At 58.2% G+C, this 56,052-nt stretch carries 61 protein-coding genes, 1 tRNA gene and 1 riboswitch (1 of these 63 cut by a window edge); of the genes, 28 read left to right on the forward strand and 34 right to left on the reverse strand.

What is annotated here, in order from left to right:
- Positions 1–72: 72 nt before the first annotated feature.
- From Q0932_RS09050 to ychF, 4 genes are all read right to left on the reverse strand, one after another.
- Positions 73–687, reverse strand: coding sequence for a VPLPA-CTERM sorting domain-containing protein (locus tag Q0932_RS09050; RefSeq protein ID WP_299351577.1), 615 nt, complete (start codon positions 685–687; stop codon positions 73–75).
- Positions 688–1,850: 1,163 nt separating this feature from the next.
- A tRNA-Ser gene (locus Q0932_RS09055) sits at positions 1,851–1,940 on the reverse strand.
- A 62-nt stretch (positions 1,941–2,002) separates the two neighbouring features.
- Positions 2,003–2,998, reverse strand: a complete 996-nt coding sequence (locus tag Q0932_RS09060) for a glycosyl transferase family 90 (protein WP_299351579.1) — start codon at positions 2,996–2,998, stop codon at positions 2,003–2,005.
- On the reverse strand, positions 2,998–4,095 hold the full coding sequence (gene ychF / locus Q0932_RS09065; RefSeq protein ID WP_299351976.1) for a redox-regulated ATPase YchF: 1,098 nt from the start codon (positions 4,093–4,095) through the stop codon (positions 2,998–3,000). Before ychF ends, Q0932_RS09060 begins: the two co-directional genes overlap by 1 nt.
- 93 nt (positions 4,096–4,188) lie before the next feature.
- Between ychF and Q0932_RS09070 the strand changes: the two genes are divergently transcribed.
- From Q0932_RS09070 to Q0932_RS09120, 11 genes are all read left to right on the forward strand, one after another.
- Complete coding sequence (locus Q0932_RS09070) at positions 4,189–4,593, forward strand: VOC family protein (protein ID WP_299351581.1); 405 nt, start codon at positions 4,189–4,191, stop codon at positions 4,591–4,593.
- Positions 4,594–4,605: 12 nt separating this feature from the next.
- Positions 4,606–4,818, forward strand: coding sequence for a hypothetical protein (locus tag Q0932_RS09075; protein ID WP_299351583.1), 213 nt, complete (start codon positions 4,606–4,608; stop codon positions 4,816–4,818).
- A 52-nt stretch (positions 4,819–4,870) separates the two neighbouring features.
- Positions 4,871–5,662, forward strand: a complete 792-nt coding sequence (gene trpA / locus Q0932_RS09080; protein WP_299351585.1) for a tryptophan synthase subunit alpha — start codon at positions 4,871–4,873, stop codon at positions 5,660–5,662.
- A 4-nt stretch (positions 5,663–5,666) separates the two neighbouring features.
- Positions 5,667–6,371 (forward strand): hypothetical protein, encoded by a 705-nt coding sequence (locus Q0932_RS09085; protein WP_299351587.1) that lies wholly within the window; start codon positions 5,667–5,669, stop codon positions 6,369–6,371.
- A gap of 137 nt (positions 6,372–6,508) precedes the next feature.
- On the forward strand, positions 6,509–7,675 hold the full coding sequence (locus tag Q0932_RS09090; protein ID WP_299351589.1) for an alpha-hydroxy acid oxidase: 1,167 nt from the start codon (positions 6,509–6,511) through the stop codon (positions 7,673–7,675).
- A 60-nt stretch (positions 7,676–7,735) separates the two neighbouring features.
- Positions 7,736–8,359 (forward strand): sulfotransferase family 2 domain-containing protein, encoded by a 624-nt coding sequence (locus tag Q0932_RS09095; protein WP_299351591.1) that lies wholly within the window; start codon positions 7,736–7,738, stop codon positions 8,357–8,359.
- Between the two features lie 146 nt (positions 8,360–8,505).
- Positions 8,506–9,159: a 50S ribosomal protein L25/general stress protein Ctc gene (locus Q0932_RS09100; RefSeq protein WP_299351593.1), complete on the forward strand. Its 654-nt coding sequence runs from the start codon at positions 8,506–8,508 to the stop codon at positions 9,157–9,159.
- 155 nt (positions 9,160–9,314) lie between these two features.
- Positions 9,315–10,001: an aminoacyl-tRNA hydrolase gene (gene pth / locus Q0932_RS09105; protein WP_299351595.1), complete on the forward strand. Its 687-nt coding sequence runs from the start codon at positions 9,315–9,317 to the stop codon at positions 9,999–10,001.
- A gap of 161 nt (positions 10,002–10,162) precedes the next feature.
- Entirely contained in the window at positions 10,163–11,047 is an 885-nt protein-coding gene (locus Q0932_RS09110) for a DUF2332 family protein (protein ID WP_366141399.1), read from the forward strand.
- 63 nt (positions 11,048–11,110) lie between these two features.
- The gene (locus Q0932_RS09115; RefSeq protein WP_299351597.1) at positions 11,111–12,274 is read left to right on the forward strand and encodes a serine hydrolase; all 1,164 of its coding nucleotides are present in this window, start codon (positions 11,111–11,113) and stop codon (positions 12,272–12,274) included.
- Positions 12,275–12,340: 66 nt separating this feature from the next.
- Complete coding sequence (locus Q0932_RS09120; protein WP_299351599.1) at positions 12,341–12,712, forward strand: DUF2237 domain-containing protein; 372 nt, start codon at positions 12,341–12,343, stop codon at positions 12,710–12,712.
- 4 nt (positions 12,713–12,716) lie between these two features.
- On the opposite strand, the gene Q0932_RS09125 is transcribed toward Q0932_RS09120, so the two are convergent.
- The 9 genes from Q0932_RS09125 to rpsA all read right to left on the reverse strand — a co-directional run bounded on the left by Q0932_RS09125 (position 12,717) and on the right by rpsA (position 20,442).
- Positions 12,717–14,081, reverse strand: a complete 1,365-nt coding sequence (locus Q0932_RS09125) for an FAD-dependent oxidoreductase (protein WP_299351980.1) — start codon at positions 14,079–14,081, stop codon at positions 12,717–12,719.
- Positions 14,082–14,171: 90 nt separating this feature from the next.
- Positions 14,172–14,483 (reverse strand): hypothetical protein, encoded by a 312-nt coding sequence (locus Q0932_RS09130; RefSeq protein WP_299351600.1) that lies wholly within the window; start codon positions 14,481–14,483, stop codon positions 14,172–14,174.
- A 26-nt stretch (positions 14,484–14,509) separates the two neighbouring features.
- On the reverse strand, positions 14,510–15,763 hold the full coding sequence (trpB, locus tag Q0932_RS09135) for a tryptophan synthase subunit beta (protein WP_299351602.1): 1,254 nt from the start codon (positions 15,761–15,763) through the stop codon (positions 14,510–14,512).
- 81 nt (positions 15,764–15,844) lie between these two features.
- A complete protein-coding gene (locus Q0932_RS09140; protein ID WP_299351604.1) occupies positions 15,845–16,510 on the reverse strand; it encodes a phosphoribosylanthranilate isomerase in 666 nt (221 codons plus the stop codon).
- Between the two features lie 83 nt (positions 16,511–16,593).
- Positions 16,594–16,944, reverse strand: a complete 351-nt coding sequence (locus tag Q0932_RS09145) for a LapA family protein (RefSeq protein WP_299351606.1) — start codon at positions 16,942–16,944, stop codon at positions 16,594–16,596.
- Positions 16,945–16,947: 3 nt separating this feature from the next.
- Complete coding sequence (gene ihfB, locus Q0932_RS09150) at positions 16,948–17,271, reverse strand: integration host factor subunit beta (protein ID WP_299351608.1); 324 nt, start codon at positions 17,269–17,271, stop codon at positions 16,948–16,950.
- Positions 17,272–17,475: 204 nt separating this feature from the next.
- Positions 17,476–18,228, reverse strand: a complete 753-nt coding sequence (locus Q0932_RS09155; RefSeq protein WP_299351610.1) for an SDR family oxidoreductase — start codon at positions 18,226–18,228, stop codon at positions 17,476–17,478.
- Positions 18,229–18,257: 29 nt separating this feature from the next.
- A complete protein-coding gene (locus Q0932_RS09160) occupies positions 18,258–18,680 on the reverse strand; it encodes a hypothetical protein (RefSeq protein WP_299351612.1) in 423 nt (140 codons plus the stop codon).
- Positions 18,681–18,759: 79 nt separating this feature from the next.
- Complete coding sequence (gene rpsA, locus Q0932_RS09165) at positions 18,760–20,442, reverse strand: 30S ribosomal protein S1 (RefSeq protein ID WP_299351614.1); 1,683 nt, start codon at positions 20,440–20,442, stop codon at positions 18,760–18,762.
- A 306-nt stretch (positions 20,443–20,748) separates the two neighbouring features.
- On the opposite strand from rpsA, the gene Q0932_RS09170 reads away from it, so the two are divergent.
- Positions 20,749–21,159, forward strand: coding sequence for a hypothetical protein (locus Q0932_RS09170; protein WP_299351616.1), 411 nt, complete (start codon positions 20,749–20,751; stop codon positions 21,157–21,159).
- 310 nt (positions 21,160–21,469) lie between these two features.
- Here the strand turns inward: Q0932_RS09170 and Q0932_RS09175 are convergent, their stop codons facing one another.
- The 15 genes from Q0932_RS09175 to miaB form a co-directional block, all read right to left on the reverse strand.
- Positions 21,470–21,991 carry a type III secretion system chaperone gene (locus Q0932_RS09175; protein ID WP_299351618.1) on the reverse strand — a complete coding sequence of 174 codons (522 nt, stop codon included), beginning with the start codon at positions 21,989–21,991 and terminating at the stop codon, positions 21,470–21,472.
- 105 nt (positions 21,992–22,096) lie between these two features.
- Positions 22,097–22,705: a (d)CMP kinase gene (gene cmk, locus Q0932_RS09180; protein WP_299351620.1), complete on the reverse strand. Its 609-nt coding sequence runs from the start codon at positions 22,703–22,705 to the stop codon at positions 22,097–22,099.
- Positions 22,706–22,765: 60 nt separating this feature from the next.
- Positions 22,766–23,272, reverse strand: a complete 507-nt coding sequence (locus Q0932_RS09185; RefSeq protein ID WP_299351622.1) for a hypothetical protein — start codon at positions 23,270–23,272, stop codon at positions 22,766–22,768.
- A gap of 34 nt (positions 23,273–23,306) precedes the next feature.
- Positions 23,307–23,831: a hypothetical protein gene (locus Q0932_RS09190; protein ID WP_299351625.1), complete on the reverse strand. Its 525-nt coding sequence runs from the start codon at positions 23,829–23,831 to the stop codon at positions 23,307–23,309.
- Positions 23,828–25,180 carry a 3-phosphoshikimate 1-carboxyvinyltransferase gene (gene aroA / locus Q0932_RS09195; protein ID WP_299351626.1) on the reverse strand — a complete coding sequence of 451 codons (1,353 nt, stop codon included), beginning with the start codon at positions 25,178–25,180 and terminating at the stop codon, positions 23,828–23,830. The genes Q0932_RS09190 and aroA overlap by 4 nt, the downstream gene beginning before the upstream one ends.
- A 150-nt stretch (positions 25,181–25,330) precedes the next feature.
- Entirely contained in the window at positions 25,331–26,044 is a 714-nt protein-coding gene (gene trmB, locus Q0932_RS09200; RefSeq protein WP_299351628.1) for a tRNA (guanosine(46)-N7)-methyltransferase TrmB, read from the reverse strand.
- A 51-nt stretch (positions 26,045–26,095) separates the two neighbouring features.
- Positions 26,096–26,956, reverse strand: coding sequence for a bile acid:sodium symporter family protein (locus tag Q0932_RS09205; protein ID WP_299351630.1), 861 nt, complete (start codon positions 26,954–26,956; stop codon positions 26,096–26,098).
- A gap of 119 nt (positions 26,957–27,075) precedes the next feature.
- Entirely contained in the window at positions 27,076–28,257 is a 1,182-nt protein-coding gene (gene metK / locus Q0932_RS09210; RefSeq protein WP_299351632.1) for a methionine adenosyltransferase, read from the reverse strand.
- Between the two features lie 4 nt (positions 28,258–28,261).
- A riboswitch (SAM-SAH riboswitch) is annotated at positions 28,262–28,311 on the reverse strand.
- A gap of 34 nt (positions 28,312–28,345) precedes the next feature.
- Positions 28,346–29,836: an apolipoprotein N-acyltransferase gene (gene lnt / locus Q0932_RS09215; RefSeq protein WP_299351634.1), complete on the reverse strand. Its 1,491-nt coding sequence runs from the start codon at positions 29,834–29,836 to the stop codon at positions 28,346–28,348.
- Positions 29,829–30,713, reverse strand: coding sequence for a hemolysin family protein (locus tag Q0932_RS09220; protein WP_299351636.1), 885 nt, complete (start codon positions 30,711–30,713; stop codon positions 29,829–29,831). The genes lnt and Q0932_RS09220 overlap by 8 nt, the downstream gene beginning before the upstream one ends.
- Positions 30,714–30,733: 20 nt before the next feature.
- A complete protein-coding gene (ybeY, locus tag Q0932_RS09225) occupies positions 30,734–31,249 on the reverse strand; it encodes an rRNA maturation RNase YbeY (RefSeq protein ID WP_299351638.1) in 516 nt (171 codons plus the stop codon).
- 210 nt (positions 31,250–31,459) lie between these two features.
- Positions 31,460–32,515: a PhoH family protein gene (locus Q0932_RS09230; RefSeq protein ID WP_299351640.1), complete on the reverse strand. Its 1,056-nt coding sequence runs from the start codon at positions 32,513–32,515 to the stop codon at positions 31,460–31,462.
- 151 nt (positions 32,516–32,666) lie between these two features.
- On the reverse strand, positions 32,667–32,966 hold the full coding sequence (locus Q0932_RS09235) for a hypothetical protein (protein ID WP_299351642.1): 300 nt from the start codon (positions 32,964–32,966) through the stop codon (positions 32,667–32,669).
- A gap of 11 nt (positions 32,967–32,977) precedes the next feature.
- Positions 32,978–33,493, reverse strand: a complete 516-nt coding sequence (locus Q0932_RS09240; protein ID WP_299351981.1) for an OmpA family protein — start codon at positions 33,491–33,493, stop codon at positions 32,978–32,980.
- A 301-nt stretch (positions 33,494–33,794) separates the two neighbouring features.
- The gene (gene miaB / locus Q0932_RS09245; RefSeq protein ID WP_299351644.1) at positions 33,795–35,123 is read right to left on the reverse strand and encodes a tRNA (N6-isopentenyl adenosine(37)-C2)-methylthiotransferase MiaB; all 1,329 of its coding nucleotides are present in this window, start codon (positions 35,121–35,123) and stop codon (positions 33,795–33,797) included.
- Positions 35,124–35,232: 109 nt separating this feature from the next.
- On the opposite strand from miaB, the gene Q0932_RS09250 reads away from it, so the two are divergent.
- A complete protein-coding gene (locus Q0932_RS09250) occupies positions 35,233–36,102 on the forward strand; it encodes a hypothetical protein (protein WP_299351646.1) in 870 nt (289 codons plus the stop codon).
- A 173-nt stretch (positions 36,103–36,275) separates the two neighbouring features.
- Positions 36,276–36,854 carry a GNAT family N-acetyltransferase gene (locus Q0932_RS09255; RefSeq protein ID WP_299351648.1) on the forward strand — a complete coding sequence of 193 codons (579 nt, stop codon included), beginning with the start codon at positions 36,276–36,278 and terminating at the stop codon, positions 36,852–36,854.
- A gap of 106 nt (positions 36,855–36,960) precedes the next feature.
- Here Q0932_RS09255 and Q0932_RS09260 read toward each other — a convergent pair whose 3' ends face one another.
- Positions 36,961–37,947 (reverse strand): NADPH:quinone reductase, encoded by a 987-nt coding sequence (locus Q0932_RS09260; protein WP_299351650.1) that lies wholly within the window; start codon positions 37,945–37,947, stop codon positions 36,961–36,963.
- Positions 37,948–38,036: 89 nt separating this feature from the next.
- Positions 38,037–38,453 carry an iron response transcriptional regulator IrrA gene (gene irrA, locus Q0932_RS09265; protein WP_299351652.1) on the reverse strand — a complete coding sequence of 139 codons (417 nt, stop codon included), beginning with the start codon at positions 38,451–38,453 and terminating at the stop codon, positions 38,037–38,039.
- A 186-nt stretch (positions 38,454–38,639) separates the two neighbouring features.
- On the opposite strand from irrA, the gene fabA reads away from it, so the two are divergent.
- On the forward strand, positions 38,640–39,146 hold the full coding sequence (gene fabA / locus Q0932_RS09270; protein WP_299351654.1) for a bifunctional 3-hydroxydecanoyl-ACP dehydratase/trans-2-decenoyl-ACP isomerase: 507 nt from the start codon (positions 38,640–38,642) through the stop codon (positions 39,144–39,146).
- 95 nt (positions 39,147–39,241) lie between these two features.
- On the opposite strand, the gene Q0932_RS09275 is transcribed toward fabA, so the two are convergent.
- Positions 39,242–40,132 (reverse strand): helix-turn-helix domain-containing protein, encoded by an 891-nt coding sequence (locus tag Q0932_RS09275; RefSeq protein ID WP_299351656.1) that lies wholly within the window; start codon positions 40,130–40,132, stop codon positions 39,242–39,244.
- A 249-nt stretch (positions 40,133–40,381) separates the two neighbouring features.
- Here Q0932_RS09275 and Q0932_RS09280 point away from each other — a divergent pair, with 249 nt between their 5' ends.
- The 4 genes from Q0932_RS09280 to Q0932_RS09295 all read left to right on the forward strand — a co-directional run bounded on the left by Q0932_RS09280 (position 40,382) and on the right by Q0932_RS09295 (position 44,872).
- Positions 40,382–42,019 (forward strand): sulfatase-like hydrolase/transferase, encoded by a 1,638-nt coding sequence (locus Q0932_RS09280; protein ID WP_299351658.1) that lies wholly within the window; start codon positions 40,382–40,384, stop codon positions 42,017–42,019.
- Positions 42,020–42,236: 217 nt separating this feature from the next.
- Complete coding sequence (locus Q0932_RS09285) at positions 42,237–42,707, forward strand: GNAT family N-acetyltransferase (protein ID WP_299351660.1); 471 nt, start codon at positions 42,237–42,239, stop codon at positions 42,705–42,707.
- 135 nt (positions 42,708–42,842) lie between these two features.
- Positions 42,843–44,072 carry a beta-ketoacyl-ACP synthase I gene (gene fabB, locus Q0932_RS09290; RefSeq protein WP_299351662.1) on the forward strand — a complete coding sequence of 410 codons (1,230 nt, stop codon included), beginning with the start codon at positions 42,843–42,845 and terminating at the stop codon, positions 44,070–44,072.
- A gap of 5 nt (positions 44,073–44,077) precedes the next feature.
- A complete protein-coding gene (locus Q0932_RS09295) occupies positions 44,078–44,872 on the forward strand; it encodes an enoyl-ACP reductase (RefSeq protein WP_299351664.1) in 795 nt (264 codons plus the stop codon).
- A gap of 134 nt (positions 44,873–45,006) precedes the next feature.
- Here Q0932_RS09295 and Q0932_RS09300 read toward each other — a convergent pair whose 3' ends face one another.
- Positions 45,007–46,062 carry a nitronate monooxygenase gene (locus tag Q0932_RS09300; protein WP_299351666.1) on the reverse strand — a complete coding sequence of 352 codons (1,056 nt, stop codon included), beginning with the start codon at positions 46,060–46,062 and terminating at the stop codon, positions 45,007–45,009.
- A 97-nt stretch (positions 46,063–46,159) separates the two neighbouring features.
- Positions 46,160–46,588: a peptidylprolyl isomerase gene (locus Q0932_RS09305; protein WP_299351668.1), complete on the reverse strand. Its 429-nt coding sequence runs from the start codon at positions 46,586–46,588 to the stop codon at positions 46,160–46,162.
- A 153-nt stretch (positions 46,589–46,741) separates the two neighbouring features.
- Between Q0932_RS09305 and Q0932_RS09310 the strand changes: the two genes are divergently transcribed.
- The 9 genes from Q0932_RS09310 (at position 46,742) to Q0932_RS09350 (ending at position 55,784) form a co-directional block, all read left to right on the forward strand.
- On the forward strand, positions 46,742–47,428 hold the full coding sequence (locus Q0932_RS09310) for a haloacid dehalogenase type II (RefSeq protein ID WP_299351670.1): 687 nt from the start codon (positions 46,742–46,744) through the stop codon (positions 47,426–47,428).
- Positions 47,429–48,262, forward strand: coding sequence for an alpha/beta hydrolase (locus Q0932_RS09315; RefSeq protein ID WP_299351672.1), 834 nt, complete (start codon positions 47,429–47,431; stop codon positions 48,260–48,262). It begins immediately after the preceding gene.
- Positions 48,259–49,233 (forward strand): threonine/serine dehydratase, encoded by a 975-nt coding sequence (locus Q0932_RS09320; RefSeq protein ID WP_299351674.1) that lies wholly within the window; start codon positions 48,259–48,261, stop codon positions 49,231–49,233. Before Q0932_RS09315 ends, Q0932_RS09320 begins: the two co-directional genes overlap by 4 nt.
- A 99-nt stretch (positions 49,234–49,332) precedes the next feature.
- Entirely contained in the window at positions 49,333–50,526 is a 1,194-nt protein-coding gene (locus Q0932_RS09325; protein ID WP_299351675.1) for an endonuclease/exonuclease/phosphatase family protein, read from the forward strand.
- 3 nt (positions 50,527–50,529) lie between these two features.
- Entirely contained in the window at positions 50,530–51,318 is a 789-nt protein-coding gene (gene pcaD, locus Q0932_RS09330) for a 3-oxoadipate enol-lactonase (RefSeq protein ID WP_299351677.1), read from the forward strand.
- Entirely contained in the window at positions 51,311–52,021 is a 711-nt protein-coding gene (locus tag Q0932_RS09335; RefSeq protein WP_299351679.1) for an alpha/beta fold hydrolase, read from the forward strand. Before pcaD ends, Q0932_RS09335 begins: the two co-directional genes overlap by 8 nt.
- Before the next feature lie 2 nt (positions 52,022–52,023).
- The gene (locus Q0932_RS09340; protein ID WP_299351681.1) at positions 52,024–53,340 is read left to right on the forward strand and encodes a lyase family protein; all 1,317 of its coding nucleotides are present in this window, start codon (positions 52,024–52,026) and stop codon (positions 53,338–53,340) included.
- Between the two features lie 66 nt (positions 53,341–53,406).
- Complete coding sequence (locus Q0932_RS09345; protein ID WP_299351683.1) at positions 53,407–54,609, forward strand: TCR/Tet family MFS transporter; 1,203 nt, start codon at positions 53,407–53,409, stop codon at positions 54,607–54,609.
- A gap of 89 nt (positions 54,610–54,698) precedes the next feature.
- Positions 54,699–55,784 carry a Zn-dependent alcohol dehydrogenase gene (locus Q0932_RS09350; protein ID WP_299351684.1) on the forward strand — a complete coding sequence of 362 codons (1,086 nt, stop codon included), beginning with the start codon at positions 54,699–54,701 and terminating at the stop codon, positions 55,782–55,784.
- 26 nt (positions 55,785–55,810) lie between these two features.
- Here the strand turns inward: Q0932_RS09350 and Q0932_RS09355 are convergent, their stop codons facing one another.
- On the reverse strand, positions 55,811–56,052 hold the end of the coding sequence (locus Q0932_RS09355) for a LysR family transcriptional regulator (RefSeq protein WP_299351686.1). The gene runs 616 nt beyond the window's last position; only the last 242 of its 858 coding nucleotides appear in the window; its start codon lies beyond the right edge, outside the window — the gene reads right to left on this strand; the stop codon is at positions 55,811–55,813.

A 56,052-nucleotide genomic window follows, 5' to 3' on the forward strand; every position in this document is an offset into this window, starting at 1 on the left:
CTTCTGTCTCTCCGAAAAGAAAAGGGCCTCCCCGAAGAAAAGCCCTTTAAACTAACTACACCGAAGTAGCTATTATGATTTTTTCTTACGACGAAGTGCGCCAAGACCACCTAGGCCAGCAAGTAGCAGGAAGCCTGCCGCTGGAAGTGGGACTGGGGAGATGGAATCTGTAGTTAAGCTTCCCTGAAACGCCGCGTAGAAAGTTTCTCCTGAGAAAACGCCTGACCCTAAACTACTGAAATTAGTTCCTGGTCCCGTTTGAAATATGATTTTCAAAAATCCGTCTGAAGCCAAAGAACTGATATCCAGGTTTAGAGATGCAGAACCAGACAAAGGCGGGTTTCCAAAATCGTTTCCTGTGTCATTGAGAAAATTGAATGGATCATTTGAGGTGTTTCCGTCGAAAATAGTACCGATAGAAACCCCGTCGATAGTTATGCCAAGATACTCGGTCGTAGGATAACTGAAGTCTCCTTGGAGTATAAGATCAAACCCTGTCAAAATGGTCGATGACGAGTCTACGGCAACGTCAACAGATACGGATGCACCCGTACTGTAAGTATAAACTGGTCCAAAGTTTGTCGTCGCGGCATTGGCTGTTCCAACCACCGAAAAAGCTAAGACAAACACCGCCAAAAAATTTCGAATAAGTCCGCTTGAATTGGGCTTCGCTACAAATTTAGTCATTATGGATCCAATCAGAATTCAAAGAATTTCATTTTATTGTGCCTAAGTATTGCCACATTTCATAATCTGAGTCAAAGAAATGGCGGAATTGGCCAGGCATCAGAAACAGTTACCTAATTTCGATCAGAGTGTAGCCAAATTTGGAAGAATAGGGCGAACGAGACCAATACGCGCGCGGGAGACAGGAGAAGTGGGTTCGCCTTTTGTCGACAGAAAACCAACTGCCAAGCGTTTCGGACAACCGTGTAGAGGACGTTCAAGGCTTTTAGGTTTCTTGTAGGCTGTTTGGTTCAATCACACATAATATGGACCACAAAGCTTGAGGCCGTTTACACTATATCAGTGGGAGAAATTGCTTCCGCAAGATTGGATTCCATTGGTGTGACACCTGCTTGGAACAAGAATAACTTTGCAATCTCGCCGCGCACGGCAAAGTTCACATTTTGTGGAATTTCCCCTATGAGGTCAGCCATGAGTTTGGCATCAAGTTTCGAAACGACCACACCAATGACTACTCCAGATTTATCAAGAACCGGTCAAACCGAATTGCCCGATTGAACCGGTGCAGAAATCTGCATTCGTAACGCGTCATCTCCAATACCTTTGACGGCAGACATTGGCCGCCTAGTCGGCAAAACCCGACGCATTCTCAAAAGTGGCGGCTTCCAAAAAAGAAAATAGGACGGGGCCGAAACCCCGCCCTTAGGGACAGTATATTTGCAGGGCCCTAAATGGGGCGACCCAGCGACAAAGATGATAGCAAGAGATGTATTGGCGGCGTCAGGGGATACGTAAACAAAGTTTCCCCTTACAACCTGACCAGCTGAGGGTAGAACGGCTTGCAGTTCCCGTGCATCGCATAGGCGCTAGGCCTATCCCCGGGACAATCTTTGGCGATGTTGGCCAGAGCTTACGGTAGTTCTGTTTCATCTCCAACCAATTCACAGAAGCGTAATTTTCAGTATTTCCCGAACCATCCGCAGAAGGCCCATTCGATTTCAACGGAATTGTATGGGAAGTCTTTAGCCTTCATTTCCCTGTTAGGCTGCAATTCACAGGCGAAAAACAGTCAGGAGGCACGACTACTTGGGGGATTAATTGGGGGAATTAAAAAAAACCAAAGCAATTTTCTTGCTTAAACTCAAGAATTTAAGGAAAATTGCTGGCGGAGACGAAGGGATTCGAACCCTCGAAACGCGTTAACGTTTACTCCCTTAGCAGGGGAGCGCCTTCGACCACTCGGCCACGTCTCCGCCGACGCGTATAGCCGGGCCGGACAGGGAATGACAAGCGGAAAATCGGGGCAAAACAGAGGTCAGATATAGCGTGCCCAGTTTTGCTCGATAGCTTCGGCGCCGCGCTTCATTTCACGCTCAAACGTCATCTCGAGCGCCAGCGCCTGACCGGCTTCGGCAATCGCTCGGGCTTCGACATCATTGTCGCGCACCCAGGCGAGTTTTTCCTGCAGATCGGCGCAATCAGCCCGGATCGGCACATAGTGCTCAAAAGCGCGCATATCGTCGTAATACCACTGCCGAAAGCCAAAGGTACTTTCGACTTTCAGCACGCAACAGCCCATCAGCAGGCGATGAAACAGGTTGTCCCAGGTGCAGGAATATCCATCGATATCGAAAGCGTATTTCTTGGTGAACCAGGTGGTGTTGACCACCCTGTCGGCAATGAACCCGCGCTGTTTCAGCGCCGCATATTGGTGGCTACCGGGCGTGTCCGTAAAGGCAAAATCCAGCTCGGTGCCTTGCGCATGTGCGGCCATCTGCATGCGCTGCTTAGTGGTGGGATGCGTCATCAGATGCGGGAACACGGTGAAATAGCCGTTGCCCGTGGTGCTGCCGCGCCAGACAAAATCGTCGCTGCGGGCCTCCCACGGCTTTGCATAATCCACCACCTTTGCCCGCATCTCGGCGAACCCATTCGAGCGGAAGAAATACCAATCAGGCAGCGGGGTTATCCGATCCCAGTTGGTGCAATACATGAAACCGGCCTGGCCGTAATAATCCCCGTCAGACAGGTTCACAACGATGCGCCCTACGTCGTCACTGGACAGCATCCGGGCATAAAGCGCGGGCGTCACCTTGGCGATGGTGTTTGAGAACTGATTGTGGTGGCTGTTCAGTAGCGCTGTGCCATAAACCACATCAAAGCCAGAACCATTGGGCTCGATCACCACATCCCAGGGAATGGTAAACTCGTCCGAGTGGCGCACGCGGATTTGCGGCATTGGGGACCCGGTCTGGCGCATCCACCAGGCGATCTCGCCCCATTTTCGCAGTCCGACCAGCGCCCGCCGCATCAGTTATTGAACAAAAAGTGCATAACGTCCCCGTCTTTCACTTCGTAGCCTTTGCCCTCAGCACGCATCTTGCCGGCTTCTTTGGCGCCTTGCTCGCCATTGCAGGCGATAAAGTCATCATAGGCAATGGTTTCGGCGCGGATAAAGCCTTTTTCAAAGTCGCCGTGGATCACGCCCGCGGCCTGAGGTGCCATGGTGCCTTGTTTGATGGTCCACGCGCGGGCCTCTTTCGGGCCGACTGTGAAATAGGTTTCCAGATGCAGCAGTTCGTAACCAGCGCGGATCAGACGGTCGAGCCCCGCCTCTTCCAACCCCATCTCTTCAAGGAACATGGTCGCTTCGTCGTCTTCCAACTGGCTGATCTCTTCTTCGATCTGCGCCGAGATAATCACGTGACCATTGCCCTGAGCGGCCGCCATCTCAGCCACTTTGGCCGAGTGTTCGTTGCCGTCTGCCGCCTCGGATTCACCAACGTTGCAAACGTAAAGCACTGGCTTGGTGGTCAAAAGCTGCAGCATCTTCCAGGCTTTGACGTCATCTTCAGCAACCTCAACCACGCGCGCGGGCTGGCCTTCTTCCAAAACCGCCAGCGCGTCTTTCAACAGACGTTCCTGCTGAACTGCTTCCTTGTCGCCACCGCGCACCTTGCGCACCAGACCCTGCATGCGCTTTTCGATGCTTTCGATGTCGGCCAGCATCAGCTCGGTCTCAATGGTTTCGGCATCCGCCACCGGGTCAACGCGCCCCTCAACGTGGGTCACGTCGCCATCTTCAAAGCAGCGCAGGACATGGGCAATCGCGTCAACTTCGCGGATATTGGCGAGGAACTGGTTGCCAAGGCCCTCCCCCTTGCTGGCGCCTTTCACAAGGCCTGCAATGTCCACAAAGGTCATTCGCGTGGGGATAATCTGTTTCGATTGGGCAATGGCAGCCAGCTTGTCCAGCCGCGCGTCAGGAACGCCCACTTCGCCGACGTTCGGCTCAATGGTACAGAACGGAAAGTTTGCAGCCTGTGCCGCAGCGGTTCTGGTCAGTGCGTTGAACAGCGTGGATTTGCCGACGTTCGGCAGCCCCACGATCCCCATTTTAAAGCCCATATCGGCCTCCAGTGTCATATTCGCTTGTGCTTCTAGGGTTAGACTACGGGCGACGCAAGCCATGTGTTAAACTGGCACCAGGAGGACAAACCCATGGCATTCATTCCCTATCTCAATTTCGACGGCAATTGCGCCGAGGCGATGCAGTTCTATGCCGACTTGTTTGGCGCCACCGATCTGCAGATCATGCGCTATACAGATGCGCCAGAGGGCGAAGACCTGCCGCCTTCGGACCGTGTGATGTATTCTCATATCATGCTGGGCGACGCTTCCCTGATGGCCTCCGATCATCCTCCCGGCATGCCGGCCGAGGACATGGCCGGAGTCTCTGTCAATCACCCGGTGGCTGACAAGGCAGAAGGCCAGAAACTGTTCGATGCTCTGGCCGAGGGCGGCACCGTGATGATGCCTTATGAAACAACGTTCTTTTCCCCGGCTTTTGGCATGGTCACCGACCGCTTTGGCACAAGTTGGATGATCGGCGTTCTGACCGAATAAGGAGTGACCAAAATGCGAGAGCATGATTTTCAAAAGTTCTATTACCGCAAAGTGGCCCTTGGTGAGGGCTGTGGCTGCGCGGAACGGGTGATCGACGTACACGAGTTCGACCGCCTGAGCAGCAAGCCCAGACTGCGCGGACTGAGCAACCGCCCATCGCTATTCCGGCGCATCTGCATCGCATTCCGCGCACGGAAAGCCAATTCAGACGCGACGGAGGATTGATTTCCCCCAAAGTTTTAGGCACATCGGTCTGCGACAGACATAAGGGGTGCCCATGACTCGCATCGATCAGAAATTCGCCGACCTGAACGCCGCAGGCAAAAAGGCTTTTGTGGCTTACGTGATGGCGGGCGACCCCGACTATGACACCTCGCTTGAGGTGGTCAAAGGATTGCCCGCTGCGGGTGTGGATGTGATCGAACTGGGCCTGCCCTTTACCGATCCGATGGCGGATGGTCCCACCATCCAGCTTGCCGGTCAGCGCGCGCTGGATCAGGGCATGACCCTGCAAAAGACGCTAGATCTTGCAACTGAGTTTCGCAAGACCGACAACACCACGCCGATCGTGTTGATGGGCTACTACAACCCAATCTACAGCCACGGCGTCGACAAGTTTTTGACCGATGCCAAGGCAGCGGGCATCGACGGCCTGATCGTCGTCGACCTGCCCCCGGAAGAAGATGATGAACTGTGCATTCCAGCGCAAAAAGCAGGTCTGAACTTTATTCGGTTGGCCACCCCGACCACGGATGAAAAGCGCCTGCCCAAGGTGCTGCAGAACACTTCGGGCTTTGTGTATTACGTGTCGGTCACCGGCATCACGGGTGCTGCCGAAGCGCAAGCCGGCGATGTTGGCCCGGAAGTGGCGCGTATCAAAGCCTCAACCGATCTGCCGGTGATCGTCGGCTTTGGCATCAACACGCCAGAGAAATCCGAGGCCATCGCACGCGTTGCGGATGGGGCTGTCGTTGGCTCGGCCATTGTCAGCCAAATTGGTGCGGGCAAGCCGGTGGACGACGTGCTGGCCTTTGTGAAGTCATTGTCCGACGGCGCGCATCGCGCCTGATCCTGTGTATGCGCTCGCCCTTGCCACGCTGAAACGCAACATCGCCTTTTACACGGTGGTGGTGGTTGTGGTGGTGATGCTGGAAATGCTGATGTCGGCGGCGGGCGTTGTGACGCTAGTTTTTGCTGGCATGACCATGCTCTACACACATCGCATGATCCAGCTGGACGAGGTGTTCCCTTGGTCTGACCCACTGCCAACCCGCGGCAAAGACGAGTCTCGCATTCCTCTCTTTGGCTACGTCCTGCGGTTCGTGGCGTTCTTTCTTGCGCTGATCCTCGTTATGACCGGCGGATTTATGGTGTTGAATACGGCAGGCATTGTCGATCCCGACGCCTTTCTGGCAGAAATCGAAATGGCGATGTGGGGCATATTTCTGACCGTCCCGGCCTTTGTCCTGATCTTTGGGCTTATTGGCACCACGCTACCCGCCTGCGCAGAGCGCGGTGATACCTCGCTGAAATCAGCCTTGGCTCGTGGCCGTGCGACGTTTGGCAAAACGGCCCTGAACTTGGTTATTGGACCGATTGCCTTGAGCCTGATCGGGTTCATGATCTTGGGGCAATTGGGCTGGCTTATTGGCAGCCTTGGCGATGGCTTGCTGCCCCGCACGCTGTTCCGTACGCTGGCCACGATCCTGACAATTCTGCCCGCAATGCTCACGGCAACGGCGCTCAGCATGGCCTATCTGGGCGACAAGTCCCGCTGACCACCAAATCATAGCAGTTTTAAACCAATTTTTGTGATGACCCGCGCGAATTGGTCAGATGCGCGCAATGACGCACTTGCCAGAAACAGGTCATATTGGTAAAGAACATTTACCAATATGAGGGAAAGTGAGCCAAAATGCCCGTCATTACCTGCATCGACGACCTGAAACGCATCTACCACCGCCGTGTGCCGCGCATGTTCTACGACTATGCCGAGTCAGGCAGTTGGACGGAGCAATCCTTTCGCGAGAACACCTCGGACTTTGACCAGATCTATCTGAAACAGCGTGTTGCCGTCGATATGACAGGCCGCTCGACCGCGACCCATATGATCGGTCAGGATGTGTCGATGCCGGTGGCGCTGGCGCCCGTGGGACTGACAGGGATGCAATGCGCCGATGGCGAGATCAAAGCGGCGCGCGCGGCTGAGAAATTCGGTGTGCCCTTTACGCTCTCGACCATGTCGATCAACTCAATCGAAGAGGTGGCCGAGGCGACGAGCAAACCCTTTTGGTTCCAGCTTTACACCATGCGCGACACGGATTACGTCAGCCGCCTGATCCAGCGCGCCAAAGACGCCAAATGTTCGGCGCTCGTGATTACGCTGGACCTGCAAATCTTGGGCCAACGCCACAAGGACCTGAAAAACGGCCTTTCAGCCCCGCCCAAACTGACCCTCTCGACCATTGCCAACCTGATGACCAAATGGAGCTGGGGCATTGAGATGCTTGGCGCCAAACGCCGCAACTTTGGCAATATCGTCGGCCACGTTGATGGGATTTCCGATGCCGCCGATCTCGGTGCCTGGACTAAGGAAAGCTTTGACCCGTCACTGGACTGGGCCAAGATCGCCAAGATCAAGGAAGAATGGGGCGGCCCGGTGATCCTCAAGGGTATTCTGGACGCCGAAGACGCCAAGATGGCGCTGAGTGTCGGGGCCGATGCGATCATCGTTTCAAACCACGGTGGACGGCAATTGGATGGCGCGCTGAGTTCCATCCGCGCCCTGCCCTCGATCCTTGAGGCCGTCGGCGATCAGGTCGAAGTGCATCTGGACAGCGGTATCCGCTCGGGCCAGGACGTGCTCAAGGCCGTCTCGATCGGCGCCAAGGGCACCTATATCGGACGCGCCTTTGTCTATGGGTTGGGCGCGATGGGCCAGAAAGGCGTGGAAACTGCGCTTGAGGTGATCCGCAACGAGCTGGACATCTCAATGGCGCTGTGCGGGCGCCGCCGGATTGAGGAATTGGACCGCGATATCCTGTTGATCCCCGAGGACTTTGAAGGGCGCTGGCAGGGTTGACACCCTTTGACTTGGCTGGCCTGTCGCGCGATAGTGCGGCAGGCAGGCAGGTGATTGGCAGTGTTGGTTTTTTTCAAACAGAATCTTACGTTCTTTTCGGTGCCCAAGACCGGAACCACAGCCTATTCCATGGCCATGAAACCGCATGCGGACATCATTTTCGGCAGACGCGTGAAACACATGACGGTGGGCAAATACCATTCCAAGTTTGCCCCCTTTTTACGCCGCACCTTTGATCTGACGCCGGAACGGTTCGCCGTGATGCGCGACCCGGTGGATCAGCTGCGCAGTTGGTACAAATACCGCAGTCGACGAAAGATCACCGACAGTGCCACCAGCACCCGCGGCGTCAGCTTTGATGAATTTGTGCTCGACGCAATCAGCGACACCCCCACGGTCAGCAAGGCAATCGGGTCACAGTACCGGTTCCTGTCAATCCGCGATGGCAGCGTGCCAGTGCACCACCTATTTGCCTACGAACAACAGGACCTGCTCAAGGGGTTTCTGGCGGATCGGTTCGAAGAAGACCTGACCTTTAAGGACAAGAATGTCTCGCCCGACATCCCGGCACCGATCTCTCCCGAGGTCGAGGCCAAACTGCGAGCAGCGAGACAGCAAGAGTTTGATCTTTATGCGCGAATTCGCGACGCAGGCGGGGTCTTGCGGGACTATCCCACGCCTTAAGATCTTTTTACGGCGATAACCCTGAAAAACTTGGGGCTTTTGCCGCGAATCCTCTTTCCAAACGTGACAGCTTGGGGTAAAGGCACGGCTTCACGCGGGGCTACAGCCTTGGAGGAGCCCCGCCCTTATCAAATTGGAGAATTCAAATGGCTGGACAGATCCCTGATCTTCACGCCGAAGTCCGGACGGGGACAGGCAAGGGCGCCGCTCGTCAAGCACGTCGTGCAGGCTTTGTACCTGGTGTTGTTTATGGCGGCGAAGCCGACCCGATGGCAATTCAGGTTCCTTTTAACGTATTGCTGAAAAAGCTGAAGAGTGGCCGCTTCTTGTCGACCCTCTTTAACCTGAAAGTCGAAGGCGAAGAGGACGTTCGCGTCATCTGCCGGAGCGTTCAGCGTGACGTTGTCAAAGACCTGCCGACCCACATCGACCTGCTGCGTCTGCGCCGCACATCGAAGATCGCTCTCTTCATCCACGTTGAGTTCATCAACGAAGAAGAAGCACCCGGCGTCAAAAAAGGCGGTGTTCTGACCGTTGTACGTCCCGAGGTTGAGCTGAGCGTGACCGCCGGTGACATCCCTGAAAAGATCGTTGTTGATCTGGCAGGTATGGAAGTGGGCGACATCGTGCACATTTCGGACGTAACTTTGCCGGACGGCGCAACGCCGACCATCGACCGTGACTTTGTCATCGCCAACATCTCGGCACCTTCGAGCCTGCGTTCTTCGGACAGCGAAGACGAAGAAGGTGGCGAAGAGGTCGAAGTCGCTGCAGAAGAAGAAGCCGAAGCAGAGGAATAATCCTCGCGCCTTCTGGCTGGCAACTGATTGGAAAACGCGGCCCTTCGGGGTCGCGTTTTTTGTTTGAGATCGCGGCCTTGTCTTACGACGCGAGATTGCACCGCGGGACCCACGATCTTATACATGTGACACAGACCTCAATCGGGCAGGACGCAATGAAACTCTTTGTAGGGCTGGGAAATCCCGGCGCGAAATATGCAGGCAACCGCCACAATGTCGGCTTCATGGCCGTTGAGCGCATTGCCGAAGAGCATGGCTTTGGCCCGTGGAAGTCCAAATTTCAGGGCACGATCAGCGAAGGTCGATTGGGCAGCGAAAAGGTTCTGCTGTTGCGCCCGGAAACCTTTATGAACCTCTCGGGCCAATCTGTTGGCGAGGCAATGCGGTTCTACAAACTCGACTCGGTGGACATCACTGTGTTTCACGACGAGCTGGACCTCGCGCCGGGCAAATGCCGGGCCAAGGCGGGCGGCGGCCATGCCGGGCACAACGGGTTGCGGTCGATCCACCAACACATCGGCCCGCATTACGACCGAGTACGTATCGGTGTGGGTCACCCGGGCCACAAGAACGCAGTCTCTGGCTATGTGCTACGTGATTTCTCAAAGGCCGATCAGGAATGGCTGGACGATCTGCTGCGTGGCATTGCCGACGGGGCGTCATATCTGGCCGACGGCGACAATAGCAAGTTCATGAACGCGGTTGCCTTGCGGGTGAAGCCGCCCCGCTCCTCGACCACCAAACCCAAAGAAAAACCCGCCGAGGCGCCCGCGCCCAAGGTTGAAACGCCACAGGAAGAGCCCCGCAGCGCCTTGCAAAAACTCGTGGACAAGTTTCGGTGAGCGACGCTGCCCTGAAAGCAACATTTCTGGAGCAAGCTGGCCATTGTGAAGGGCTGGACAGCCCCTTCATGGGGCGCCTGTTGCGTCTGCTGGCGGCGAACTGACCCGATAACACCGTTCTGGCACACAAGCTGGCTGACTGGCCCGGCGACATCGGCCCAATGGCCGACAGCCTGCCCTTGCGCGTTGCCGGTGGTCTGCATGCGCTGCGCCTCAGAGGGTTGGATACAGGGCTAGAGGCCACTTATCCCCCGGCTGACGTCAGCGATGCGGCTTTGTGGGACGCTGTAAGTACCGCCCTGCGCACCCATGACGTGTTTCTCTCTGAGTGGGTCACCCATGCCCCGCAAACCAACGAAGTGCGTCGTGCAGCGGCCCTGATCGCGGGCGCATCCCTGCTGGCCACGCGCTATGATTTACCCCTTAGACTGTCAGAACTTGGCGCCAGCGGCGGGTTGAACCTGATGTTCGATCGCTTTGGCCTGCGAACAGGCGAACAAAGATACGGCCCGGAGGATCCCGCCTTTACCCTTCATCCGGACTGGCACGGCCCCTGCCCGCAGCCTGCAGCGCTCAGTATCGTTGAGCGGCGTGGCGTCGATCTGAACCCGCTGGATGCCCATGACCCTGAGGGGGCACTGCGGCTGATGGCCTATCTCTGGCCGGATCAGGCCGAGCGGCTGGTCCGCATCAGCGCTGCCATCACCGTTCAGGATGCTCCGGTCGACAAGGCAGATGCCATCGACTGGTTGCAGGCCCGCCTTGCGCACGCACCGGGACAGATGCACCTGATCTATCACACGGTCGCGTGGCAGTATTTCCCGGCGGGCGCCCAAACCCGCGGCACAGACCTGATCGAAGCGGCAGGTGCAACGGCGACCGACCAATCCCCACTCGCATGGTTGCGCATGGAGACCGACGGCAGCGATCTGCCCGGAGCACACCTGTCCTTGCGTCTTTGGCCGCGTGATCTGCGGCTAAACCTGGGGCGGATCGATTTTCACGGACGCTGGGTTGACTGGCAAGGTCCGGATACGCTCACCTGACGTCACACTTGCCAAACACCACCGCGCAGGGTGCAATCGACATAAAACTAGGAGAGACAACACATGCGGACTTTTGGAAAGTGGCTGGGGCGCATCCTGCTGGCGCTGATCCTTGCGTTGGTTGCGGTCGGATTTTGGAAACGTACCGAGATCGAACAGCTTTACTCGGTTGTGACGCTTTATGACGAGGACAAGATCGTCGCCAATTTCTCTGGCATGGAGCACCTCTTTCCAACCCGCGAAGTCCCACGCGGCGAAGGCCCGGTCTCTGACCTGTCACAAGGCCCCGAGGCCACCCTGCCCGAAGCGGTTGGACCTTGGGTTGCGGAGCGCACCATCACCGGACTTGTCGTCTTGAAGGATGGCGCCTTGGTGCATGAATCCTATTACCAAGACACCACCGACACTGACCGTCGCATGTCATTCTCGGTCGCCAAATCATTCCTGTCGGCCCTGTTCGGGGTGATCGTGGCCGAAGGCCATATCGACTCGCTGGATGATCCGGTGGTGAAATACGCGACCTCGCTCAAGGGCGGCGCATATGACGGTGCCTCAATCCGCGATGTGCTGCAGATGTCCAGCGGCATCGTCTTTGACGAGGACTATCTGGATTTCAACTCTGACATCAACCGGATGAGCCGGGTTCTGGCCCTTGGTGGGTCAATGGATCAGTTCGCAGCCGGGCTGAAAGAGACCTTTATCGAACCCGGCACTCAATGGCAGTATGTGTCGATCGACACACATGTCCTCAGCATGGTGATCCGTGGTGCGACGGGCCGCAACATTGCTGGGCTCTTGTCGGAAAAGGTGGTCCAACCGTTAGGACTCGAGGCCAGCCCGCTTTACATCGTTGATGGCAACAACGTCGCCTTTGTGCTTGGCGGGTTGAACCTGCGCACCCGTGACTATGCCCGCTTTGGCCAGATGTTCCTGCAAAACGGTATGTATAACGGCGCTCAGGTCGTGCCCAACGATTGGGTTGTGAAAAGCACAATCCCCAGCGCCAAAACCGCTCCCGGCGCGCTGCAATACGGCTATCAGTGGTGGATGCCCAAAGACGCCCGCGAAGGCGAGTTCTTTGGCATCGGCATCTACGGCCAGTACATCTATGTCAACCGCCCGCTTGGCGTTGTCATTGCGATGAACTCAGCTGACCGACGGTTCAAGGAAGCCGGCATCACCGACGGCAATATCGCCATGTTCCGCCAGATTGCCGAGGCGCTCTAAGGCCGTGGGCTTGGCGGAATGCCCGACTGCCCCTAGATTGAAGGGGCAGATGTAAGGAGCATGGCCATGCAGATGGAGCCCTCGGTCAACGTGCTGGGAACAGCCCTGGAATCCTGTTCACGCGATCCGGTTACCGGATTCTTTCGCGATGGCCATTGCAACACCTGCTACGAAGATCAGGGCGTGCACACGGTATGCGCCGTGATGACGGCCGAGTTTCTGGCGTTCTCAAAATACGTGGGCAACGACCTGAGCACTCCTCAAACCGACTATGGGTTTCCGGGCCTGAAGCCGGGCGACCAATGGTGTCTCTGCGCCTCGCGGTTTTATCAGGCCCATGACGAAGGCTGCGCGCCAAAGGTGCGGCTGCAGGCGACGCATCAGAAAACCCTTGAGATCGTACCATTGGAGATCTTGCAGGAAAATGCCGCGAGGTAGCGCCCTAGTGGACCCGTGCTCCTTGCCGGTTCAACTCGGACTGGATTGAGGTGATCTCGATCTCTTCCAATTCACGATTGGATTTGATCGACAGGGCCGCCGCGACGCCTGCGCCCTGCCCGATCACCGCGCAACACGCCATGTTGCGGGTGGCGGCATGGGCATATTTTTCGCCTCCCGTCGCCCGACCCGACACCAACAGGTTCTTCACCTTTCCGGGCAAGAGGTTGCGATAGGGGATCTCAAAGTACCGCCCCGTGGTGGGCAGGATCAGAGTACCGTAGCCATCGATAAACTCCGGGAAGATGCCGATGGAATCCTCGAACCGTCCCTGCTCGCGCGCATCTTCATTGGTCATGATGTACTGCGTGGTCACCTTGCGCGTGTCTCGAATGCCGAGGGTCATACCAAAGTTTCGCAGCCGGATGTTCTCGCATCCCGGCGTGAAGGCCCGCAGCGCCTCAATCGCCAGCATGGCTTGACGCCGCCCTTCGATCTCATTTGCCGTCAGGTCGTCAGGGTCGGTGCCATCACAACCCGCCAAATGGATCAGGTTCATATAGGTCAGCTCGCCCGTGTCATGGGCCGCCCCCCATGTGCCAGCGATGGTGTTCAGATGCGGCGGGATCATGCCCGCCTCAATCGCTCGGGCAAAAGGCTTGTGCAGGAAAGGCGAGAACATCTCGTCCTCTTTACCAGTGGTTTCGATGTTCCATTCACCACCACCGCCCCAGTCTTTATAGGTCTGCGGGTCCGCTTTGACGCCTTGGATGAACCTGTCTTTGTCGATACCTGCGACATGAAACATCACCGAGGCCGCCATCAGATCTTCGCGTGGCGCCTTGGTTGTTGGCGCGCCGGCGCGGTGGGCAACGTCAGCGTCTCCGGTGGCATCGATCACCCGCTTGGCCAGAATCGCCTCGCGCCCGGCTTTGCTCTCGGTGATGATGCCAGTGATCATATCGCCTGCCATGATCGGCGCCACGAAAGACCGGTGCAACATGGGATGAATGCCTGCGTCTTCCACCATGCGGTCGGCGACCAGTTTGAACCCTTCACTGTCGATCTCATAACTCAGGGACTGGCTTTCAGGCACGGCGGCACCTGCTGCCTTGGCCGCCTCTTCGAACTCTCGTGCAATTCCATCGGATTCCACGGTTTGTTCGTGTCGATACCAATGCATGCCCTCAACCCCGACAACCGTGATGTTGCCCCCAAAACAGCCAAACCGTTCAACCAGGGTCACAGCCACACCTGCACGCGCCGCAGCCAGGGCGGCGGACAGGCCACCGGGCCCTGATCCGACGACCAGAACATCGGTTTCGTGGATCACATCAATGTCGCGGGCGGGTTCAGTAATCTTACGCATTGGCGCAGGTTGCATAGCGCCAGCATCCTGTTCAAGTAAAAATCAAACCCGGAAACTGCACCCTCTAACGGACAGCTCGAGCACCCACGCTTAGTCCGTTGCGCCCGAGACCGATAAACCGGTTCCATCAGGTGTGTTCAGGTCATTTGGATCCGGGATGGGGATCGTTTTGTCCTTCACAATGCGTCCGCTCTTAGGGTCAATCACTACAATTCGGACGTGCGTATCTGTGTAGCCATAAACCTTGTCCCGACCAAACAGGGTCTTTTTCAAACGGATCCAGATGGCGCCGTCATCAATCATCTCTTGCTGCATGGCCGCAACGGTGGTGGTCTCGGCCAAAGCCCGGATTGGCAACAGGCTCACGGCCAGACACAGAATAATCAGAACACGTTGGAACATATGGTCCCCTATTGGCCGGTGGGCCGTCAATCGATACTGCGGCCCTCGGTGTCGGACATATCGAAATTCAGGAACCGCGCCACGGTTTGAACGTCCTTGTCGCCGCGTCCGCACATGTTCATCACCAGCACATGGTCTTTGGGCAATGTCGGCGCAATTTTCATCACGTGGGCAAGAGCGTGGCAGGGTTCCAATGCGGGAATGATACCTTCTTGAGCGCAGCAGAATTGGAACGCTTCCAGCGCCTCTTTGTCGGTGATCGACACATATTGCGCGCGGCCTGTTTCATGCAGCCATGAATGCTCTGGCCCGATGCCCGGGTAATCCAGACCTGCCGAGATCGAATAGCCTTCGAGGATTTGCCCGTCGTCATCCTGCAACAGATAGGTGCGGTTGCCGTGCAGCACACCGGGGCGCCCACCGGTCAGCGAGGCGCAATGCTCCATGTCGTCGTTAACACCCTTGCCGCCGGCCTCAACGCCGATGATGTTCACTGAAGGATCGTCAAGGAAAGGGTGGAACAGCCCCATCGCGTTCGACCCACCGCCGATCGCGGCGATCACGGTGTCAGGCAAGGCGCCTTCCCCTTCATACTCAGGGAGTTGCTCTTTCACTTCCTTGCCGATGATCGACTGGAAATCACGCACCATCGCGGGATAAGGGTGCGGCCCCGCCACTGTGCCAATGCAATAAAAGGTATCGCGCACATTGGTCACCCAATCGCGCAGCGCGTCATTCATGGCGTCCTTGAGCGTGCCACGGCCAGAGGTCACCGGGATCACCTCGGCGCCTAAAAGGCGCATGCGGAACACGTTGGGGGCCTGACGCTGCACATCATGTGCACCCATGTAGACAATGCATTTGAGGCCAAACTTGGCGCAGACCGTGGCCGTTGCCACGCCATGCTGCCCGGCGCCGGTTTCGGCGATAATCCTGGTCTTACCCATGCGGCGCGCCAGAATGATCTGACCCAGCACGTTGTTGATCTTGTGGGCACCTGTGTGGTTCAGTTCGTCCCGCTTCAGGTAAATCTTGGCGCCACCTAATGTTTCGGTCGTGCGCTCGGCGAAATATAGCGGGCTGGGGCGTCCAACGTAGTTTTTCCAAAGATCGTCCATCTCGGCCCAGAAGGTCGGGTCGGTCTTGGCCTTTTCATATTCGGCCTCAAGATCCAGGATCAGCGGCATCAGGGTTTCCGAGACAAAGCGCCCGCCAAAATCCCCAAACCGGCCCTTTTCATCGGGACCATTCATAAAGCTGTTGAACAGATCATCGGCCATGTCGTCGCCTTTCCTTTTCACTGAACTTACCTAGAACGCAGGACAGGACTCGGCAAGCGTAAAGCGTCGCGAAAGCACGCCTTAGCGCAGGATTGGAGCACCTTTGCTCACGCCCTTGGCCGCGTCGACAAAAGCCCGGATCAGGGCGGCGTCCTTAACCCCCGGCGCGCTTTCCACACCCGAAGCGACATCGACCTGACGTGCCCCGGTCATGCGTATCGCCTCCGCCACATTATCCGGGGTCAATCCCCCGGCCAGCATCCAAGGACAGGGCCAGTACTTGCGGTTCACCAACCGCCAATCAAAGGCCAGACCGTTGCCGCCGGGCAGCACGGCATTCTTGGGCGGTTTGGCATCGACCAGAAGTTGATCCGCAACCGCACCATAAGTGGCGATCTGCGTCAGGTCCGCCTCATCCGCGATACCGATGGCCTTGATGATCGGCAACCCATAGCGGTGCTTGATCTCGGCCACGCGCTCGGGTGTTTCGCGGCCGTGCAACTGCAACATATCCAGCGGCACCTCGCCGGTGATCCGGTCCAACGTCTCGTCATCGGCGTTCACCACAAGGCCAACCTTGGCCAGCCCCACGGGTGCTGCCAATGCCAGATCTCGGGCCAGTGCCACATCAGCAAAACGCGGCGACTTGGGGAAAAAGTTAAAGCCGGCATAATGCGCTCCGGCCTCGGCCACGGCCGCCACCTGATCCAACGCGGTCAGCCCGCATACTTTCACCCGAATATCCATGCCATCCCCATAAAGACGCAAAGGCAGGAACGCAAACGCCCCTGCCCTTTCAAAGATCAAAAAACTGTAGAGCGACGCAGGCGTCAGGAGGCCTCGTCCAGAATGGCAAGAACGTCGTCTTGCTTGGCCTCACCCCCGCCTTTGATCCGACGGATTTCGCGCTGGGTCTGTTTCAACTCGCGCTGGGTGCGGTTCTTTTCCGAGCGGTGCTTGTGCTCACGCAGCCACTCCCAGACAAAACCAATCAACAGCCCGACCGCCACGCTCATCAAAATCACGATGAACAGCGGTAAAGAGATGGAGTGGTTCAGGCCCAGAAGATCCGAAAGCGCATCAGGAAACAGCTTGAGATGAACAAAACCGCGATTGGCCATTGCCACCGAGATCAGGGCAATGCCCACCACCGCCCAAAAGGCATAGCGAATGTAGCGCATAAGTTACTTTCCGTTGAGACGGTCGCGCAGCAGCTTTCCGGTCTTAAAGAAGGGCACGTGCTTTTCCTCGACTTCAACGCTTTCGCCGGTGCGGGGATTGCGCCCCACCCGTGCATCACGCTTCTTGACCGAGAACGCCCCGAAACCGCGCAACTCGACGCGGTCGCCGCGAGACATGGCGTCTGTGATTTCGTCAAAGATCGTATTTACGATCCGCTCAACATCCCGTTGATAGAGATGAGGATTTTCATCGGCGATTTTTTGAATGAGTTCCGAACGGATCATGTTTTTTTGTCTCCCTGGGCGTGCATGTCTTATCGCTTGCATCCAAGCAACTATAAGAACAATCCCGCAGAACGGAAACATTTTGAGGCCCTTAGCAGAAAAATTCCTGCGTGAATCGGTCGGAATCCGGGTTTTCAGCGAAACTTCGCCTGTCTTTGGCGCAAGAGTTCAGCCCCAAAGCCGTTGTGCCGCGTCGCAGAGAAATTGTTGATTCGGAATGAGAATCTGACCTTGGGGCGCGTGACCTTAGCTTCGCAGCGCTGGTAAACCGACGCCGGTGGCCTGAAATCCACCATCCGCAGCCAGCACCTGACCCGTGATATAGCTGGCCTGAGGCGAGCACAGGAATGCGATCGCTTCGGCGATTTCGCCCTCACTCCCATAACGGTTCAAAGGGATGGCGTCGTGATAGGCATCAATGATGTCCTGCGTGTGCACCGCCATCGCCAGTTTGGTCCGTACCGGCCCCGGCGCGACACAATTGGCGCGAATGCCGTACTCTCCCAACTCGGCCGCCTGCTGCAACGTCAGGTGCACCACAGCCGCCTTGGAGGTGCCATAGGCCACCCGCAACGTCGACGCCCGCAACCCAGAGATTGATGCGATATTGACGATGGCGCCCTGACTGCTTTTGAGCAGCGGGGTCGCGGCCTGCGAACACAAGAAAGTGCCATCGAGGTTCGTTGCCATGACCTCGCGCCAACGCTGGAAATCGGTCTCGGCGATGGGGCCAAAGTCAGCCACACCGGCATTGTTGACCAAGGCATCCAAGCGCCCGTGGTGACTGCGCAAGTCGGCAAAGGCCCGGGTGACCTGTTCGGGGTCCGAAATGTCGTAAGGTAGCGCGAAACTGTCTTCGACCTCGCGCACGGCCGCCATTAGGGCCTCGCGGTCACGATCCAGCATTCCGATGGCCCAGCCGTCCGATTGCAACCGCTTGGCTGTTGCCAGTCCGATCCCGCGAGCCGCACCCGTCACCAACGCCACTTTTTTGCTCATCCTAGCCTCGCTCTTCATTTCAACCGCGTCTAAGAGACTTCGGCTTCTGCTTCTATTGCGATCTCGCGCCGCACTTCGAGGCCGGTGATCCGTGTCATCACAAAGGGCCCACTGAACGGCACGCCCGGATTATTGATGCGCCATTGCCCCTCAATCCGTTTGCCACCTGCGGACACGTGACCGGTATAGTGAATTGGATACTCCCCTCCTCGGGGACTGCCCAGATAGGCCTTGCGAAAGTGCACTTCCATCCCACTGCGGGTTCCGCTGAGTTCTGCGATCAGCTCTGGCCCTGCGCCCGGCGCAAAGCTGTTGGGTTCCTGCGTCTTCCCCCAGACCACCCCGCCAACATCTATCAGCGTCGCCGTGAACGTCACCGCATCCTGGGCCTCAAGCCCATAGTCAAACACACCGGTCCAGTCACCACTCAGATCCATGACTGCAGTTTTCACCGGGGGGCGCGAACCGTCAATCCCACAAAAAAAGGCCCCCGCATTTGCGAGGGCCTTTTCTGATGTCTTGGTGCGAGGTTTACTCGTCGCCGGACTTGAGCGCTGCGCCCAGGATATCGCCGAGCGACGCACCGGAGTCCGAAGAGCCATACTGTTCGACGGCTTCTTTTTCTTCGGCGATCTCGCGCGCTTTGATCGACAGACCCAGACGGCGGGTCTTGCTGTCCACGTTGGTGACACGAACGTCGATCTTGTTGCCGACCGAGAAACGCTCTGGGCGCTGCTCTGCACGGTCACGCGACAGGTCGGAACGACGGATGAACGATTTCATGCCTTCGTATTCGACTTCAACGCCGCCATCTTCGATGGCTGTGACTTCAACAGTGATGATCGAACCACGCTTCACGCCGCCAACGGCTTCGGCGAACTTGTCGCCGCCCAGCGCTTTGATCGAGAGCGAGATACGCTCTTTATCAACGTCGACTTCCGATACAACGGCCTGAACCACGTCGCCTTTGCGGTAGTTCTGGATCGCGTCTTCGCCACGCTCGTCCCACGAGATGTCGGAGAGGTGAACCATGCCGTCGATCTCGCCGTCGAGGCCAATGAACAGACCAAATTCGGTGATGTTCTTGACTTCGCCTTCGACCTCGGTGCCCTCGGGGTGTGTTTCTGCAAACACTTCCCATGGGTTGCGCATGGTCTGTTTGAGACCCAGCGACACGCGGCGCTTGGCGCTGTCGATTTCCAGCACCATGACTTCGACTTCTTGCGAGGTCGAGACGATCTTGCCGGGGTGAACGTTCTTTTTGGTCCAGGACATTTCCGAGACGTGCACCAGACCTTCAACGCCGGGCTCCAGCTCAACAAAGGCACCGTAGTCGGTGATGTTGGTGACGCGACCGGTGTGTGTCGATTCCAGTGGGTACTTGGCAGCCACCAGATCCCAAGGATCGTCTTGCAGTTGCTTCATGCCCAGCGAAATGCGGTGGGTTTCCTTGTTGATCTTGATGACCTGTACGTTGACAGTCTCACCGATCGACAGGATTTCCGAAGGATGGTTCACACGGCGCCATGCCATGTCGGTGACGTGCAACAGCCCGTCAACACCGCCGAGGTCAACAAACGCACCGTATTCGGTGATGTTCTTGACCACACCTTCCACGGCCTGACCTTCCGAGAGGTTGCCGATAACTTCGGCGCGCTGTTCGGCGCGGCTCTCTTCGAGGATGGCGCGACGCGAAACAACGATGTTGCCACGGCGACGGTCCATTTTCAGGATTTGGAACGGCTGCTTCAGACCCATCAGAGGGCCAGCGTCGCGCACAGGGCGTACGTCAACTTGCGAACCGGGCAAGAAGGCCACGGCACCGCCGAGGTCGACAGTAAAGCCACCTTTGACGCGACCAAAGATTGCGCCTTCGACGCGGGCGTCGTCTGCGTAAGCTTTTTCCAGGCGATCCCAGGCTTCTTCACGACGAGCCATCTCACGCGAGATAACCGCTTCGCCACGGGCGTTTTCAGCCGCGCGCAGGAAGACTTCCACTTCGTCGCCAACGGCGATTTCAGGAGCTTCGCCAGGGTTTGCGAATTCTTTCAGATCAACGCGGCCTTCCATTTTGTAGCCGACGTCGATGATGGCCTGTCCCGCTTCAACTGCGATGACTTTGCCTTTGACAACCGAACCTTCGTTCGGGGTGTCCATTTCGAAGCTTTCATTCAGGAGGGCTTCGAATTCCTCCATCGATGTGTTTTGAGCCATGAGGTCTCAGGTTCCTTTACAAACATTTTTTCGGGCCGCGCGGTTGTCTCCGCCGGTCTTGGTTTCGTTATGTCCCGGGCCGTTTGACCAAGAAAACGAGTGTGGTGTCACAAACAAACAATTAGGGCCAAAGGATTTCCCTCGGGCCCTACTCACCACATCCGCGACTCTTGACGGTCTCTGGACAGGGCGCATTTAGACCGTTTCGAGCAATGATGCAAGGCCACCTCTTGATTTTGGACAAGTTCGCGCAAGGCGGGTTGCTCTATGCAAGAGGAAGCACGAACAAACATGAGACAGATGCACATGACACTTACCAAACGCACCTTTCTGGTCAGCCTTGCGGCCCTGGCTGCTTTGCCCTCTGCCCTGTTGGCCGAAGGAGACTCGATCCTTGGAGAACAGGATTTCCGCCTGACCTTTACGTTCAACGGTCCCGAAGGAGAATCTGGCACCGTCGCCGTCGCGCCCGACGATGTGGTGAAAGCTGTGGATATGGGACCAAAATCTGGTCTGCCCTATCTTGCGGACATCGTCGCCACCGAAGCCGCGACCCAGATGGCGGGCTTTCCGGTTGATGAGACCCAAGCGCTGGAACTGATCGTGCGCGAAGGCTTGATCGGTGTTGCGCATGGTCGCGTGGCAATCCGTGATTTGCCCTTTGAGTTAAACGACGCCGGGTGGACCGGGGTTCTTTCCGTGACGCGCCCGGTATAACAAGCAGCGCACTCTGGTGCAGGACGACGTTAACACCGATGCGCCAGACTGCCCCACGGTTAACCACTGAAAAACGGATCCCGCCCCGATAAAAAGGGGCATTGCGATCTTGCTGGCTTTGCGGAGAAATCCGCTTTCGCACCGGGCAGACACCCGGCCTCGCGATCCGTCCCTTTGGCGGCCGCCATTTTTCAGACCCATAGCATACACACCACAATCAGGTTGCCCTGCCCGTCAGGCCGCAACTCGTTTGTCGTGGCCTGTGCACTCACAGTGTGATCGAACATCCTTTTCCGGCTTGTTAAGCGCCTTAGATGTCTTGCCCGCGCTTCAACAGTTCTTCCAGCAAATCGTTTTGCAATGCGCCACTGTCACCGGCGCCGAATTGCAGCAAACCACCGGTATAGAGCGTGCCATAGGTCTGGGCTGCATTCACCGTCTGTGCCACGCCTTCGATGAACTGGTCTCTTTCCAGCGGTGACAGAGGGTGAATGTATGTTGACCACAATACGCCGTTGGCAAGCGCATATCGCGCATCGAGCGCGCTATCAAAATTGGCTTGCATCATACGCCGCATCTCGTCGGCCTCTATCCCATCGGCTTCGCGGATCGGCGCCATAACTCGCATACGATCTGCAACCCGGTCTATTACCACGATCACATGCTGGCCGGAAATGCGCAGCTCAAACATGTCACCTCTGGGCTGAGCTTCAGGATCAAGCGTCAAAACAATGCGCCCCAGCCTCTCGTAGGTCATCGGCGGCTCCGACACGGTATCTTCGGCAAGGGCAGAAGTAGCGAGCAAAGAAAACAGAATAGCGATGAGGCGCATGGCGCGAACTCCTGAATGAGGTGATCTCAGGCTAGCCATGTCCTGTGAAACAAGCGAAACACACTGTGGTGAGGTCAAAGTGAGCAGGCAAACGCGCCGCGCGACCTACCCTCTTGCAGCTTTGATCGCGGACACGGCCATTTCGACCGCCTCTTCAATCGTCATCGTGCTGGTGTCGATCACCACAGCGTCTTCGGCCGGTTTCAGCGGCGCTTCAGCGCGGTCCATGTCTCGGGCATCACGTTCTTTGACATCAGCGAGAACCTGCGCCCGGCTCACATCCATGCCCTTGTCTGCCAATTCCAGATAGCGGCGTTCCGCGCGCACTTCGGCGCTGGCGGTGACGAACAACTTGGCCTCGGCGCTGGGGCAGATCACCGTGCCGATGTCGCGCCCATCCAGCACTGCCCCTCCGGCGCGGCGGGCAAAAGCACGCTGAAAATCTACCAGAGCAGCCCGGACTTCGGCAATCACCGCGACTTTGCTGGCGGCCTGTGCCACTTCGGGCGTTCTGAGGTGAAACCCCTCAAGATCTTCGGCCCGCAAAGACCCTGCAGCATCAATTGGATCGGTGCCATCCAGTGTCTTGGCGCCCACGGCGCGATACAACAGCCCTGTATCGAGATGGGCAAATCCGAAGTGCGCGGCAACCGCCTTGGAAATCGTACCTTTGCCAGCCGCAGCTGGCCCGTCGATGGCGATTGTAAAACGCATGAAATGCCTCGGGGTTGTGTCGGCCTTTTGTATCCCAAGAGCCGGTGCCCTTCGCAAGCCCTAACGCAGGGCGCGCCGCATCAGATGGGTCGAGGCCCCCAGCAAGAGCGCCACAAAACAGGTCATATGCCCCAACGACTTGCTCATGGTCAGAAAGCTGGCGACCTGAACCGTTGTTGAATCCAAGTCCGCCAAGGGGGTTTGCAACATGCCGGCGACAATGTGGTTTTCAAAGTAATCCGCAGCCGTCGCCATCAGGGCAACAAGGCCAAAGACCGTGCCCCAAGGGGGGCGCAGCGCCAGTTGCAACCCCAATACCAACGCCAAACCCAAGAGCGCCGGATAGGCGATATCCAGTTTCTGCTGCACATCCAGGTAAAAGGCACGGCCATCCTCGGTCAAAGCGCCAAGAAAGCCCTTGGCATCGCTCAGCGAATAGCCCATCGGGCGCATGTCAAAGGGCGCTTGGCCCGCGGCCTGATCTGCAATGAATGGCACTGACCACAGCGCCATCGTCAGATAAATCGCTGCGGCTGTAATGAAACTCAGCCAAAATGCGCGTTGCATTGTCCCCTCCCCGATTGACTTGGGGATCGCCTCGTCAGTCCAATCTGGACTGACCGATCTTGCGGATCATCATGACCAAGAGCAGGCCAAAAGCAACAAAAAGCGTGACGAACTTTGAGACCGTGTAGCTGCTGGCAAGACTTACAAGTGTCGGATTCGGTGGTGTTTTGAACGCCAATACCATGTCCGCGACCAAAGCATTTTCGCATAGGTCCATAACCGTGTAACTCGCCGGGGCGACCAAAAGGATCACGCGCGACCAGGGATGAAGGGTACGTGTCAGCCCCCAGCACACCCAACCCATCCAAAGCCCAAACAACACTGGAAACAGGGTGTCGACCCGGCGCAACAACCCGGTGTAGAGCGCGGCCTTGTCCTCATTCAACAGTGACAGATATTGCGCCGCGTCCTGCACCGAATACCCCAAAGGCCTCAGGTCAAATGGCTGCAGTTTTTCAGGCCCTAGAACCAGATGCGCCATGCCAACACCCACCAAAAGCGCATAAGTCGCCGCGGTAACCACCGTCAGCGCACTTAGCGTCTTGGTATAGCGTGTCACGCAGATGTCCGCGTGATCTTGGCCCCCAACGCGTCCATCAAGGGTTCAAAAATCGGAAACGAGGTCGCAATCGGGCCGCCATCGTCCACGCTCACCGGGTTCTGCGTGGCCATGCCAAGGATCATGAACGACATGGCAATGCGGTGATCCAGATGGCTGGCACAGGTGGCGCCCCCCGGCACATTGCCGTGGCCGAGACCAATCACGGTCCACCAGTCTTCGCCCTCATCCACGTCAACGCCATTGGCGCGCAACCCCGAGGCCATCGCCTCGATGCGGTCGCTTTCCTTGACGCGCAACTCTTTGACGCCCTTCATCACGGTGTTGCCCTTGGCAAAGGCTGCAACCACGGACAGAACGGGGTATTCGTCAATCATGCTGGCGGCGCGCGCCGGATCAACCTCGATCCCCTTCAGATCTGGCGAAAAGCGCGCACGCAGATCGGCAACAGGCTCGCCGCCTTCTTCACGCTCATTTTCATAAACCAGATCCGCCCCCATCTCGCGCAGCGTGGCGAACAGGCCAGCGCGTGTGGGGTTCAACCCGATGTTGGGCACCAGAACATCCGAGCCGGGTGTGATCACCGCGGCACAGACCGGAAACGCCGCCGAAGACGGGTCACGCGGCACGACAATGGTTTGTGGCTTCAACTCGGGCTGCCCGGTCAGGGTAATCACCCGGCCCTCGTCCGTGGCCTCGGTGGTGATCGTGGCGCCGAAACCCGCCAACATGCGTTCTGTGTGATCGCGCGTGGCCTCTTTTTCGATCACGACGGTCTGGCCGGGGGCATTCAAACCTGCCAACAGCACCGCAGATTTCACCTGCGCCGAGGGCATCGGCACGACATAGCGCACCGGAACCGGATTGGCCGCGCCGACGATGGTCATCGGCAAACGCCCCCCTTCGCGGCCCACGGACTGCGCCCCAAACAGCGCGATCGGGTCAGTGACACGTGCCATCGGGCGTTTGTTCAGACTGGCATCCCCGGTAAAGGTTGCCGTGATGCCCGTGGTTGCCATCGCGCCCATGATCAGACGCACGCCGGTGCCCGAATTGCCGCAATCAATCACGTTGTCAGGCTCGGCGAAGCCGCCAACACCAACGCCCTGCACGCTCCATTCACCACCGCCATGATCCGTCACTTCGGCCCCAAAGGCCCGCATGGCCTTGGCCGTATCAAGCACGTCTTCGCCTGCCAACAAGCCGGTGATGCGGGTTTCGCCAACCGCCATCGCGCCAAGGATCAAAGACCGGTGCGAGATTGACTTGTCTCCTGGCACATGGGCCTCACCCGTCAGGGGGCCGCAGGCCTGTGATGTCATGGGAATCGGGGTGCCGTGGCCAGACATGGAAACTTCCTCTCAGATTGCCAAAACCTGTTAGCGCAGACACCCGCCCACGTAAATGCGCGAATTGCCCTTCATTTTGGCAGAAATACTCCGGGGTGAATTGGTGCCGGACTTGCTCCGGGGCCAAGAGGGGCAGCGCCCCTTACGCCCTTACGTCTTGCGAAAGGTCAGATAATGCGGGGTACGCCCCTCGCGAAAGGCCTTTTGCTCATACCGGGTTGAAATCCAATCCTCCCACGGCGCGCGCCAATCCTGCGGGCCTTCCGCCAGCCATTCAAACCCATGACCCGGCACTTGTTCCAGCGTTTGTCGCACATAGTCGGGAATATCGGTTGCCACGCGAAAGATCGCGCCACGTTTCAACACACGTGCCAGCGGCTCAAGATGCTCAGGCGTGACAAACCGGCGACGGTGATGGCGCTTTTTGGGCCAGGGATCGGGATAGAGTAGAAACGCACGTGAGATACTCTGGTCCGGCAACACGTCAAACATGTCCCGCACATCGCCGGGATGCACCCGAACGTTCTGTGCCTCTGCCTGACGGATCTTGCCCAACAACATGGCCACACCGTTGATATAAGGCTCGCACCCTATGATGCCGACATCGGGGTTTTCCACCGCCTGGTGCACCATGTGTTCACCCCCGCCAAATCCGATCTCAAGCCAGACATCACGATCGCCAAACAAACCCGTCAGGTCCAAAGGCGTGCGCTCGGGGTTTTCCTCCCAGCCAACCGCGCCGGGAGAGAACTTGGCCAGATCTTCGTCGAGATAGCCTTCTTGCGACTTGCGCAGGCCCTTGCCTTTGAAGCGGCCATAAAAGTTGCGCCACGGCGCGCCGGAAGGATGGTGGTCTTCAGTCATGGGTCTATCCGTTGGTGATCCGGCGCCATGTGCCTGCTTGTGCGTCCGGCGTCAAGTTTTGCCAAAGATCCTACGTAAAACGAACATGCCGGGAATGGTGACGATATACATAGTGATCCCATAAAGTGCGGCTGGCACTGCAAACTCCGGAATGCCACCGCTTTGCGCCACCAGTCCCGCCACCGTGATGCCAAGCGCCGCGTTCTGCACGCCCATTTCCACCGAGATACACAAGCCATCGCCGCCCGACAGCCCGACCACACGGGCGATCAGAACCCCAAGGATCAACAACAGCGCGTTCATCCCGACCAACAGCGGACCCAAATGACCAATGTTGTCGAGGAACAATTGCCAGTTCGTGGCCAGAGCGGCGATCACGATCACAACGAACAACACCAGGGCCACGGTCGAAACCGTGTTTTCCGTGCGATCAGCAAAGTCTCGCGCCACGAACCGCAATAACAGCCCGATCAGAACCGGCACGGCGGTGATGGCAAACATCGACACCGCAATGCCCGTCACGTTGATCTCAACAGCCGCCTCCCCAAGAAAGACGCCGGCGGCCCAGTCAATCAGGATCGGCACCGTCAGCACCGACAACAGGCTCACCACAGCCGTCAGCGTTATCGACAAAGCGACGGTGCCGCCTGCCAGTTTTGTCAGGATGTTCGACGTGACGCCACCCGGACAAAATGCAAGGATCATCACCCCAAAGGCCAGCGCGGGAGGCAGGCTCACCAGCCGCAAAAGCAAGAAAGCAACCGCGGGAACCGCGATGATTTGCAGGACCATGCCCGTCAGAGCTGCGCGCGGCATCGCCAGGACCCGACCAAAGTCGGCAAACGTCAGCCCGAAGCCCAGTGAAAACATGATGAACGCCAGCGAAAGCGGCAGTGCCACATCAATCAGCATAAAAATCCCTCCCAGTTCGCCGGGTCAGACTGGCACAAGACAAAAAAAAGACCAAAGCTTTCGTTACGGAAAGCCTGGTCCGATTGTGTCGTGAACAAGCGGTTTGGAAACCGCTTGCGTCAGACAGCGTTTTTCAACACGTCGACAAGGTCAGTCTTTTCCCAGCTAAACCCGCCATCCGCAGAGGGTTCACGGCCAAAGTGGCCATAAGCCGCGGTGCGCTGATAGATCGGCTTGTTCATGCCCAGATGCTCGCGAATGCCGCGCGGGGTCAGGTCCATCGCGTTGCTCACGGCCTCTTCGATGGCGGCATCCGGCACTTGTCCGGTGCCATGCGTATCGGCATAGATCGACAGCGGTTTGGAGACGCCAATGGCATAAGACAGCTGGATCGTGCAGCGCTCGGCGAGACCTGCGGCGACAACGTTCTTGGCCAGATAGCGCGCCGCGTATGCGGCTGAACGGTCAACTTTTGTCGGGTCTTTGCCCGAGAACGCCCCACCACCGTGTGGTGCAGCGCCGCCATAGGTGTCGACGATGATCTTGCGACCTGTCAGGCCTGCATCTCCGTCTGGTCCACCAATGACGAATTTGCCAGTTGGGTTCACATGCCATTCGGTTGCTGCGGAAATCCAGCCCTCGGGCAGGGTTTCGCGGATGTAAGGCTCAACAACTGCGCGTACATCGTCAGAAGTCATTGACGCATCAAGGTGCTGGGTCGACAACACGATTGAGCTGACGCCCACCGGTTTGCCATCCTGGTACACAACAGAAAGCTGCGATTTGGCGTCGGGGCCCAATGTTGGCTCGGCGCCGGATTTGCGGACTTCTGCCAGTCGACGCAGGATGGCGTGGCTGTACTGGATCGGGGCCGGCATCAACGCGTCTGTCTCAGTGGTGGCGTAGCCGAACATGATGCCCTGATCGCCAGCGCCTTCGTCTTTCTCACCTGACGCATCCACGCCTTGTGCGATATGCGCGGATTGTTCGTGCAAGAGGTTGGTGACTTCGACCGTTTCGTGGTGAAACTTGTCCTGTTCATACCCGATGTCTTTGATACAGGCGCGGGCGATCTCTTCGATCCGCCCCATGTATTCGTGCAGCTTGTCCTTGTCAGACAGCCCCACCTCTCCGCCAATCACCACCCGGTTGGTTGTCGCAAAGGTTTCAGCGGCGACGCGGGCTTCGGGCTCTTCCGCCAGAAACGCATCAAGAACCGCGTCGGAAATCCGGTCACAGACCTTATCCGGGTGCCCCTCTGAAACAGATTCAGAGGTAAAAGTGTAGTTATTTCTGGCCATGAGGTGCTCCGATATATGTAACGCCGTCACGTCAGGAAGCCGTTGTGACGACAGATGACCCCTGCCTTACGCGCGGCATTTAAGAGGGTCAATCGGTTTCGCGACGCCGCCTCAGAAATAGTCCAAACAGTGTTGCCAAAAGGAATCCCGTAACCAGCCAGTCGCCTGTCATTGAATAAAGCGTTGGCGACTGGGGCGCTGGCAACGGCGCGTCGACAAAACCCTCGGTATTAAGCGCCAGCGAGGCGATGATGCGGCCTTGTGCGTCAATCACCGCTGACACGCCGGTGTTTGCCGCGCGCACCATCGGCAGCCCTTGCTCAATCGCACGCATGCGCGCCTGATCGAGATGTTGGAACGGGCCGGAAAACCGCCCGAACCAGGCATCATTGGTTAACTGCATCAGGAAATCGGGACGTTGCCCATCTGTGCGCATGTCCTGTGGAAAGACAGCTTCATAGCAGATCAGCGGCAAGGCATGCCCCAACCGCCCTACGTTCAATAGACGCGGCCCTGGCCCGGCGCTATACCCTCCGCCCTCGCGCGCGGCGAGGCCATGAATGCCGAACCGTGCCATCACATCGCCAAAGGGAACATATTCTCCGAAAGGCACCAGATGATGTTTGTCATGGATATCCGTCACGACCCCGGTGCCATCCAGCACCACGGCCGAGTTATAGATCCGCATCCCATCATAGCGGTTGAGACCGATCACAACGGTGGCACCGCGCGCGGCACGGGCAATAGCAGCACGTGTGTTTGTTGACCGGTCTAAAGAGGTGGGCACCGAGGTTTCCGGCCAGATTATCAGGTCCGGAATGGCCAGACCCGAGCGGGTCGAGCGCAGCGCCCGGTCAAAAAAGACCCGCATGTGATCCGGGTCCCACTTTTGATGCTGTGGCGCGTTGGGCTGCACCAATCGCACGATCCGCTCGTCGCTCTTGGATACTTCTGCTGCGGGCATAGGCCAGAGTGCGACGGCGATCGCAACGCCCCCCACCCCGGCAATCACCCGGCGCTGAGGCCAGCTGAGCACCGCGCTGACACTGGCAAAAAGCAAGAGGTTCACGCCATGAGGACCGACCCAGGCGCCCATCTGAGCCGCGAGCCCATTGATCAGCGCATAGACCGGCATCGCCCAGGGAAACCCCGTGAACACATAGGCCCGCAAGAGTTCGGCGCTGGCCAAGGTCAGAACCAACCCCCAACGCCCGACATTCAGCTTATGCGCAACACCAAAGGCTGCGCCCCAAAACAGTGCCAGACCACAACTCAGGAAAAGTAAGGCAAAGGGCGCCATCCAGCCGTGCCGGGCCAGATCCACCAAAAAGGGCTCGACGATCCAATTCAACGACACAACAAAGTAGCCAGAGCCAAAGGCCAACCCGGCGACAGTCGCTGCCCGCAGTGTCAAAAGGCGCGGAAAAACCCAAAACGCCGCCGCAAAACCGGCAAATGTCATGGCTGTCAGCGAAAACGGCGCATGGCCCAGCGCAGCAACTGCGCCGAAACACACCATCAAAGCCAAGCGCCGCCAGACGCCGCGCGCCTCAAACCAGCGCGCCAGCCCGTCAGGCATCCTGTGCCTCGGGGAACCTGACACGCAGCCGTTTTATCCGGCGTGGATCGGCATCGACGATCTCAAATTCGGTGCCATCGGGGTGGGCTACCACCTCGCCGCGTGCCGGGACATTGCCCGACAGGGTAAAGACCAGACCACCAAGCGTTTCAATATCCTCGGCATCCACTTCGGCATGGTCCGAGAGGTTGCGGCCAATCTCGGCCTCAAAGTCTTCGAGCGGGGTCTTGGCCTGTGCAAGATAGGCACCCGGCTTTTCCAACACCCAGAACTGGTCCTCTTCCAGATCGTGTTCGTCTTCGATCTCACCGATCACCTGTTCAATCAGGTCTTCGATGGTCACCAGACCGTCAACGCCGCCATATTCGTCGATCACCAACGCCATGTGACGGCGTTCGGACTGCATCTTGGTCAGCAATACGCCAATCGGCATCGAGGGCGGCACAAACAGCAACGGCCGCAGCATCTGGTCCATCACAAAGGCACCGCCCGAGCCGTTGAAGCCGTGTTTCAGCGCCACATCCTTGAGGTGGGCAAAGCCGATGGGCGTATCCAACGTGCCTTCGTAGACCGGCAAACGGGTCAAACCGGTTTCTCGAAACAGTTTAACCAATTCATCCTTGGTCACCGATGAAGGCACCGAGATGATATCCGCCTTGGGAATCGCAACATCCTCAACCCGCATTCTGCGCAGGTTGATCATGCCATGTGTCTGAGGACGGGGCGTGTGTGATGTCTCGGGCGAGGTGCTCTCGCCCAAATCGGACGGAGATAACGCTTTGACAATACGACCGAAAAAGCCGGTCTTGTGATGTGTGGGGGCCTCTGCCTGCGCGCTCAGCGCTGCGTTAGAGGATCCGTCGGAACTATCGCCCATTTTTCCTTTCCATTCAGGGGTTAATCCCCATGTTCTTCTCTATATGGGTCAGGAAGGCCCAATTTGCCAAGTATCGCCACCTCAATGCCTTCCATTAACGTGGCATCCTTGTCACGGATATGATCGTACCCCAAGAGATGCAGGACGCCGTGAATCACCAGATGCAGGACGTGATCGGCCAGGGGCTTGCCCGCCTCAAGCGCCTCGCGTGTGCAGGTTTCAAGGGCAATGGCAATGTCGCCCAACTCGGTGTCGTCGCCAAAGATGTCGGGTTCCGGTGTTGCCGGTGTGTCCCCTTCGTGCGGCGCGGCCAAGTCCTGCGCAGGCCAGCTGAGGACATTTGTTGGCGTGGACTTGCCGCGAAATTCGGTGTTCAGCTCTGCAATGCGCGCATCATCACAGGCCAGAATAGAGACCAGCCAATCGGACGGCTGCAAGGCAAGATGTGCCAGGGTTTCGCCAATCGCTGTCTCTGCCAGAGCGTCAAACCCCGCGCCCTGCCATCCCGCAGCCTCATATGTGATCTCGATCGTCATGTCGGCACAGTATCCTGCAGATGGGTCAGTCTCAATCCGGTTTGCCCGACGTTCCGCCGGGCTAAGGCAGGGGCAGCCCCTGCACCGCAGTCCAAAGCGGGCGGCCAGCCCCTCCGTCACCGAAGAAGAGGTCTCTTGCGGAAGAGCATTACAGCTGCGCCAGTTTCACTTGGGCTCTGACGCCACCAGCGGTGCCGGAGTCGCGAAAACTTAGCCGTCATCCCGCGCGCGTTTGTCCGCCCTGTTTGCCAAGGCGCGTTGGGCATCGGCGTCATAAGCTTCGATGATCGCCGCCACGAGTGGGTGGCGCACCACGTCTTTTGCGGTGAAATAATTGAAGCTGATACCGTCAACGTGATCCAGCAGGCGTTCGGCGTCTTTCAGTCCAGACGGCACGCCCCGCGGCAGGTCGATCTGACTGCGGTCGCCAGTGATAACCATGCGGCTGCCTTCGCCTAGGCGCGTGAGGAACATCTTCATCTGCATGGTGGTGGCGTTCTGCGCCTCGTCCAGAACCACGAAGGCATTGGCCAGCGTGCGCCCGCGCATGAAGGCAAGCGGCGCGATTTCGATGCGTTTTTCTTCGATCAGTTTGGCCAGTTGTTTGCCCGGCAGAAAGTCGTTCAGCGCGTCATAAAGCGGCTGCATGTATGGGTCGACTTTGTCTTTCATGTCACCGGGTAGATACCCCAGCTTTTCGCCGGCCTCGACCGCTGGTCGGCTGAGGATGATGCGATCGACATGGCCGCCAATGAACATGCTGACGCCAGCCGCCACCGCAAGGTATGTCTTGCCCGTCCCCGCCGGACCGATGCCAAAGGCCAGTTCGTTGTTGAACAGCGACATCACATAGGCCTTTTGGGCCTCAGTGCGCGGCTCAACCAGTTTTTTGCGGGTCTTGATCTCGACTGTGCCGCCCTTGAACATCTCAAGCTGATCGCCATCGCGTGCACCGGTGCCCTCTTCAGAGCCACCCATGCGAATCTCGCGGTCAATATCGGCGCTTTCAACGTCTTTGCCCGCCTCGAGCCGCTCATAAAGTGCCTGTAGCACCTCATGCGCTTCAAGCCGCGCTCCAGTCTCGCCGTGAATCGCCAGTTGGTTGCCGCGCCGGACAATCTGGACCGAGAGTTTCTGTTCGATATCTGCAAGGTTGCGGTCATATTCACCGCACAGGTCGATCAGCAATCTGTTATCGGGAAATTCAATCAGCGTTTCCGTGATTTTTTCCGATGCGGGCGGTGGGGTCAGGGCACCTGTGGCCAATCAACTCTCCTGCTCAACTGAGTCTCTTTGGGAAATGGTGCCAAGTTGCAGGCAGAGGTGCAAGCGGTGTGTTGGACAATTTCACGCCCTTGTCACGAAAAAGACCGCGCGGTCACCCCACGCGGTCCAAATTTCTGGCATGAGCCGACGATCAGATCTGATCTTTGAAGGCCGAATTCTCTTTGAAAGGTCCGGTTGCGACACCCGGAGGTGCAGCGCCGGAACAAACCGGTTTGCCGTACTTGTCGAGACGCTGCGAGAGGTATCCCTCAAGCCCGTCATCGATGATCCAGTGATCGCAGCCGTTGGGGTCCACCCAGATACCGGCTGTCATCGAACTCAGGTGGTCGCTGTCGAACCCGCGGTCCACCGTCTTGTCAACTTTGTTGTCGCTGCAGGCTGAAATGGCTGCAACGGCACTCAGGAGAACAATACCTCGAACAATTTTCATGGCGTTTCCCCTCAGCGAATGCAGATGATTTCAACACGACGGTTTTCGGCCATGCCAGAGGCGCTGCGGTTGGACGCCCGCGGCATCCGCTCGCCATACCCGCGGACATCAATAACGCGCGCGCCGGTAGAACGTGCCACCTTGGCCACTTCGTTGGCGCGATTATAGCTGAGCCGCATGTTGTATGCATCCGAAGCGCGGCTGTCGGTGTGACCCGCGATGATAAAGGCCGACGCGGTGGCGTCGTTAAAGAACTGCGCCAGCTTTTGGCGGTTGGCCGAGTTGATCCCGTAGCGATCCGTTGCGAAGAACTGGTCCGAGTTCATCACGCCGCAGACGTTTCCGCGCCGACATACCGGAATACCCTGACGCGTCACATGCGGGGTCATATAGCCCTCGGCGCCATCATCCATCACCCAATGCTCGCACCCATCAGGATCCACCCAGATCGTTGGAATGTACTCTTGCCCCACAACGGTGCGTTGTGTCTGTGCTGCCACAGGCTCGGCAAAGGAAACCAGCGCCATACAAATCGCAGCAAGCCCCCAAACTACGGCCCGGGCGCGCTTGATCTTTTTGTTCGCCACAGCAACATCCTCTGCCATTGATTCCAAGGTGCAAGAGGGGCATTTGCTGCCACTTCGCCCAATATGAAATATGACGATACTCTAACGAATTTGGCGGGTGTGTGAAGGAAAATTCACTATACTTGGTGTCGGAATGTGTCATATCCGTGGCGTCGCGCGCGGATACCCGGACCAAAAGCCGTCATTATCCAATCCAAGCAGACAACAATCTGATGAGCGTCAAATTGTTTCTAAACACCGATCAATCGCGAATCGGCACGCCAGCGAGCGAGTTTGTCCCACTTTCGGCGATTCTCACCTTTTTGAGGTCTCCGATCTGCGCATCAGACCCGGTAACATGCACCGCATGCAGATACTCGGATTTGCCTACCATCTGGCCCGGCAAGCGACCCGGCTTTTCAAACAGCACGCGAACCTCGCGACCGACCATGCTGTCTTGAATGGCGCGCTGCTGCTGGGTGATCAATGCCTGCAAACGATAGAGCCGATCCGTGGCTTCCGCATCGTCCACCAACGCACGCTCGGCCGCGGGTGTTCCGGGACGCGACGAGTATTTGAAACTGAACGCCTGCCCGTATTTCACCTCTTCGATCAGGTCCATCGTATCCTGAAAATCGGCTTCGGTTTCTTCCGGGAACCCAACGATGAAATCCCCTGACAACAGGATATCGGGGCGTGCCGCACGAATGCGCTCGATCAGGCGCAGATAGCTGTCGCGATCATGGCTGCGGTTCATGCGTTTGAGGATTTTGTCGCTGCCGGATTGGACCGGCAGATGCAGATAGGGCATCAGCTTGTCACAGGTGCCGTGGGCGTCGATCAGATCATCCGACATGTCATTGGGGTGGCTGGTGGTGAAACGAATACGTTCCAACCCGTCAACCTTATCGAGCTCCCAGATCAACTGGGCCAGTGACCTTGAATCTCCGCTGGTGGATGCGCCGTGATAGGCATTCACGTTCTGGCCCAGCAGGGTGATCTCACGCACCCCGCGCTCGACCAGATCGCGGGCCTCGGTCAGGATGCGATCCACCGGGCGGCTCACTTCGGCACCGCGCGTATAGGGCACCACGCAAAAGGCGCAAAACTTGTCGCAGCCCTCTTGCACGGTGAGGAACGCCGTGGGTCCACGTTTGGCCTTTGGGCGATGCTTCAGTTTCTCGAACTTGTCCTCTTCGGGAAAGTCCGTGTCCAAAGCCTTGGCGCCCTCTTGGGTCTTGGCCTCCATTTCGGGCAGACGATGATAGGCTTGCGGGCCAACCACCAGATCCACCAAAGGCTGACGGCGCATGATCTCTTCGCCCTCAGCCTGCGCCACGCACCCTGCAACCCCAATCTTGAGGTCAGGTTTCTCAGCTTTCAGCCCCTTGAAGCGGCCCAGCTCGGAATAGACCTTTTCAGCGGCCTTTTCACGGATGTGGCAGGTGTTCAGCAGGATCATATCCGCATCATCTGCGCTGTCCGTGGTCTCATAGCCAGCCCCGCCCATAGCCTCGGCCATACGCTCGCTGTCATAGACGTTCATCTGACAGCCATAGGTTTTGATATAGAGCTTTTTCGTATCGGCCATGTGCCCGGTCCCGTCGCGGTTTCAGGGCGCCTGACTACATCAAAACCTGTGTGGCTTGCAATGCACACAAAATTGAAAGACTCTGGCGCCTAAAAGGGCAGATCAAGTCATGAAATACGCATCCGTATCCGAGCTTTTGAAGGACGCACAACGCCAGCTGGCCAAGGGGCCAGTGGCAATGGTGTTTGTCGAGGACGATGTTGAAGTCGACACCACCCTGCGTCACCACCTTGAATTGGGGTTTCGCAAGGTCGTGTGTTTCATACCGCCTGCGTTCGAGCTGGACGAAGATCTCGAGGCCGAGATACTGCGCGTGGATATGAACAATCCGACGTCGGGCACGATGGTCGAAACTGTGAATCAGGTGATCAATGCCGCGCCGGGCATCTGGCTATACTATTGTTTTAACGCCGAATACCTTTTCTTTCCCTTCTGCGAGAGCCGCACCGTGGGCGAGATGATCGCGTTTCACACAGAGGAACGGCGCGACTCGATGCTGACCTATGTGGTGGATCTCTATGCCGAAAACCTGTCGGCGCATCCGATGGCGGTGTCACTGGAAAACGCCCATCTGGATCGCTCTGGCTATTATGCACTGGCGCGCAAAGACGCCAACAACAACTACCACCCCAAGGAACGCCAGTTGGACTTCTACGGAGGGCTGCGCTGGCGGTTCGAAGAGCATGTTCCTTACGAGAAGCGCAAGATTGACCGGATTTCACTGTTTCTCAGCAAACCCGGCCTGAAGCTTTTGCCCGACTTCACGTTTAACGACGAAGAGTACAACACCTACAGTTGCGAGTGGCACCACAATCTGACGGCGGCCGTCTGTTCCTTCCGCACCGCCAAGGCGCTCAAGCAAAACCCCGGCAGCCGCGACGCCATCCACTCGTTTTCCTGGCACAACTCGGTGCCCTTTGAATGGCACTCGCGTCAATTGCTAGACCTCGGGCTGATGGAGCCGGGGCAGTGGTTTTAGGGTAAGGCAGATGTCTGTATTGTGGGACAAACCTGCCGTTCACATAGATTTGGTCGAGGGCCGGTTTCTTGTGTAATTTGCCAGACCAGTCCATCATTAAGCTGAAAAACTCGAGATCGCGCTGATAGCTGCGCTAGTATCTTGCAGTGATTTGCTTAAGAAGGGATGGATTGATGGTCAAACCTGAAATACGGCGTGCGAGAAAGTCAGACGCTGCGTTCCTTGGACCATTGGTGGACAGAGCATCCGAAGGTTTGGCTTCGCATCTATGGGCAACGCTTGCAGAAGTCGGGCAAAGTGCCGAAGACTTTGGGCTTGAGCGCATCCAAAGTGAAGACGCAGGAATATCCTATACAAACGCGTGGGTTGCCGAGATCGAAGGCCCCCCGCTAGGGTGTTTGATCGCATACCAAAAGCCTGAAGTTCCCGAAGAATTGGCAAGTGATGTCTCTCCGCTCTTTGAACCGCTGATGGTACTTGAGCGCGAGGCTTATGCTACAGGCTATGTGTTTGTTCTCTCGACGGTGTGCCACGCCAGAGGCCAGGGCATTGGGTCATCCTTACTAACCTTTGCAGAAAGATATCGTGGGTCGCGTGGAATGAGTCTGATTGTGGCGGACAACAACACCGGCGCACGCAAATTGTATGAACGACACGGTTACGAGGTTTGTGCAAGGCAGCCCATGCAGAAAAATGGCTGGGAAAGTGAAGGCGAGGAATGGTTGCTCATGATCAAGCCGGTTTCACGGTGACTGCATACCCATCCACCCATAATTCCGCCTAATGGTCATTCGGTCACGCTGCAAGATTTTACACAATGGACTCCAAACAGCCCCCTGGATTGACCGCGCGTTGACCCTACATCCCGACCAAGACCGCCCCTTCCCGACCGCCCCGCGCAACGGCGTCGTGGGCCTGAGCAGTGTCTGACACCCCATAGACCTCCGCGATTGGGATCGACAGCCCACCCTCGGCCAGCGCAGCGTGCAATTTGTCGATGCACATCTCTCGGTCAGCGTCTTCCTGAATGTAGATCAGAACCACGTCCAGCGTCAGGGCTTTGAACAGGATCGGTCCAAAGGCGATGGTGGGGGTCATATCCAGGCCCGAGCCATAGACCGCCACCCGTCCGTTGGGGCGCATCACGTCTGCCATCAAACCGATATTCAGGCCAAACTCTACCTCGACCCCCATGTCGACCAATGCGCCGTCATTGGCCGCGATGATCTGCGCCGCCAAGTCTTCGGCGCGGTAGTCCAGCACCACGTTGGCGCCGGCCGCTTTGATCCGGTCAAAGTCCCGTGGTGAGCCGGTTGCGATCACGCGTGCCCCTGCCCAATGCGCCAACTGCACCGCCAGATAGCCCACGGTTCCGCCACCACCGCTGATCAGCAGGGTTTTCCCCGCAACGCTGCCAGCACCGAACACCACCTGCGCCGCCGTGAGGCCCGGTATGCCCAGCACAGCGCCCGTCTCGAGGCTGACGGCATCAGGCAACCTCACGGCCTGTTCGGCGGGCAAAGCGATATACTCGGCGCAGGTGCCAAATGGACGTTGCCATTGACCATTCCAGATCCAGACCCGCTCACCCAGGCGCGCCGTGTCAACGCCCTCGCCCACAGCCTCGATCACCCCTGCCCCGTCGGAATGCGGGATAATGGCAGGAAACGCCGGCTTGGTTACACCGGGGCGCCTGCCTCCGCGGGCTTTGACGTCCGAAGGGTTCACGCCGGAAAACGCAACGCGCACCAGCACCTCACCCGGACCGGGATCAGGGCGGGACATATCCTCGATTGTCAGAACATCACTGGCCGCACCAAAGGCGCGATAGACCGCTGCTTTCATGGAAATCACCTGTTGTTTCACGCGCCATGCTGACACGACAAAAAAAGGGGCGCAATGCCCCTCATTGTGTCGCAAGTTTTGACGTTGAGTTACTTGCCGCGCAGGCGGATCACCACGTCGACCTTGGCTATCTCGGCCCCTTCCGGCACATCCGGCAAACGGCGGATTTCCAGTTGGTCGGCGGGCGCATCAGTCAGTTCACGACGATCTTCCCAAAAGAAATGCGGGTGATCGTGGGTGTTGGTGTCAAAATAACTCTTGGAGCCATCCACCGTGATCTCTTGCATCAAACCGGCCGAGCAAAAAGCCCGAAGCGTGTTGTAAACCGTTGCCAGTGAAACACTTTCGCCGTGATGACGGGCGTCATCAAACAGGCTTTCGGCTGTCACATGCCGGTCCATCCCGTCGCCGACAAGCAATGCCGCCAGCGCCACACGTTGCCGTGTCGGGCGCACGCCTGCATCTGAAAGCCACTTGGCGCCGGTGTCGTTTGCTTGCTGGTTCATTGGGCGAGACCTCTGGTTCACATGGCAATATAGCGTCTTTGGTCGGGGGTTTTCAATTGAAATTCATTTGCAGGCGCAACACGCCCACAACACGGCCCTGTGGCATGGGCGCACTTGCAGGACCTGCGGGCACGATGATAGAGGAGTCGAGAGGTGACTATCAGATCAAAAAGGGGGCGTGCCTTCATGGCCGATTATCCAACGAGCTTTGACAAAGAAGGACTGCTGAAATGCGCGCGCGGCGAGCTTTTTGGCCCCGGAAACGCACAATTGCCTTTGCCTCCGATGCTGATGATGGATCGGATCACCGATATCTCGGCTGATGGTGGAGAGTTCGGCAAAGGCCATGTTGTGGCAGAGTTCGATATCACGCCCGATCTTTGGTTCTTTGAGTGCCACTTCCCCGGCAACCCGATCATGCCCGGCTGTCTGGGTCTCGATGGCCTTTGGCAGTTGACCGGCTTTAACCTCGGCTGGCGCGGTATGCCCGGCAAAGGCATGGCGATGGGCGTTGGCGAAGTGAAGCTGAAAGGCATGGTGCGTCCGGATCGCAAGATGCTGACCTATCACGTGGATTTCACCCGCATCATTGATCGCAAACTGAAGTTGGGCGTCGCCAATGGTCAGGTGTTTGCCGATGGCGAAGAGATCTATCAGGTCAAAGATATGCGTGTCGGCCTTGCGCCCGAGTAACCGGTGACCGGTTTCCAATTGCTAAGTTGAAAGAGGCCTGCGGGCCTCTTTTTCGTTTGAGATCCAAGCAGGATCTACGCGGGACTAAGCTCGGCTCAGATCAAGTTCCATTTGCCCCGGGCCCGCGTCTCGGAAGGCAATTCATGAAACAACCGCCGATAGTCGCGCGCAAATTTTCCCATATGCCAGAACCCCCAACGGTTTGCCACGTCGACAATGGGCATCTCCGGTCCGAACTGAACCAGTTCGTCACGGACTTTGGTCAGACGGAGATGCTCAAAATAGACCTTTGGTCCGAAACCAAAATACTCAAGAAAAGCACGATTGAGCGTGCGCCAGCTGCTGCCGCTTTGAGCACAAATATCGCTAATGCGCGCCGCTTCTGGCGCCAGATATTCCATCACTTCGATCGCCCTCTGGCGCGCCTTGGCCCGACGCGCGGGCGTGCTCTTGTCGTCATGCTGGGCGTCGTCATCTGTCATGGAAAGCACCAAAGCAGAGGCGATTTCATCTTCGTACTGGGGGGTGAACGGGGCGCCGTTTGCCGCGAGGCTCTCTAAAACATGCGCAGCTATTCTAGATCGCCGCCTTGACGCGTTGGCCGACGAAATCACGCCAAATTGCCGGAAGGTCGCGCTATTGACGACACCCAGCTTTTTACACAGATCGCTGAAGAAGGCTTCTGGCAGCGCAAATGTCAGCCCCTGAAACCCGTGTGGCGACAGACCTTCGAACGACGTGCCACTGCCAAAAGACAGCAAAGCACCGACCTTTGCAGGCACGTCTTTCCATTTCTCCACCCCGCCGCAAATGGGCACGCCGATGGTTACGCAGCCCTTTGGCCCGCTGCCCATCTGATGCAGGCCCAGATTGGATTTAAAATCCAGAATAGCGATGTTCTCACACTGCACCTTGGCCACGGCAATGTGCGTTTTGCCCGGTTGAGTTTGCCGAAACTCTGTCTCCCAAGGCGAAATTTCAGACAACAGGTTTGCGTTTTGCAGAACCAGGTGCTGTGGCTTTGGTATGAGTGGTTCTGGCGAAATTATGATGTGCCTTTTTGACGCCATGAGCTATCTGCGTTCTCAGGTGTGGGGGTCTCTCTTCACGTGTGAACGTAGCGTATCCGAATTGGCTCGGAGTGGCAAAATCAATTGGCCGCGATATCTACCTTCCTGTGATATGACGTTCCTCACGACAGGACAAAAAAGACAGCGGCAAACGGAGACCAAACAATGCTTGGAAGAATGACAATGCTGGCACTGGCGGCATGTGCGTCAACCGCCTATGCGCAACAAGAACCTATTGTGCGAGACGGAGAGTTCAATTTCCTGCAGGCGCAGTACAGTGAAAAATGGGATGCACAAGACGTTGAGATCGACGCCAAACTGTCCGAGCTTTACGCGGCCAACGGCGGCAAGCCCCCAAATATCCTGTATGTCCTGATCGATGACGTAAGCTTTGGTCTTATGGGCAACCGTGCGATGAATTATGTCGCTGGTTTTGACACGCCGAACATCAACGAATTTGCCGGTGAAAGCCTGTCGCTGATGCGCATGTACACCGAGCCATCCTGCACACCAACCCGCACGGCCTTTCTGACCGGCCGCCACCCGGTGCGCGCCGGGCAGGAAGAGGTGAAGGTTGCTTTGGTCGGCGAAGGTCTGGCCGCCGAAGAGGTGACCATTGCCGAAGTCCTGAAAGCGTCCGGCTATAACACCGCCCATGTCGGGAAATGGCACCAGGGCGATATCGAACAGTCCTTTCCCCATAATCAGGGCTTTGACGTGGCCTATTTCCCGGTCCACCAGCAGGTTCAACTAAGCCTGATGACCAAGGAAGCGGCGCAGGCGACCAACCTCAACGGTTGGCATCCATCAACGCAGTCCGGCCAGTTTGCTCTGGACCAGTTCTTTAAGCCGTACGGGCTGGTGACCGGCCTTGAAGCCGAGGTTGGCGGCCAAGCCCGCGAAGTCGGGCTTGAAGCTGGCGAGGAATGGACGCAGGTCCACTACGAAGAAATGAACGACCGCTACCAGCGCCAGATCATGGAACAACTCGAACGCCTGTCCGGCAAGGAAGAGCCGTTCTTCCTGCAGTATTGGCCCTTGTTCCCGCTGAACTTTACCTATTCCGAGCAACAAACCAGCCGGAATGGCGGGTTCATGGCTGACAAGATGGAAGTGATCGACGAATGGTTCGGTGACCTGATGGCCAAGGTGGACGATTTGGGTCTGGCCGAAAACACGCTGGTCGTTTTCATGGCCGACAACGGTATTTTCAAACAGTATTCGCCAAATTCAGGCATGCAGGAGTTGATCTATCGTGGTGGCAAGGCTGAGCACCTTGAAGGTGGCGTGCGCGTCGACGCCTTTGTGCGCTGGCCCGGTGTGATCGAGGCAGGCAGCTATGCTGGCGACATCATTCACGTCTCTGATCTTTACACCACATTCGCGCGGATTGCCGGGGCGACCGATGGTATTCCACGTGACCGGGTGATCGATGGGGTCGACCAGACCGCCCTGTTGCTGGAAGGCGAAGGCAACTCGCGCCGCGACTATGTCTACATCTACGAAGGCCCGGTTTTGCGCTCGATCGTGAAGCAGGAATTCAAGATGCACATGCCGGCTCCGGGTGTTCCCGGCGCGGCGGCACCTGTGTTCAACATCCTGCGCGACCCGCGCGAGATGAGCCCGGATATCGGTGGCTCGCTCTGGTCGGGGGCATCGTTCCAGGACATGGCCAAACGCCACGCACTCACCATCGCCAAGTACCCGCACCTGCCACTCGGCACAGGCGTGCCCTATGAAGGCATCGAAAACCTGCGCCCCGAAAGTGAACTGGCGCGCAAAAACTTCGCCAGCTGGCACTAACGAGCGGACTCTTTGGCGAAGACGGAAGAACTGACAGTAAAAAGAGGCCCTCGGGCCTATTTTTTGGTCTTGTTGCCAAAGCCGCGAATGGCGGGTTTGGGCCCGATCAAGACATTCAAATCTATGTCTCGTCGGCGTCCGATACGCCATTTGCTGTTGTTCGGAGAGTAGCAGGCTCATATTTTAAGGCAAACAAGCCCGGACGAACACCCAAGCGATGCACGAGATTAGTTTCACCAGACTGCCCGAGATCGATCCATCCGAGATCGTCGCGCACATGTCCGACCCGCGTGTGGCGGAACACATGCCTTTGCTGAATTTCGAATGGGATGAGGCCGCTGTCGCCAAGTTCGTCGCCACCAAAGAGGCATGCTGGAACCGCGATGGGCTTGGCCATTGGGCTATATTGTTTAACGACAAGTATGTTGGTTGGGGTGGTTTTCAGAAAGAGGGGGACGAGTGGGATTTCGGGTTGGTTCTCAAGCCAAACTCATTCGGTCTTGGTGCGCGCATTTCAAGAAAAGCGATCGATTTCGCCATTGCCGACAAGCGCATTCCATTCGTGACGTTTCTGCTGCCTCCGTCGCGCAAGAACTTTAGTTCTTTCGACCGACTTGGCGCGGTTTTTGTCGGTGAGCAGGAGTACGATGGGGAGACCTTCCTCAAGTTTCAGCTGGAAACCGAATGATGGCTAAGTCCGCAAAGCGGAAATTCCACGGATCATCCTATCTAACTGGTCTGAAACCCCCAACTCGGCCAACGCATCTTGCACCCCTGCCCCGCAATGCCTACTAAAGACCTAAGCAGATAAGGGAGTGCACGTATGCGTCGTGTCGTCGTCACCGGACTGGGCATTGTTTCGTCCATCGGCAACAATGCCGAAGAGGTTATCGCCTCGCTGAAAGCCGGAAAATCGGGTATCGAAGCCAGCCCTGAAATGGCCGAGCACGGGTTCCGCAGCCAGATTGCGGGCACGCTCAAAATTGACACCAAAGAGCATATCGACAAGCGCACCCTGCGCTTTATGGGCGATGGCGCGGCCTATGCCCATATTGCCATGCAACAGGCGATTGCGGATGCGGGGCTGGACGAAGACGATGTCGTGAACGTGCGCACCGGCCTTGTTGCCGGATCGGGCGGGCCTTCGACCAGTGCGATGCTGACCGCGCACCAAACTGTCGCCAAAACCGGCGCGACCAAGCGGATCGGGCCATTTGCCGTGCCAAAGTGCATGTCGTCCACGATCTCGGCCAATCTTGCGACCGCGTTCAAGATCAAGGGCATCAACTATTCGATCACCTCGGCCTGCTCGACCTCTCTGCATTGCATCGGCAACGCGGCAGAGCAGATCATGATGGGCAAACAGGACGTGATGTTTGCCGGCGGTGGTGAAGAGCTGGACTGGACGCTCTCGTGCCTGTTCGATGCCATGGGCGCCATGTCCTCCAAGTATAACGATGCCCCCGAGACCGCCTCGCGCGCCTTTGATGAAAACCGCGACGGGTTCGTGATTTCAGGCGGCGGCGGCATCGTGGTGCTGGAAGATCTGGATCACGCGCTGGCGCGTGGCGCCAAAATCTATGCCGAAGTCACCGGGTTTGCCGCCACCTCGGACGGCCACGACATGGTGGCCCCGTCCGGTGAAGGTGGCGAGCGAGCCATGCGTCTGGCACTGTCGACCCTGCCCGAGGGGCGTGAGGTTGGTTATATCAATGCCCACGGCACCTCGACCCCCGTCGGGGATGTCGGCGAAGTTGAGGCCGTGCGCCGGGTGTTCGAAGGCCAGACCCAACCGCCAATTTCCTCAACAAAATCAATGACTGGACACGCTCAGGGCGCGGCTGGCGCATTGGAAGCGATCTTCTGCCTGTTGATGCTGGATAATGACTTCATCACGCCCTCGATCAATGTCGAGACGCAGGATCCAGCCATCAATGACGGCGAAATCGCCACGGCGCTGGTCGAAAACGCAGGACTCGACTCAGTGATGACCAACTCTTTCGGGTTTGGCGGCACCAATGGCTCGATGATCCTGTCGAAATACAAAGGATAAGCGGCATGAGTGGACTTTTGAAGGGCAAACGCGGCCTGATTATGGGCGTCGCCAACGAACGCTCAATTGCCTGGGGGATCGCCAAGGCGATGTCCGAAGCCGGCGCCGAGCTGGCCTTTACCTATCAGGGTGAAGCCTTTGGCAAGCGCGTACGCCCCTTGGCCGAAAAACTGGGCAGTGATTTTCTTGTCGATGTGGACGTCACCGATGACGCCTCGCTCGACGCGGCTTTCGAACAACTGGGCGCCAAGTGGCCCACGATCGACTTTATCGTGCACGCCATCGCCTATTCCGACAAGAACGAGCTGACCGGGCGGTTCCTCGACACCAGCCGCGATAACTTTAAGAATTCGCTGGATATTTCCTGTTATTCCCTGATCGAAGTGGCGCGCCGCGCGCACCCTTTGATGAAGGAAAACGGCGGTGGCACAGTCCTGACCCTGACCTATCAGGGCTCAAACCGCGTGACCCCCTTCTACAACGTTATGGGCGTTGCCAAGGCAGCCCTTGAGGCCGCCACGCGTTATCTGGCCAATGACCTTGGCCCCGATGGCATCCGCGTCAATGCGATCTCGCCCGGCCCGATGAAAACCCTTGCGGGCGCGGCCATCGGTGGCGCGCGCAAGACCTTCCGTCAGACCGAAGCCAACAGCCCCTTGCGCGCCAATGCGACGCTTGAGGCGGTGGGCGGTACAGCGGTGTATCTGGCGTCAGATGCAGGCTGTTTCACCACCGGTGAGATCATCCGCGTCGATGGCGGCTATCACGTCTTGGGCATGCCGCAGTCAGAGAACCTGTAATTTTAATCAAATTGCAGATGTTACGGTAAACCGCGCCTCTGGCGCGGTTTCTTCCGTTTTATACCAATCCCCCACACTTCTTTTGGCCGCAAATATCCCGGGGTGAGCGCCGCAAGGCGCGAGGGGCAGCGCCCCTAGGCCTGCAGCATCTCGACGACAAGCCGCGCCATGATCTCGCCCGTCGACCCGTCAGTGGCTTGCAACCCGCCTGCCCCGGACCATTGCGCCCCGTATCCGGACTCGCCTGCTGATTTGGCCGCCGCGCCCAGTGCCTTGGCGGCGTCATAGGCCACCGGATAGGCCGGAATGCTGGCCTCGGTGTGTTCAGACCAGTCGATGAACCGATTGCGAAGACAGCGCGCGGGACGCCCCGAAACCGCAGGCGTCAGGGTTGCGGGGTGCGACGCAGGTGCGCGAAGTGCGGCGCGATAGGCCGGGTCGGCCAGAGATTCATCGCAAGCGATAAACGCCGTACCAAGCTGCGCGGCCGACGCGCCAAGCGACAGCATTTGCGCAATGTCTGCACCGGTCATGATCCCGCCGGCTGCAACAATGGGAAGGTCAATCTTAGTCACGAGTTGCTGGACAAGATCGCCCGTGGACAATTGCGCATCCGGCCCGGCAGGATCAAAAATGCCGCGATGCCCTCCGGCCTCGATGCCCTGTGCCACAACCGCGTCGATGCCCGCCGCCTGACAGGCCCTTGCCTCATCCAACGACGTGGCGGAGGCAAAGAGCGTCACCCCGGCCTGTTTCAAGGCTGAGATAACCGACACCGGTGGCAGGCCAAAGTGAAAGCTGACAACTGCCGGGGCCTCGTGAACCAGCATCTCTTGCATCGCGTTGTTGGTCAGAAAACTCTGATAGATTTCTGACAGGGCATCTGGTGGAGAGACCTCGAACCGTTGGAACATGGGCGCCATAGCTTCGATCCAGGCGGCTTCGACCTCTGCATCTCGGGCCACCACTCCGTGGCAAAACACGTTAATATTAAAAGGTTTTTGGGTCAGTGCCCGTGTCTCGTGAATTGCATCACGGGCGGCGTCAGCCGTCATCGCTCCGACCCCGAGCGATCCCATGCCACCAGCGTTGCACACGGCGGCGGCCATGGCCGGACTGGATACGCCCGCCATCGGCGCCTGAATGATCGGGTGTTCAATGCCGAAACGCTGATGCAGCCAATGGGTCATGACGTGATCCTCCCTTACCCGCAGGCTGCGACAAGTCAGACCAAAAGAAAAGCCCGCAAAAAATGCGGGCTTATTCGTGATTGCTTGCTAAACCGGCTTAGCCGATCGAGACCAGCTCCAACGCAAAGGTCAGGTCTTTGCCCGCCAGCATGTGGTTGGCGTCCAGCGTCACAGTGTCGTCGGTCAGCTTGGCAACCGTCACCGGCATCACCTGGCCTTGGGGGGATTGCATCTGCAACTGCAGACCCACTTCCAATGGGATTTCGGCGGGGATCTGATCGCGCGGTACGTCTTGCATGGCTTCTGGGTTGATCGGGCCATAGGCCTGATCGCAGGGAATTTCGATGGTCTTTTTGTCGCCCACTTCCATGCCGGTCACACCGGTGTCAAAACCGGGGATCACCTGACCAGAGCCCAGAGTGAATTCCAGTGGCTCACGCCCGTCCGAGCTGTCAAAGACCGAGCCATCGCTCAGGGTTCCGGTATAGTGAATGCGGACCGTGTCGCCCGATTTTGCAGCAGTCATGAGATGTCCAGTTCTGGTGGTAAAGGCGGGGCGGCCCCGCAGAAAAAGTGGCGCACCCTAAAACGTGATGCCCTGAAAGGCAAACAAGTGGCAAATGGGCTTTGACAGCGCCGATGAGCCTGCCAGTATGCGACATTAAAGAGGGGGACTGTCATGGCCATCACCACATGCGTATTTGACGCTTACGGAACATTGTTTGATGTGGCCGCTGCTGCACGCGAAGCCGCCGGCGAACCGGGACGCGAGCAGTTTGCGAAGCATTGGCCCACGGTGGCCAACGACTGGCGGTTGAAGCAATTGCAATACACCTGGCTGCGCGCGATCACCGGGGCGCATACGGATTTCTGGGAAGTGACGCAGAATGGGTTGGATTGGGCGCTGGAAAACAGCGGCCTTGGCGGGGATGCGGAACTGCGGGAACGGTTGTTGGCACTCTACTGGGAGCTTTCGGCCTATCCAGAGGTGCCAGCGATGCTACACGCACTCAAGGCCAAAGGGCTGAACACGGCGATCCTGTCCAATGGCTCGCCCGACATGCTGGACGGTGCAGTGCAAAGCGCTGGCGTCGGCGACGTTCTGGATGATGTTCTAAGCGTGGAAGATGTCGGCATCTTTAAACCCGCAGATGTCGTCTATGAGCTTGTCACCAAACGATTTAACTGCGCGCGCGACGAGGTTTTGTTTGTCTCGTCAAACGGTTGGGATGCAGCGGGGGCGACCGGATACGGGTTCACCACGGCTTGGGTCAACCGCGCGGGCGAGCCGATGGACCGGCTGCCGTGGACGCCACAACATGTATTGAGCGATCTTACCACCATTCCCGACCTGACTGGAGCTTGAATGCCCCGCTTTACCACCTCGGACAACCTGTCCCTGCATTATACCGACGAAGGCGAAGGCCCAGCGCTTTTGTGTCTTTCCGGCCTGACGCGCAATGGCGCGGATTTTGGCTATACGATGCCCGCGCTGGCGGGATGTCGCATCATCCGGTTGGATTATCGCGGGCGTGGCCAGTCGGACTGGGCCGAGGATTTCATGACTTACACCATCGCGCGCGAAAGCCAGGATGTGCTGGAGCTGATGGACCATCTGGGTCTGGAAAGTGCCGCCATTCTGGGCACATCGCGGGGGGGGCTGATCGCCCTCACCCTGGCGGCGATTGCGCGCGACCGGGTGGCGGGTGTGTGCTTTGTCGATGTCGGGCCGGTGCTGGAACTGGCGGGACTTGCGGTGGTTGTGGATTATCTCGGCCGTAATCCGATCTGGAAGACGCTTGATGAGGCGGTAGAGGTGATTGGTAGCCGGATGGCTGGGTTTGCCAACGTGCCGCAAAGCCGCTGGCGTGAAGAGGTGGAAAAACACTTCATCGAGGCCGACGGTGGTTTGACGATAAACTATGATCCGAAACTGCGTGATGCCGTGTTGGCGGGATTTGATCCTACGGCCGAAGCGCCAGACCTCTGGCCCTTGTTTGACGCACTGAAGGGTGTCCCCGTGGCGGCCATTCGCGGCAGCAATTCCGACCTGATGAGTGCCGCGACGCTGGACGAGATGCAAAGGCGAATGCCGGGGATGATCGCGGCGGTGGTGCCGGATCGCGGGCATGTGCCCTTTTTGGACGAGGCAGAATCGGTGGCGGCTCTGCGCACATGGATTGAGGACCTGAACAGATGAACATCGACATGATCCGCGCGGCGGCGGAGCGATTGGCGGGGCATGCCCGCCGCACGCCACTCTTGACCTCGCCCTTTCTGGACGAGATCGCCGGTCGCAGGGTTCTGGTCAAGCCGGAATGCCTGCAACACACGGGGTCGTTCAAATTTCGGGGCGGCTGGTCGGCGGTCTCGGCCCTGGACGAAGATATCCGCAAACGCGGTGTGATCGCCTTTTCCAGCGGCAACCACGCGCAAGGAGTCGCGCTGGCGGCGGCAAAGCATGGCGCACCGGCTGTGATTGTGATGCCGACGGATGCACCGCAGATGAAGATCGACAACACCCGCGCATTGGGGGCTGAGATTGTGCTCTATGACCGGCCCGGCGGCGAAAGCCGCGAAGAGGCCGGGCGCCACCATCAAGAGGCACGCGGGCTGACCATGATCAAACCCTATGACGAGCCGCAGGTGATTGCAGGACAGGGCACAACCGGTCTTGAGATTGCCGCGCAGGCCGCTGAACTGGGTGTTAAGAACGGCGATGTTCTGGTCTGTTGCGGCGGTGGCGGGTTGACCTCGGGCATTGCTCTGGCGCTGGAAGCCGAGGCCCCCGGCTTGCGCGCGCGCCCTTGTGAGCCGGAAGAGTTTGACGACGCCACACGGTCACTGGTCAGCGGACAAATCGAAGAGAACGCGCGCAAGTCGGGCGGGATTTGTGATGCAATCGTGACCCCCAGCCCCGGCGAGATCACCTTTCCCATCATGAAACGCCTGTGCGGCCCCGGGATCGTGGTCAGCGAGGATGAGGCGATGCAGGCCATGGCGCTGGCCTTTTCGCGGTTAAAGATCGTGGTGGAACCGGGCGGCGCAGTGGCACTGGCGGCGGCGTTGTTTCATGAGGACAAGATCGCGGGTGAGGCCGTGGTGGCGGTCTGCACCGGTGGCAATGTGGATGCCGAATTGTTTGGCGAGGCATTGGCGCGATTTGGTTGAGAGGACCCCGCCTGTGGTAGGGTCGGAATTTGAGTATTTTTGGCAATACGAAGCAAGGGAGGGCGTTTCTGTCACCCCGGTGTTTCGGAAGGAAGAGGTATGACCCGGTTTACGATTGCATCCTTTAACGTGAAGAACCTGATCGGAGCGGATCAGGAATACTATGAGTTTCAGACCTACACGCCCGAGGAATACGCCTGGAAAGAAGACTGGATGGCGCAGCAGATGTTCTCGATGGATGCTGACATCGTCGGATTTCAGGAGATTTTCGAAGAAAAAGCCCTGCGCGATGTTGTTACCGAGACGGATCGGATCGGGCAGGAAAGCAATGACGCGGTGCTGCCGTCGAAGACCAAGAGCTATCGCAAGAAAGCGATCTTTCGCAAGCTGGGCTACACGCCTTACAAGGACGCGGCTTTGGCTTTTGCGCCCAATGTGAATGACACCGGCCTGCCCGGAAAGCGGCGGCCCGGTCTGGCGATCCTGTCACGCTATGGCTTTGTCGGCACGCCCGAGGTCATTCAGGAACTCAAAGACCCTCTGACCATTCCATTTCGGGAGTTGACCGGCGAAGACGCGGGGGCCTTTACGCTCAGTCGCCTGTCACGCCCGATCCTCAAGGCCCGCATTCCGGTCGGCGCACATGTGGTGACGGTGTTCAACTGTCACCTCAAATCGAAACTGGGCGAGTATCTGAAGCCCGGTGGCGCCGACTTTGCCCCCGAGGCAGACCTGACGCGCTATGATCCGGTGGGCCGTGCGCTCGGGTCTTTGCGCGCAGCTGTCCGGCGTATGGCTGAGGCTTGGGTTTTGCGGCGCGAGATCGTGGCCGAACTGCGCAAGGGAAATCCGGTGATGGTGCTGGGCGATTTCAATGATGGCGAACATGCGGTCAGCTCGGAGATTATCGCCGGAGAGGTGCCGTTCCGCAATTATTCGTGGATGCTGCGCCATAACGCCAAAGACCGCAACGACCGCTATTCCAAGGAAGACAACCTTGCCATCAAGGGGGCCGTCGACGCACATCGTCTGACCAGTGCCGAGAAGCTGTTCGTGCGCAAATCCTTGCGGGATATGGTCTATACTTCGGCCTTTGGCGGTGTTTATGAGAGCCTCGACCAGATCTACATGTCGCGCCACTTTCATCCCGACAACGATGAGCGCATTGGCGAGATGGAGTATTTCAGCGTCCTGAACGACCATATCACCGATGGCAGCCACGCAGAGGCGCCCTATAACAAGCTGGCAAGTGACCACGGTCAGGTGATGGCCCATATGAAAATCGGAGACTAAGCGATGAAAATGGCTGATCTGGGCGATGTGCGCCTGCATTACCGCGAAGATGGCGACCCAAACGGCGCACCGATCGTGTTCGCAAACTCGTTGGGGACAGATATGCGACTGTGGGACCCGGTCCTGCCGCATCTGCCGGATGGCTTGCGGATCATCCGCTATGACAAGCGCGGGCATGGGTTATCGACCTGTCCCAGTGGGGCCTATTCGATGGGCGCATTGGTGCGCGATGTTGAGCAGCTGTTGGACATGCTTGAGGTGCGCGAGGCGATGTTTGTCGGCCTGTCCATCGGCGGGCTGATCGCGCAAGGACTGGCGGCCAAACGGCTGGATTTGGTGCGCAGCGTCGTTCTGTCCAACACCGGCGCCAAGATCGGCACGCGCGAGGTGTGGGACACGCGGATCGGGGCTGTCACAGACGGCGGCATGGAGGCGGTAGCAGACGCCACGATGGAGCGTTGGTTCAGCAAGGATTTTGCCAAAACGCCCGAGCTGGAGATATGGCGCAACATGCTGACGCGCACTCCGGTTGAAGGATTCATCGGTTGCAGCCACGCAATTGCGGGCACGGATTTCTATACGCCGACTGCCGCGCTGCGCCTGCCTGTGCTGGGCATTGCCGGGTCCGAAGACGGTGGTACGCCGCCCGATCTGGTGCGCGAAACGGTCGATCTGGTGCCGGGATCGCAGTTTGCACTGATCCGGCGCGCAGGGCATTTGCCGTGCGTCGAGAAGCCCGAAGAATACGCCGAACTTCTGACCAATTTCCTGCGAGAAACGGGCCATGTCTGACATCCTTTTGGTGCACGGGTCCTGTCACGGGGCGTGGTGTTGGCACGATCTGCTCCCGGCGCTTGAAGCAAAGGGCCATGACGTGCGTGTGATGGACATGCCAAGTCACGGCGCGGATGAGACGCCGCTGGATCAGGTCACACTGGAAAGCTGCACCCAATCCGTGGTGGATGCCTTGGGTGACGACACCGTTGTGGTGGCGCACAGTTGGGGTGGGTTCCCGGCGACCTTGGCGGCGGATATTGCGCCAGAGCGGATCAAACGGTTGATCTATCTCTGTGCCTATGTGCCACGCGAGGGGCTGTCACTGGTGGATATGCGCAAGCTCGCGCCAAGACAGCCAATCCTGAAGGCGGTGGATCGCGGTGAAGATGGGATGTCTTATGGTGTCTATCCCGAACATGCGCAGGAGGTGTTTTATGCCGATTGCCCGGCCGGCACGACCGAGTTTGCGCTGGAGCATCTGAGCATTCAGGCCACCCTGCCTCAGACCACGCCCGCGCGATTGGGAACGGGGCATTCAAAGGTGGAGCGCAGCTACATCCGCACGCTCTACGACAACGCGATCCCGACCGAGTTTCAGGCGGAAATGGTGGCGGATTGGCCACGCGAGGACGTCTATGAGATGGCGACCAGCCATTCACCGTTCTTCGCTGACCCCAAAGGATTGGCCGCGATGATTGATAAGATCGTAGAGGAATAATCATGGCCGGGTCGGTGTTTGACAGCCCCTTGTTTTCAAAACTGTTTCCAACGGGAGAAGCTGGACGTCTGTTCACCGATGCCGCCGAGATCCGGGCGATGATGCTGGTCGAAGGGACATTGGCCAAGGTTCAGGGCGAGATGGGGATCATCCCGGAAGACTCCGCCGCCCTCATTCATCGGTCGTCGCTGGAAATCCAGATTGATCCCGGTGCCTTGGCCGAGGCGACCGGCCAGAACGGGGTCAGCGTTCCGGGGTTGGTGGCCGCGTTTCGCAAAGCAATGGAAGCGCCGGAACATGCGCAGTTTGTGCATTGGGGTGCGACCTCGCAGGATATTATCGACACCGGGCTGATGCTGCGATTGCGGCAAGTGCTGACCCTTCTGACAGGCGATGCCCAAGCCGTTTTGAAACGGCTTGCCTCCCTGGCTTCAGCCCACGCCGAAACCCCGATGGCGGCGCGGACCTTTGGGCAGTATGCCAATGTAACCAGCTTTGGTGCTCAGGTGGCAGAGTGGGGTAACCCCCTGATATCCCTATTGGAAGAGTTTCCGGGCTTGCGGGAGTCCTGCCTGATGGTCTCGCTGTCCGGGGCCACGGGGACCGGCGTGACCTATGGGCCAGACGCCGCCAAACTGCGCGCTAAGATGGCCGACGCTCTGCGGCTGGGGGACCCGGAACGCAGCTGGCATACGGACCGAACACCCGTCTTGCGCATTGCCGATTGGCTGGTGCGGATCAATGGCGCCTTGGCCAAACTCGGTGAGGATGTCATCGCCATGTCTCTGTCGGGGATTGATGAGGTGAACTTGGACGGTGGCGGCGCATCCTCTACCCTGCCCCAGAAACAGAATCCGGTCGCCGCCTCGAGCCTCGTCGCTCTGGGGCATCAGGCGCGGGGCCTTGAGGCAACGCTTAAGGTGGCCAGTGTGCACAAACATCAACGCGATGGTGCGGCGTGGTTTACGGAATGGTTGGTGTTGCCTCAGATATGCCTAGGGGCAGCCTCGGCGCTGACGGTGGCGAAACAGGTGTTGGATAGGCTGGAGCCCCACATTGAGACTGTGGGCGATCCTCTGGGCCTGATCCATGCCGAGACGCTGTCATATGCGCTGGTCGCTCAGATGCCACGCCCCGAGGCGCAGGCAGTGACCAAGGCGCTATGCCTGGAAGCGCGCGAAACCGGCACGCAATTGCAAGACCTGATCGCTCGGGATTATCCCGATTTGGACAAGGCGGCGGTGTTTGATCCCATGCAGACGATGGGGCACGCACCAGAGGCCGCGCGTGCTTTTGTGCAACGGGTCAAAAAACTCTAACCGGGTGGATTTCCAAAAAACACGGCCCCTGTTAGCCCTTGGGCCTGTTTTTGACTCGGAGAAACCATGTCGTCCCGCCTGCCCCTTATGGTCATTCTGTCGATCGCGATGATCGACGCGATGGGCATTGGCCTGATCCTGCCAGTGATGCCGGACCTCATCCAAGAGGTCTCGGGCAGTTCGCTTGCGGATGCGGCAATCTGGGGGGGTATTCTGACCACGGCCTTTGCGGTGATGCAGTTTCTGTTTGGCCCGATTATCGGCAACATTTCAGACCGTTTCGGACGCCGCCCGGTGATGCTGATCGCGCTTGTGGTGATGTCGTTGGACTATCTGGTGATGGCGCTGGCGCAAAGCATGTGGCTGCTCTTGGTCGGGCGCATCGTTGGCGGCATTACGGCGGCCACCTTTGCCACGGTCATGGCGTATATGGCGGACGTGTCCAAAGGTGACGAAAAGGCCGCGCGGTTTGGCTATGTGCATGCTGCCTTTGGGGTTGGCTTTGTGATTGGGCCAGCCTTTGGCGGCCTTCTGGCCGAGTTTGGCACGCGGACGCCATTCTATGTTTCCGCAGTTCTGGCAATCGCTACAGCCATCGCCGGGTATTTCGTCTTGCCCGAGAGCCTGAGCAAAGACCTGCGACGCCCGTTCCACTGGGCACGCGCCAATCCGTTTGGCGCCTTTCGATCCATCGGGCGCCTGCCCGGTGTTTTCCTACTGCTGGTGACCTATTTCCTCTATGAAGTGGCCATGATCGTCTACTCGGTGGTCTGGCCTTACTATGGCACCGAGCTGTTTGACTGGTCGCCCGGCATGATCGGTTTTTCACTGGCCATCTATGGCGGGTTCTATGCCTTTGCCCAAGCGGTGTTGGTCAAGCCAGCCATTCGCCTTTTGGGAGACCGGCGCACCGTGACGTTTGGGCTGATTGGCGAATTGACGTTCTTGATCCTGTTCGGCTTTGCCACAAACGCGACTCTGGTGTTGTTGATGATCCCGATTGTGGCCACGGCCAGCGTTGGCTTTCCGGCGCTTCAGGCGATCCTGTCGCGGCGTGTGGCAGATGATGCGCAGGGCGAGCTGCAAGGGGTCCTGGCCAGCCTTGTTTCTCTCGCGACAGTGGTCACACCTTTGGTCATGACACAGGTCTTTGCCGCCTATTCAGGCCCGGATGCCAAAATCTACGCGCCCGGCGCCCCCTTCCTGCTTTCTGCAGCGATCATGGTGTTTGGGATTTTTGTCTTTCTGCGGTCGAAACAACGATCTTAACCTGTTTGCGACGTTACGTTGTCTCATTCTGCCTTGCGCCGACTCAATCTGCCGCGCAACCCTGTTACAAACGTTAGGGAGTGAACGACGTGCAAAAGATCAAAGCTGCGGTCTGCCATGAGTTTGGCCAGCCGCTTGTTGTAGAAGAGGTCAGCCTGCGCGCGCCCGAAATGGGCGAGGTTGAGGTGACACTAGAAGCCGTGGCGATCTGCCATTCCGACATCACGTTTGCCGAGGGCGGCTGGGGTGGCTCGCTGCCCGCAGTCTATGGCCACGAGGCCGCAGGCCGCGTGAGCGCGGTGGGTGCTGGGGTGCAGGGTGTCTCAGAGGGCGACACGGTGATCGTGACCCTGATCCGAGCCTGCGGAGCCTGCCCATCCTGTTCCGGCGGACGCCCAACGGGCTGCGAGACACCTTATGATGGCGACAAGGGGCCTCTGCGTACGGCAGACGGTGGCAAGCTGCATCAGGCGATGGCCTGTGGCGCCTTTGCGGAAAAGGTCGTCGTGGACCAAAGCCAGGTGGTGAAATTCACCGGTGATATCCCGATGGAGGCCGCCAGCCTGATCGCCTGTGGCGTCATCACCGGCGTTGGCGCAGTGGTCAACGCTGCGGGCCTGCGCGCAGGTCAGGATGTGGTGGTGATCGGCACCGGGGGCGTTGGGCTTAACGCCATTCAGGGCGCGCGAATTGCCGGTGCCCGGCGCATCGTGGCCGTGGACGTGAGCGAAGAAAAACTGGCCATCGCGAAAGAGTTCGGTGCCACCGACGGCGTGCTGGCGACCGAGAAAAAGCCTTGGGTCAAGGCGATGCGCGCCATGGGACGGGGCGCGGATGCGGTGATCGTGACCGTGGGCGCCATCCCGGCCTATAACGACGCGCCACGTTATCTGGCAGGCGGCGGCAAGGTCATCATGGTGGGCATGCCGCACTCGGGTCAGGAATCCAGCTATGAGCCGGTGATCCTGGCAGCCCTTGGACAGGGCATGCAGGGCTCCAAGATGGGCGATGTGGTTATCAAACGCGACATCCCGTGGATGGTCGACCTTTATGAACAGGGGCGGCTGAAACTGGACGAGTTGATCTCGGGGCGTTGGTCGCTTGACCAGATCAACGAAGCGATCGAGGACACCAAAACCGGTTCAGCCAAGCGCAACGTGATCCACTTTCGCTGAATTGGCATCTTGAGGCAGCAAGCCGCTCAGAGCGCGATCAGACTATCGGTCAACTGTTGCCATTGTCGGCGTGACACCCGTTCCTTTGCCGCCAGCAACCAATAGGTTTCATGATGGGTCAGCACCTCGGTACTGGCCCTTTTGAGTGCGCCCCTGTCAAGATCAGCCTGCACAAGCGGTAACGACGACAGAACCACACCCAGCCCGGCACGGGCCGCAGCAAGCGCCGAGCCAAAAGTGTCAAAGCGCAGATGCGGCACCGGGGTGG

It is taken from the genome of uncultured Shimia sp. (genome assembly GCF_947498095.1).
Lineage (GTDB): Bacteria > Pseudomonadota > Alphaproteobacteria > Rhodobacterales > Rhodobacteraceae > Shimia.

Bases quoted from the DNA above. Each gene is read 5' to 3' on its own strand.
- Q0932_RS09050 (WP_299351577.1), bottom strand. From the start codon at position 687: ATGACTAAATTTGTAGCGAAGCCCAATTCAAGCGGACTTATTCGAAAT.
- Q0932_RS09060 (WP_299351579.1), bottom strand. From the start codon at position 2,998: ATGCGGCGGGCGCTGGTCGGACTGCGAAAATGGGGCGAGATCGCCTGG.
- ychF (WP_299351976.1), bottom strand. From the start codon at position 4,095: ATGGGCTTTAAAATGGGGATCGTGGGGCTGCCGAACGTCGGCAAATCC.
- Q0932_RS09070 (WP_299351581.1), top strand. From the start codon at position 4,189: ATGGCATTCATTCCCTATCTCAATTTCGACGGCAATTGCGCCGAGGCG.
- Q0932_RS09075 (WP_299351583.1), top strand. From the start codon at position 4,606: ATGCGAGAGCATGATTTTCAAAAGTTCTATTACCGCAAAGTGGCCCTT.
- trpA (WP_299351585.1), top strand. From the start codon at position 4,871: ATGACTCGCATCGATCAGAAATTCGCCGACCTGAACGCCGCAGGCAAA.
- Q0932_RS09090 (WP_299351589.1), top strand. From the start codon at position 6,509: ATGCCCGTCATTACCTGCATCGACGACCTGAAACGCATCTACCACCGC.
- Q0932_RS09100 (WP_299351593.1), top strand. From the start codon at position 8,506: ATGGCTGGACAGATCCCTGATCTTCACGCCGAAGTCCGGACGGGGACA.
- pth (WP_299351595.1), top strand. From the start codon at position 9,315: ATGAAACTCTTTGTAGGGCTGGGAAATCCCGGCGCGAAATATGCAGGC.
- Q0932_RS09110 (WP_366141399.1), top strand. From the start codon at position 10,163: ATGGCCGACAGCCTGCCCTTGCGCGTTGCCGGTGGTCTGCATGCGCTG.
- Q0932_RS09115 (WP_299351597.1), top strand. From the start codon at position 11,111: ATGCGGACTTTTGGAAAGTGGCTGGGGCGCATCCTGCTGGCGCTGATC.
- Q0932_RS09120 (WP_299351599.1), top strand. From the start codon at position 12,341: ATGCAGATGGAGCCCTCGGTCAACGTGCTGGGAACAGCCCTGGAATCC.
- Q0932_RS09125 (WP_299351980.1), bottom strand. From the start codon at position 14,081: ATGCGTAAGATTACTGAACCCGCCCGCGACATTGATGTGATCCACGAA.
- Q0932_RS09130 (WP_299351600.1), bottom strand. From the start codon at position 14,483: ATGTTCCAACGTGTTCTGATTATTCTGTGTCTGGCCGTGAGCCTGTTG.
- trpB (WP_299351602.1), bottom strand. From the start codon at position 15,763: ATGGCCGATGATCTGTTCAACAGCTTTATGAATGGTCCCGATGAAAAG.
- Q0932_RS09140 (WP_299351604.1), bottom strand. From the start codon at position 16,510: ATGGATATTCGGGTGAAAGTATGCGGGCTGACCGCGTTGGATCAGGTG.
- Q0932_RS09145 (WP_299351606.1), bottom strand. From the start codon at position 16,944: ATGCGCTACATTCGCTATGCCTTTTGGGCGGTGGTGGGCATTGCCCTG.
- ihfB (WP_299351608.1), bottom strand. From the start codon at position 17,271: ATGCAAGCGATAAGACATGCACGCCCAGGGAGACAAAAAAACATGATC.
- Q0932_RS09155 (WP_299351610.1), bottom strand. From the start codon at position 18,228: ATGAGCAAAAAAGTGGCGTTGGTGACGGGTGCGGCTCGCGGGATCGGA.
- rpsA (WP_299351614.1), bottom strand. From the start codon at position 20,442: ATGGCTCAAAACACATCGATGGAGGAATTCGAAGCCCTCCTGAATGAA.
- Q0932_RS09170 (WP_299351616.1), top strand. From the start codon at position 20,749: ATGACACTTACCAAACGCACCTTTCTGGTCAGCCTTGCGGCCCTGGCT.
- Q0932_RS09175 (WP_299351618.1), bottom strand. From the start codon at position 21,991: ATGCGCCTCATCGCTATTCTGTTTTCTTTGCTCGCTACTTCTGCCCTT.
- cmk (WP_299351620.1), bottom strand. From the start codon at position 22,705: ATGCGTTTTACAATCGCCATCGACGGGCCAGCTGCGGCTGGCAAAGGT.
- Q0932_RS09185 (WP_299351622.1), bottom strand. From the start codon at position 23,272: ATGCAACGCGCATTTTGGCTGAGTTTCATTACAGCCGCAGCGATTTAT.
- aroA (WP_299351626.1), bottom strand. From the start codon at position 25,180: ATGTCTGGCCACGGCACCCCGATTCCCATGACATCACAGGCCTGCGGC.
- trmB (WP_299351628.1), bottom strand. From the start codon at position 26,044: ATGACTGAAGACCACCATCCTTCCGGCGCGCCGTGGCGCAACTTTTAT.
- Q0932_RS09205 (WP_299351630.1), bottom strand. From the start codon at position 26,956: ATGCTGATTGATGTGGCACTGCCGCTTTCGCTGGCGTTCATCATGTTT.
- metK (WP_299351632.1), bottom strand. From the start codon at position 28,257: ATGGCCAGAAATAACTACACTTTTACCTCTGAATCTGTTTCAGAGGGG.
- lnt (WP_299351634.1), bottom strand. From the start codon at position 29,836: ATGCCTGACGGGCTGGCGCGCTGGTTTGAGGCGCGCGGCGTCTGGCGG.
- Q0932_RS09220 (WP_299351636.1), bottom strand. From the start codon at position 30,713: ATGGGCGATAGTTCCGACGGATCCTCTAACGCAGCGCTGAGCGCGCAG.
- ybeY (WP_299351638.1), bottom strand. From the start codon at position 31,249: ATGACGATCGAGATCACATATGAGGCTGCGGGATGGCAGGGCGCGGGG.
- Q0932_RS09235 (WP_299351642.1), bottom strand. From the start codon at position 32,966: ATGAAAATTGTTCGAGGTATTGTTCTCCTGAGTGCCGTTGCAGCCATT.
- Q0932_RS09240 (WP_299351981.1), bottom strand. From the start codon at position 33,493: ATGGCGCTGGTTTCCTTTGCCGAGCCTGTGGCAGCACAGACACAACGC.
- miaB (WP_299351644.1), bottom strand. From the start codon at position 35,123: ATGGCCGATACGAAAAAGCTCTATATCAAAACCTATGGCTGTCAGATG.
- Q0932_RS09250 (WP_299351646.1), top strand. From the start codon at position 35,233: ATGAAATACGCATCCGTATCCGAGCTTTTGAAGGACGCACAACGCCAG.
- Q0932_RS09255 (WP_299351648.1), top strand. From the start codon at position 36,276: ATGGTCAAACCTGAAATACGGCGTGCGAGAAAGTCAGACGCTGCGTTC.
- Q0932_RS09260 (WP_299351650.1), bottom strand. From the start codon at position 37,947: ATGAAAGCAGCGGTCTATCGCGCCTTTGGTGCGGCCAGTGATGTTCTG.
- irrA (WP_299351652.1), bottom strand. From the start codon at position 38,453: ATGAACCAGCAAGCAAACGACACCGGCGCCAAGTGGCTTTCAGATGCA.
- fabA (WP_299351654.1), top strand. From the start codon at position 38,640: ATGGCCGATTATCCAACGAGCTTTGACAAAGAAGGACTGCTGAAATGC.
- Q0932_RS09280 (WP_299351658.1), top strand. From the start codon at position 40,382: ATGCTTGGAAGAATGACAATGCTGGCACTGGCGGCATGTGCGTCAACC.
- Q0932_RS09285 (WP_299351660.1), top strand. From the start codon at position 42,237: ATGCACGAGATTAGTTTCACCAGACTGCCCGAGATCGATCCATCCGAG.
- fabB (WP_299351662.1), top strand. From the start codon at position 42,843: ATGCGTCGTGTCGTCGTCACCGGACTGGGCATTGTTTCGTCCATCGGC.
- Q0932_RS09295 (WP_299351664.1), top strand. From the start codon at position 44,078: ATGAGTGGACTTTTGAAGGGCAAACGCGGCCTGATTATGGGCGTCGCC.
- Q0932_RS09300 (WP_299351666.1), bottom strand. From the start codon at position 46,062: ATGACCCATTGGCTGCATCAGCGTTTCGGCATTGAACACCCGATCATT.
- Q0932_RS09305 (WP_299351668.1), bottom strand. From the start codon at position 46,588: ATGACTGCTGCAAAATCGGGCGACACGGTCCGCATTCACTATACCGGA.
- Q0932_RS09310 (WP_299351670.1), top strand. From the start codon at position 46,742: ATGGCCATCACCACATGCGTATTTGACGCTTACGGAACATTGTTTGAT.
- Q0932_RS09315 (WP_299351672.1), top strand. From the start codon at position 47,429: ATGCCCCGCTTTACCACCTCGGACAACCTGTCCCTGCATTATACCGAC.
- Q0932_RS09320 (WP_299351674.1), top strand. From the start codon at position 48,259: ATGAACATCGACATGATCCGCGCGGCGGCGGAGCGATTGGCGGGGCAT.
- Q0932_RS09325 (WP_299351675.1), top strand. From the start codon at position 49,333: ATGACCCGGTTTACGATTGCATCCTTTAACGTGAAGAACCTGATCGGA.
- pcaD (WP_299351677.1), top strand. From the start codon at position 50,530: ATGAAAATGGCTGATCTGGGCGATGTGCGCCTGCATTACCGCGAAGAT.
- Q0932_RS09335 (WP_299351679.1), top strand. From the start codon at position 51,311: ATGTCTGACATCCTTTTGGTGCACGGGTCCTGTCACGGGGCGTGGTGT.
- Q0932_RS09340 (WP_299351681.1), top strand. From the start codon at position 52,024: ATGGCCGGGTCGGTGTTTGACAGCCCCTTGTTTTCAAAACTGTTTCCA.
- Q0932_RS09345 (WP_299351683.1), top strand. From the start codon at position 53,407: ATGTCGTCCCGCCTGCCCCTTATGGTCATTCTGTCGATCGCGATGATC.